This window comes from Paenarthrobacter sp. NPDC089714, from assembly GCF_044748905.1.
GTDB lineage: Bacteria > Actinomycetota > Actinomycetes > Actinomycetales > Micrococcaceae > Arthrobacter.
Window position 1 is genome coordinate 31,864 of the sequence record NZ_JBIVGX010000018.1, and the last position, 40,407, is coordinate 72,270.

Annotated in this window: 38 protein-coding genes; 26 read left to right on the plus strand and 12 right to left on the minus strand. The window is 64.6% G+C overall.

The window, feature by feature from the left end:
- Positions 1–283 precede the first annotated feature (283 nt).
- Positions 284–1,246 (minus strand): endonuclease domain-containing protein, encoded by a 963-nt coding sequence (locus tag ACIPY3_RS21070; protein WP_400337122.1) that lies wholly within the window; start codon positions 1,244–1,246, stop codon positions 284–286.
- A gap of 152 nt (positions 1,247–1,398) precedes the next feature.
- Positions 1,399–2,214: an HAD family hydrolase gene (locus tag ACIPY3_RS21075; RefSeq protein ID WP_400337124.1), complete on the minus strand. Its 816-nt coding sequence runs from the start codon at positions 2,212–2,214 to the stop codon at positions 1,399–1,401.
- 92 nt (positions 2,215–2,306) lie between these two features.
- Here ACIPY3_RS21075 and ACIPY3_RS21080 point away from each other — a divergent pair, with 92 nt between their 5' ends.
- Together ACIPY3_RS21080 and ACIPY3_RS21085 are read left to right on the plus strand one after the other, a co-directional pair.
- The gene (locus tag ACIPY3_RS21080; RefSeq protein WP_400337126.1) at positions 2,307–2,561 is read left to right on the plus strand and encodes a glutaredoxin family protein; all 255 of its coding nucleotides are present in this window, start codon (positions 2,307–2,309) and stop codon (positions 2,559–2,561) included.
- Between the two features lie 77 nt (positions 2,562–2,638).
- Positions 2,639–3,346, plus strand: a complete 708-nt coding sequence (locus tag ACIPY3_RS21085) for a redox-sensing transcriptional repressor Rex (RefSeq protein ID WP_397325588.1) — start codon at positions 2,639–2,641, stop codon at positions 3,344–3,346.
- 41 nt (positions 3,347–3,387) lie between these two features.
- Here the strand turns inward: ACIPY3_RS21085 and ACIPY3_RS21090 are convergent, their stop codons facing one another.
- The 3 genes from ACIPY3_RS21090 to ACIPY3_RS21100 all read right to left on the minus strand — a co-directional run bounded on the left by ACIPY3_RS21090 (position 3,388) and on the right by ACIPY3_RS21100 (position 5,905).
- Positions 3,388–4,179, minus strand: a complete 792-nt coding sequence (locus tag ACIPY3_RS21090) for a hypothetical protein (RefSeq protein WP_400337190.1) — start codon at positions 4,177–4,179, stop codon at positions 3,388–3,390.
- A 264-nt stretch (positions 4,180–4,443) separates the two neighbouring features.
- A complete protein-coding gene (locus tag ACIPY3_RS21095; protein WP_400337127.1) occupies positions 4,444–5,181 on the minus strand; it encodes a hypothetical protein in 738 nt (245 codons plus the stop codon).
- A 172-nt stretch (positions 5,182–5,353) separates the two neighbouring features.
- The gene (locus ACIPY3_RS21100; RefSeq protein ID WP_400337182.1) at positions 5,354–5,905 is read right to left on the minus strand and encodes a YceI family protein; all 552 of its coding nucleotides are present in this window, start codon (positions 5,903–5,905) and stop codon (positions 5,354–5,356) included.
- 215 nt (positions 5,906–6,120) lie between these two features.
- On the opposite strand from ACIPY3_RS21100, the gene ACIPY3_RS21105 reads away from it, so the two are divergent.
- The 10 genes from ACIPY3_RS21105 to ACIPY3_RS21150 all read left to right on the plus strand — a co-directional run bounded on the left by ACIPY3_RS21105 (position 6,121) and on the right by ACIPY3_RS21150 (position 20,141).
- Entirely contained in the window at positions 6,121–6,786 is a 666-nt protein-coding gene (locus ACIPY3_RS21105) for a histidine phosphatase family protein (RefSeq protein ID WP_400337129.1), read from the plus strand.
- Between the two features lie 78 nt (positions 6,787–6,864).
- A complete protein-coding gene (locus ACIPY3_RS21110; RefSeq protein WP_400337184.1) occupies positions 6,865–7,404 on the plus strand; it encodes a TlpA family protein disulfide reductase in 540 nt (179 codons plus the stop codon).
- 5 nt (positions 7,405–7,409) lie between these two features.
- Positions 7,410–8,165 (plus strand): cytochrome c biogenesis CcdA family protein, encoded by a 756-nt coding sequence (locus tag ACIPY3_RS21115; RefSeq protein ID WP_400337131.1) that lies wholly within the window; start codon positions 7,410–7,412, stop codon positions 8,163–8,165.
- Positions 8,165–9,883 carry a cytochrome c biogenesis protein ResB gene (locus tag ACIPY3_RS21120; protein ID WP_400337133.1) on the plus strand — a complete coding sequence of 573 codons (1,719 nt, stop codon included), beginning with the start codon at positions 8,165–8,167 and terminating at the stop codon, positions 9,881–9,883. The genes ACIPY3_RS21115 and ACIPY3_RS21120 overlap by 1 nt, the downstream gene beginning before the upstream one ends.
- Positions 9,883–10,944, plus strand: a complete 1,062-nt coding sequence (gene ccsB / locus ACIPY3_RS21125) for a c-type cytochrome biogenesis protein CcsB (protein WP_400337135.1) — start codon at positions 9,883–9,885, stop codon at positions 10,942–10,944. Before ACIPY3_RS21120 ends, ccsB begins: the two co-directional genes overlap by 1 nt.
- Positions 10,945–11,084: 140 nt before the next feature.
- Positions 11,085–13,133 carry an Hsp70 family protein gene (locus tag ACIPY3_RS21130; RefSeq protein ID WP_400337137.1) on the plus strand — a complete coding sequence of 683 codons (2,049 nt, stop codon included), beginning with the start codon at positions 11,085–11,087 and terminating at the stop codon, positions 13,131–13,133.
- 3 nt (positions 13,134–13,136) lie between these two features.
- Positions 13,137–15,119 carry a LuxR C-terminal-related transcriptional regulator gene (locus tag ACIPY3_RS21135; RefSeq protein ID WP_400337139.1) on the plus strand — a complete coding sequence of 661 codons (1,983 nt, stop codon included), beginning with the start codon at positions 13,137–13,139 and terminating at the stop codon, positions 15,117–15,119.
- A gap of 168 nt (positions 15,120–15,287) precedes the next feature.
- Positions 15,288–16,679, plus strand: coding sequence for an IniB N-terminal domain-containing protein (locus ACIPY3_RS21140; protein WP_400337141.1), 1,392 nt, complete (start codon positions 15,288–15,290; stop codon positions 16,677–16,679).
- 124 nt (positions 16,680–16,803) lie between these two features.
- Positions 16,804–18,660 (plus strand): dynamin family protein, encoded by a 1,857-nt coding sequence (locus ACIPY3_RS21145; protein ID WP_400337186.1) that lies wholly within the window; start codon positions 16,804–16,806, stop codon positions 18,658–18,660.
- A gap of 5 nt (positions 18,661–18,665) precedes the next feature.
- Complete coding sequence (locus ACIPY3_RS21150; protein ID WP_400337188.1) at positions 18,666–20,141, plus strand: dynamin family protein; 1,476 nt, start codon at positions 18,666–18,668, stop codon at positions 20,139–20,141.
- Between the two features lie 10 nt (positions 20,142–20,151).
- Here ACIPY3_RS21150 and ACIPY3_RS21155 read toward each other — a convergent pair whose 3' ends face one another.
- Both ACIPY3_RS21155 and ACIPY3_RS21160 read right to left on the minus strand, forming a co-directional pair.
- Positions 20,152–20,655, minus strand: coding sequence for a hypothetical protein (locus tag ACIPY3_RS21155; RefSeq protein WP_400337143.1), 504 nt, complete (start codon positions 20,653–20,655; stop codon positions 20,152–20,154).
- A gap of 143 nt (positions 20,656–20,798) precedes the next feature.
- On the minus strand, positions 20,799–21,170 hold the full coding sequence (locus tag ACIPY3_RS21160) for a PLD nuclease N-terminal domain-containing protein (RefSeq protein ID WP_400337145.1): 372 nt from the start codon (positions 21,168–21,170) through the stop codon (positions 20,799–20,801).
- 87 nt (positions 21,171–21,257) lie between these two features.
- Here ACIPY3_RS21160 and ACIPY3_RS21165 point away from each other — a divergent pair, with 87 nt between their 5' ends.
- Entirely contained in the window at positions 21,258–21,569 is a 312-nt protein-coding gene (locus ACIPY3_RS21165) for a DUF4229 domain-containing protein (RefSeq protein WP_400337147.1), read from the plus strand.
- Between the two features lie 17 nt (positions 21,570–21,586).
- Here ACIPY3_RS21165 and ACIPY3_RS21170 read toward each other — a convergent pair whose 3' ends face one another.
- Genes ACIPY3_RS21170 through ACIPY3_RS21185 form a run of 4 tightly spaced genes read right to left on the minus strand, consistent with a single transcriptional unit; the run spans position 21,587 to position 25,354 of the window.
- Positions 21,587–22,465, minus strand: coding sequence for a 1,4-dihydroxy-2-naphthoate polyprenyltransferase (locus ACIPY3_RS21170; protein ID WP_400272011.1), 879 nt, complete (start codon positions 22,463–22,465; stop codon positions 21,587–21,589).
- A gap of 60 nt (positions 22,466–22,525) precedes the next feature.
- On the minus strand, positions 22,526–23,656 hold the full coding sequence (locus tag ACIPY3_RS21175) for an AMP-binding protein (RefSeq protein WP_400337149.1): 1,131 nt from the start codon (positions 23,654–23,656) through the stop codon (positions 22,526–22,528).
- Positions 23,657–23,664: 8 nt separating this feature from the next.
- Positions 23,665–24,612, minus strand: a complete 948-nt coding sequence (locus ACIPY3_RS21180; RefSeq protein WP_400337151.1) for a 1,4-dihydroxy-2-naphthoyl-CoA synthase — start codon at positions 24,610–24,612, stop codon at positions 23,665–23,667.
- Positions 24,613–24,625: 13 nt separating this feature from the next.
- Positions 24,626–25,354, minus strand: a complete 729-nt coding sequence (locus ACIPY3_RS21185; RefSeq protein ID WP_400337153.1) for a lysostaphin resistance A-like protein — start codon at positions 25,352–25,354, stop codon at positions 24,626–24,628.
- 52 nt (positions 25,355–25,406) lie between these two features.
- On the opposite strand from ACIPY3_RS21185, the gene ACIPY3_RS21190 reads away from it, so the two are divergent.
- The 13 genes from ACIPY3_RS21190 (at position 25,407) to paaZ (ending at position 39,571) form a co-directional block, all read left to right on the plus strand.
- Positions 25,407–26,351 (plus strand): metal ABC transporter substrate-binding protein, encoded by a 945-nt coding sequence (locus tag ACIPY3_RS21190; RefSeq protein ID WP_400337155.1) that lies wholly within the window; start codon positions 25,407–25,409, stop codon positions 26,349–26,351.
- On the plus strand, positions 26,348–27,082 hold the full coding sequence (locus tag ACIPY3_RS21195; RefSeq protein WP_400337157.1) for a metal ABC transporter ATP-binding protein: 735 nt from the start codon (positions 26,348–26,350) through the stop codon (positions 27,080–27,082). Before ACIPY3_RS21190 ends, ACIPY3_RS21195 begins: the two co-directional genes overlap by 4 nt.
- Before the next feature lie 5 nt (positions 27,083–27,087).
- Positions 27,088–27,951, plus strand: a complete 864-nt coding sequence (locus ACIPY3_RS21200) for a metal ABC transporter permease (protein ID WP_400337158.1) — start codon at positions 27,088–27,090, stop codon at positions 27,949–27,951.
- A gap of 141 nt (positions 27,952–28,092) precedes the next feature.
- Positions 28,093–29,727 (plus strand): ABC-F family ATP-binding cassette domain-containing protein, encoded by a 1,635-nt coding sequence (locus ACIPY3_RS21205; RefSeq protein ID WP_400337160.1) that lies wholly within the window; start codon positions 28,093–28,095, stop codon positions 29,725–29,727.
- Between the two features lie 275 nt (positions 29,728–30,002).
- Positions 30,003–31,466, plus strand: a complete 1,464-nt coding sequence (locus ACIPY3_RS21210; RefSeq protein WP_400337162.1) for an amino acid permease — start codon at positions 30,003–30,005, stop codon at positions 31,464–31,466.
- Between the two features lie 238 nt (positions 31,467–31,704).
- Positions 31,705–32,163 (plus strand): SRPBCC family protein, encoded by a 459-nt coding sequence (locus ACIPY3_RS21215; RefSeq protein ID WP_400337164.1) that lies wholly within the window; start codon positions 31,705–31,707, stop codon positions 32,161–32,163.
- The gene (locus ACIPY3_RS21220) at positions 32,163–32,819 is read left to right on the plus strand and encodes a pentapeptide repeat-containing protein (protein WP_400337165.1); all 657 of its coding nucleotides are present in this window, start codon (positions 32,163–32,165) and stop codon (positions 32,817–32,819) included. Before ACIPY3_RS21215 ends, ACIPY3_RS21220 begins: the two co-directional genes overlap by 1 nt.
- A gap of 131 nt (positions 32,820–32,950) precedes the next feature.
- Positions 32,951–34,177, plus strand: a complete 1,227-nt coding sequence (locus ACIPY3_RS21225) for a thiolase family protein (RefSeq protein ID WP_400337167.1) — start codon at positions 32,951–32,953, stop codon at positions 34,175–34,177.
- A complete protein-coding gene (locus tag ACIPY3_RS21230; RefSeq protein ID WP_400337169.1) occupies positions 34,177–34,977 on the plus strand; it encodes an enoyl-CoA hydratase/isomerase family protein in 801 nt (266 codons plus the stop codon). Before ACIPY3_RS21225 ends, ACIPY3_RS21230 begins: the two co-directional genes overlap by 1 nt.
- Positions 34,974–35,837: a 3-hydroxyacyl-CoA dehydrogenase family protein gene (locus ACIPY3_RS21235; protein WP_400337171.1), complete on the plus strand. Its 864-nt coding sequence runs from the start codon at positions 34,974–34,976 to the stop codon at positions 35,835–35,837. The genes ACIPY3_RS21230 and ACIPY3_RS21235 overlap by 4 nt, the downstream gene beginning before the upstream one ends.
- Before the next feature lie 93 nt (positions 35,838–35,930).
- The gene (locus tag ACIPY3_RS21240) at positions 35,931–36,539 is read left to right on the plus strand and encodes a GNAT family N-acetyltransferase (protein WP_400337172.1); all 609 of its coding nucleotides are present in this window, start codon (positions 35,931–35,933) and stop codon (positions 36,537–36,539) included.
- 77 nt (positions 36,540–36,616) lie between these two features.
- Positions 36,617–37,330, plus strand: a complete 714-nt coding sequence (locus ACIPY3_RS21245) for a tyrosine-protein phosphatase (protein ID WP_400337174.1) — start codon at positions 36,617–36,619, stop codon at positions 37,328–37,330.
- Between the two features lie 141 nt (positions 37,331–37,471).
- Positions 37,472–39,571, plus strand: coding sequence for a phenylacetic acid degradation bifunctional protein PaaZ (gene paaZ / locus ACIPY3_RS21250; protein WP_400337176.1), 2,100 nt, complete (start codon positions 37,472–37,474; stop codon positions 39,569–39,571).
- A gap of 146 nt (positions 39,572–39,717) precedes the next feature.
- Here the strand turns inward: paaZ and ACIPY3_RS21255 are convergent, their stop codons facing one another.
- Positions 39,718–40,125: a VOC family protein gene (locus ACIPY3_RS21255; protein WP_400337178.1), complete on the minus strand. Its 408-nt coding sequence runs from the start codon at positions 40,123–40,125 to the stop codon at positions 39,718–39,720.
- Between the last annotated feature and the right edge of the window lie 282 nt (positions 40,126–40,407).

Here is a 40,407-nt window from a genome sequence, read left to right on the forward strand (position 1 = left end):
CGCCCTGTTTGGGGGGACGCTCTCTCACGGAACCGCCCTGTTTGGGGGGACGCTCTCTCACGGAACCGCCCTGTTTGGGGGGACGCTCTCTCACGGAACCGCCCTGTTTGGGGGGACGCTCTCTCACGGGACCGCCGGTTTGTGGAGACGCTCTCTCACCGAATGCCCGTTTGGTGCGGACGCTCTCTCACGGGACCGCCGGTTTGTGGAGACGCTCTCTCACGGGACCGCCGGTTTGTGGAGACGCTCTCTCACGGGACTGCCGGTTTGGGGGGACGCTCTCTCACCGTCCCGACGCGAAACCGGATTCGACCGACGGATCCGTCCATCCGGTTCGGAGTGCCTTCTTGATTTCGACTATTGCCTTGGTGAAGCCGTCCGACAGACAGTCCTTCCCGAAGACAAGGACTGTCCACCCCGCCGCTTCGAAGGCCCTATCCCGACGTCGATCACTAAAGATCTGCTCCTCCGAAAGATGATGTCCGCCGTCATATTGAATGGCCACGCGCCGCTCCCGAAATCCAAGGTCCGCAGACGGCGAGACTGGATCATTCGGGCGAAGTCGCACCTGCAAGTCCGGCTCCGCGATGCCGGCGTCGAGCATTGCCAGTCGTAGCAGGGACTCGGGAACGGAGTCGGCTCCGACGCGCATCAGATGCAGGGCTTCACGGGCGCGCACCACTCCTTGAAGATTCTTGTGCCGTGCTATCAGCGCGCGAAGGTCACTGATTGATGCATATGGGGTGTCCCGGCCTTCAAACTCAGGCCGGGGAACGCGAATGAGCTGATCTCCGACGCAAACGAGTTCCCTCAAGGGCAATTGGCGGGCCAAGTCCAGCCAGGTTCGGGGCCGCGTGCTCATCCACATGCCGTGTGCGAACTCGATTTCAGAGTCGACGATAACCACCGTATGTCCGATGACACCCCGTCGACGAACAGAAGGCAGTTTCCGGGGCTTGCTGAGGTGTAACTCGTTCGAATCGGCCAGCCACGGCGGCAAGTAAAGGCCTTGGAGCCGCGCCGCTGTTACATGCGAAATCCAGGCGCCCGGACTTGCGGCCGAAAGGGACCGGGCCGCGGAGGCTAAATCGAATTCCCAGTCCGAAGGCCTGAAGATTCCCTGACTGACCCCCTCGATCGAACTCCGCTTCCAAAGCTGCCGCTTCCCTACGCCGAACGCCTCGGCTTGGTTGAGGGTAAATGGCGCAGAAGCCAGTGCTTGCGGAAACGTCGAGGGTTTTTGCATACGGGCATTCTTGCCCAGAAGGCCCCCTGTCTGCAGAAGTTATCCACAGGCCGCCAGGCGTTGGCCTCCCGTGGTGAGAGAGGGTCGGGTGGGAAGGGTGGTTTGGTGAGAGAGGGTCGGGTGGGAAGGGTGGTTTGGTGTGAGAGGGTTGGCTAGCGGGGGCTGCGGAAGCGGCTGAATCCGCGCCACAGGCCGTAGACGGCGCCGCCCACGGTTGCCGCCTTCAGCCCGAGGGTGGCTGCGCGGCGGCCCGAACGGAAGTCGTACACCGGCCAGTTGTGCTCGCGGGCGTGCCGGCGCAGTCGGGCATCCGGGTTGATGACCACGGGGTGGCCAACCAACGTGAGCAAAGGAATGTCGTTGGCGGAGTCGCTGTAAGCCCAGCAATGGTCCAGGTCCAGGCCCTCGCGGTCCGCAACGAACTGGACAGCCACAGCCTTCGCCGGACCGTGCAGGATGTCGCCCACGAGCCTGCCCGTGTAGGTGCCGTTCTCAATCTCGCCGACGGTTCCCAGCGCGCCAGTTAGACCAAGCCGCGTGGAAATGACGGTAGCCACCTCGATGGGAGTGGCTGTGACGAGCCAGACTTTGCGGCCAACCCGCAGGTGCTGTTCGGCCAATGCCTTGGTACCCGGCCAGATCCGCGACTCGATCATCTCGTCATAGACCTCTTCGCCCAGGGCCTTGATGTCGTCGACCGAAATGCCTGCAGCCAAGGTCAGCGCGGAGTCACGGACGGCATGGACGTCTTCCATGTTCTCGCCACGCATCACGAACTTGAACTGCTTCCACGCGAAGCCGGCAGCCTGGGACAGCGTGAAGGCCTTGCGCTCGTACATTTTGCGGGCCACATGGAAGAGGCTGGCGCCCTTCATCAGGGTGTTGTCGACGTCGAAGAAAGCGGCCTCGCCGGTGTGCTGCGGCACCTTGGCATCTGCGAGCACAGCGGCGTCCTTCTCGTCGGGCATGCCTTGAGTCTAGTCAATTGCAGGTGCCTCGCGCTTCGCGCCATGGTCGGACGCCGCATGGGCGCTGCCGCCGCAGCCGGTAACGTTGAGTCATGCCTATTCCCGACGTCGTCCTCCTCACCAAAGCTGACTGCCACCTGTGCACCGCGGCGCGTGCCGCCGTCGAACGCGTCACCTCAGGCCTGGGCGTGCAGTGGAGCGAAACATCGATCGACGGTGACGCGACCCTCCGTGACCGGTATGCCGAGGAGATTCCGGTGCTGTTGGTGGATGGCGTACAGCGCGACTTCTGGACCATCGATGAGCAGCGACTCACCCGTCTTTTGAAGAAAGCGCTGGAGGGCTAAGGGGCGCCGCTCACGGAAGGAAATGGCTTTTTGTTGAGCCCGGTCAGGGGCCATAGAGTGGAACAACAAGCGACGCAATGGAGAATACCGTGACTGCGCTGGAACCGTCACCGGAGGCAACAACCGGGGACAACGAACCTGCCGCCAAGCAGATCCCGCCCGCGGCTGTGGCCCGGATGACCCTCTATTTGCGTGCGCTCAACTCCCTCCTTGCCGAAGGCGTGGAACGCGTTTCTTCGGATGCACTGGCGGAGGCCTCCGGCGTCAGTTCATCGACGCTGCGGAAGGACCTTTCCTATGTCGGTTCGTACGGAACCCGCGGAGTAGGGTATGAGGTCCAGTACTTGAGCCGGCACATCGCCGCTGCCCTCGGACTGACGCACGACTGGAAAGTGGCAATCGTCGGTGCCGGTAACCTGGGCAAGGCGCTGGCCCGGTACGGTGGCTTCGAATCCCGGGGCTTCGACGTGGTGGCCATTTTCGATGCCGACCCCATGGTGATCGGCAACGAGGTTGGCTGGCTCAGGGTCAGCGACTCGGCAGAACTGGAGCGGGTCCTGGAGCGCACGCACACCAACATGGTTGTTCTGGCCCTCCCGGCGACGGTGGCACAGGAAGTATGTGATCGCGTGATCGGGGCCGGAATCCGCAGCATCCTCAGCTTCGCCCCCGTGCTCCTCCAGGTACCTCCGCACGTCAACCTTCGCAAGGTGGACATGGCCACGGAACTCCAGATTCTTGCCTACCACGCACAACGGGCGCAGACACCGGGTCAGGCCGTTTAGCCTTCGCCGGGTCCGCGCCCGCTGGTCAGTTCTGCTTGGGTTCAGCGGCCGTACGGGTTGCCGAACGCCTGCTGCTTGCGGAAGTAAGGTGCCGACGCCGGCAGGTACAGCATGACGATTGCCGCGACTCCCAACAGGATCACCAGCAGCTGCAGGATGCCGTACGTTGCGCCGAACTGGAACAGGCCGGTCAGGCCAAGGACCGAGATGGCGGCGAAGACGGTACCGAGGATTCGGGCCCAGTTCTTGCCCTTGCGGACAGGGAATGCCACCAGCGCATAGAGGCCGAGGGACACGATGGCACCGATCACCGCGCCAACGGTGATGGCGCCCTTCATTCCTTCAAGGGAACCTTCAGGGAACTCGGTGCCCTGGGCTGCTGCCTGCTGGACCATGGAATTGATGAACGCATCAGAACCTGTGGTTGCCAGGAGCAGTGAGCTGATGGCCGAGAGGATACCGGCGGCCACGATCATCCAGAAGGCGATGTTGACCATCTGGGGGACCGTGCTGGGACCCGGTTGCTGGCTGGGCCAGTTGGTGTCCTGGCCGTACTGCGGGACGGCCTGGCCATAGGGCGATCCGGGCTGCTGGCCGTAGGGAGAGGGCTGCTGGCCGTACTGGGGAGCCTGCTGGCCGTACTGCGGCGCGGACTGCTGCCCGTACTGGGGAGCGTTCGGAGCCTGCTGGCCGTATTGCGGCGCGGCCGGCTGGCCGTATTGCGGAGCGTTGGGGTCGGACTGTTGGCCGTATTGCGGCGCCGAAGGCTGGGACCCCTGCTGTTCCGGAGTGGAATCGCCCGGGTTTGACGGCGGGTAGGGAGGGTTGCTCATGGCATTCCTTTGCTTGGTCGACGGCTGATACTGCTGGGGTCAACAAGAACAAAGTGCCCCCACCATGGTTCTGAATCCACCGTACCCCCAGCCTCCCGGTGGTACGGAGGATCACACGCAGGAATTTCCCGTGCGTGGAGAAATCATCACGCAGGCGTACATAGCCGTACTCCTGCATGATGAAGGCCGCGGGCCTCCGTTGGGAGGCCCGCGGCCTTCATCATCGCTGCTGTTAGTGCACGACGGCGGTACCCGGGTTTCGCGTCAGGCGGTGCCCTTGACTGCCTTGAACCAGAGCTGCGAGTTCGGGAGCCACATGAGGACGACGGCAACGGCGCTGACCAGGAACCCGAACCAGTTGCTGCCCAGGCCCGCGCTGGGACCGCCCATGTTGATGGAACCAAAAATGGCCAGAAGCAAAGAGACTGCTGCAAGAACCGTCAGGGCCAGCCGTGCCCACTCTTTGCCTTCCTTCATCTTCATGGCCAGGACAACCTGCGCTGCTGCGACGGCAAGGCTGATGATCAGCAGGATCAGCGCGACAGCTGCCAGCCCCGGTATGAAGGCGAAGGCCGCGATGATGGCGAAGAGTCCGATCAGCCCGAACAGCAGGCCGAGCAGTCCCGAAATCACCCAGATGAAGTAGGACACCTTCAGCTCCGTGGGCAGCCCCTGGACTTTGAAGATGCCTGAGAAGCCGCCTTGGGGGAGGACGTCGTTGAAATTGCGCGGTCCGTCGGTGGGCATTTCGAAGTGGAAACCACCCTGCTGGCCCTGTCCTGGCTGGCCGGGACCCGGCTGCTGGTACTGGGGCGGCTGGTTTTGGGCGGGCTGCTGGTACTGGCCCGGCTGCTGGTACTGGCCCGGCTGCGACGGCGGCTGGTAGCCCTGGGGTGGTTGGTAGCCCTGCGGAGGCTGGTAACCCGCAGGAGGAACATTGCCGGGCTGCTGTGGCTCGGAGCCGGGCTGCTGAGGCTGTGGTGCTTCGTCTGGGTTACTCATGGCATCACTGTAGACCGCGGGTTGAGGGTTGCATAGGAAATTTGGGGCCAACTCGCAGCCAAATACCGGGTGTGTGCCGAACAATGGACGGGTGATTTCCGAGTATGCGAAACGGCGCCCCCGCACACCAAAGATGGGCGGGGGCGCCGTGGGGCCGCTTCCAGCGAAAAGGCTAGGCAGCAGCCGGTGCAATGAAGGCGAGTTCAAGGTTGATGACAACCTTGTCGCTGACCAGGACACCGCCGGCTTCCAGGACGGCGTTCCAGGTAAGGCCGAATTCCTTGCGGCTGATGGTGGTTTCACCGGAGACGCCTGCACGGGTGTTGCCGAACGGGTCCGCGGCCACGCCGTTGAACTCGGTCTCGATGGCAACTTCCTTGGTGACGCCCTTGATGGTGAGATCGCCCACGAGGTCGAAGCCGTCACCGTTGGCCTTCACGTGGCGGGAGACGAACGTGATCTCCGGGAACTTCTCCACGTCGAAGAAGTCCTCGCCCTTGACGTGGCCGTCGCGGTTGACGTCGCCCGAGTCGAAGCTGGCGGTCTGGATGGAAGCGGTCACCTTGGAATCGGTCAGGGCCTCGCCAACTTCCAGCGTGGCTTCGGCTTCCTTGAACTGGCCGCGGACCTTGCTGATGCCCGCGTGGCGCACGGTAAAGGCGATCTCGCTGTGGGAGTTGTCCAGGGTCCAGGTGCCGGTGGAGACGTTGGCGGGAAGAGTCATCATGGTGTTGCTCCTAGGTATAGGGATGGATCGTTGGGCTTACCCGGCTGATCTGATCGAGCTGTTTACTTGAAGCGTCAACCGAGCTTCGTGTCTAGTATAAACATGCATATGCATCCTTTATTCCAACTTCCCGGAACATTTTGGGAAAACTTTGAGTTCTACTAGCGGTAGAAGATTTCAGATCGCCCCGCATCTTTGAGAAACTGGTAAACATGCCCCAAGCAACTGTCCATCTGCTTCGCCATGGCGAGGTCCATAACCCCGATGGCGTCCTGTATGGTCGGCTGCCTGAATTCCACCTCTCCGAGCGCGGCCGGGAGATGGCCCGCATGCTGGCCGAGCACTTTGTGGTGCGCGCAGACCAGGGCGCCAGGATTGTCCATTTAGTGGCGTCGCCGTTGACGCGTGCCCAGGAAACCGCCATGCCCACGTCCGAGGCTCTGGGGCTGCCCATCACCACGGATACGCGGATCATCGAGGCGGAAAACCACTTTGAGGGCCTCCACCCAACGCGGAGCGAGTTCCTGAAGCCCAAGCACTGGTACTACTTCCGCAACCCCCTGCGGCCCTCCTGGGGCGAGCCCTACAAGGAGCAGGCAGCGCGCGTCATCGCCGCTGTGCAGGATGCCCGGCTCAAGGCCATCGAACTCGGCGGCGACGGAGCCGAAGCCATCATGGTCAGCCACCAATTGCCTATCTGGGCCACCCGGCTCTCAGCTGAAGGCCGCCGGCTGGCCCACGATCCGCGAAAGCGTGAGTGCACTTTGGCCTCGCTTACCTCCCTGGTTTTCGACGACGACGGCAAGGTGGCCCGCGTGGACTACAGCGAGCCTGCCGCTGTCCTCCTGCCCGGTGCCGCCAGCACCCCGGGAGCGTGAAAGGGAACCGTGGATAAGAAGAACGTCTCGCGCCGCGGCGCGCTCACTGCCGGTGGGGTCCTCCTTGCAGGGCTCACCATGGGACTCTCGGCCTGCGCCCAGCCGGACTCCCTGGCGGACCAGGCCCGCAAGGGAGACAACAAGAACTATGTTGCAGGCGACGGATCCGTCACCGAGTTCGCAAAGGCGGACCGCAGCGCTCCCGTGGCCCTCAAAGGTACCCTTTTCAACGGAACAACCGTGACCCCGGATGTCCTCAAGGGCAAAGTCACCGTCTTGAACTTCTGGTTCGCTGCCTGCGCCCCCTGCCGTGTGGAAGCTCCGCAGTTGGAAGCCCTCCACCAGGAATTCAAGGACCAGGGCGTGCAGTTCTTCGGCGTCAACCTTCGAGACGAGAAGGCAACCGCCGAAGCTTTCGACAAGACCTTCAACCTGACGTACCCGAGCTTCAATGACAAGGATGGCGCGGTCCTCCTGTCGGTGTCCGGCATTGTTCCTCCGAACGCCGTTCCCACCACGCTTGTCCTCGACAAGGAAGGCAAAGTTGCCTCCCGCGTGCTCGGCGAGATTGAAAAGAGCACCCTCAAGGCCCTCATCACGTCCGCAGTGGCCGAGTAGTACCCATGAACAGTCCCTTTGCCGAGACCATCCTCAACGGATCATTGCTCCTGGCCGTGCCAGTGGCCTTGTTGGCGGGACTCGTTTCCTTCCTCTCTCCGTGCGTCCTCCCGCTGGTGCCCGGTTATCTTGGCTACGTCACCGGGTTGAGCGGGGTTGACCTCCAGAAGCAGCGGCGGGGCCGCATGCTGGTGGGCATTGGACTGTTCGTGCTGGGTTTCTCGGTGATTTTCGTTTTGCTGGGCGGCGCCTTCGGCCAACTGGGCACGCTGCTTACGGGACCGCAGAACGCCTGGATCACGCAGTTGCTGGGCGTCCTGGTGATCATCATGGGCATCGTCTTCATGGGCGGGTTCGCGTGGTTCCAACGCGACGCCAAGATCCACGCCAAACCGCCCGCCGGCCTGTGGGGCGCTCCTCTGCTGGGGCTGACGTTCGGGCTGGGTTGGGCGCCGTGCATTGGGCCGACGTACTCCGCAGTGCAGTTGCTGAGCATGTCCGGGGGATCCTCGGCTGCGAAGGGTGCGCTTTTGGCGTTCGTGTACAGCCTGGGACTGGGGGTGCCCTTCCTGCTGATTGCCCTGGCCGTCCGCCGCGGCATGGGCGTGATGTCCTTCTTCCGTACGCACCGCCTGGCGATCCAGCGGGTAGGCGGCGGCATTTTGATTCTGCTCGGCATCCTGATGGCCACCGGCGTGTGGGGCCACTGGGTGACCGAGTTGCAGTACTGGTTCCAAACCGATGTGAAGTTGCCGATCTGATGAGCGAGTCCGTGAAATCCAAGAAGAACGCCGCCAAAGGCAGTGACACAGGCCTGACCACAGGCAACCCCGGCGAGGACAAGCTGAAAAAGGCCAAGTCCGAGGCCGCACTGCCCACCCTGGGCATCCTGGGCATGCTCCGGTGGGCCTGGACCCAGCTCACCAGCATGCGGACCGCGCTGTTCCTCCTGCTCCTGCTGGCCATTGCGGCAGTGCCGGGTTCGCTGTTTCCGCAGCGTCCGGCCAACCCGGTCACCGTCACGGACTGGATCAAGAACAACCCCACCTTCGGGCCTTTCCTTGATGCCCTCCAGATGTTCGACGTGTACTCGTCGGCGTGGTTCTCGGCCATCTACCTCCTGCTTTTCATCTCGCTGATCGGCTGCGTCACTCCGCGTGCCATTGCGCATTACAAGGCGATGAAGTCACAGCCGCCGCGCACGCCCAAGCGTTTGTCCCGGCTGCCGGAGTACGGCACCCTGGCGCTGCCCGCCGACGCCGGGATCCCGGCGTCGAAGGCCATCACCGATGCCGCCGGGCTGCTCAAGAAGCGCGGCTACCGCGTTGAGGTGCGGGACGCCGACGGCGCGCTGCCGAGCGTCGGTGCCGAACGCGGCTTCATGAAGGAAGTCGGCAACCTGGTGTTCCACACCTCGTTGATCGGCGTGCTGGTCTCCGTGGCCATCGGCGGACTGTTCGGCTACAGCGGCCAGCGGATCCTGGTGGAGGGTGAAACGTTCGTCAACACCTTGGTGGGCTACGACCAGTTCTCGCCGGGAACCAACTTCCAAAGCGCCTGGCTGCAGCCGTACTCGGTCCGGTTGGACAAGTTCCAGGCGACCTTCGACAGGGAATCGCCCAACAAGACCGGCCAGCCGATCGACTACACGGCCGAGGTGACCACCAAGGAAAACCCTGATGCCCCGGAGCAAAAGGAAGTGCTGAAGGTCAACGACCCCATTTCCTTGGGCGGTACAAGCCTGTACCTCACCGGCAACGGCTATGCGCCGGTGGTCACTGTCCGCGACGGTGACGGCAATATCGCCTTCCAGGGCCCGGTCACTGCGAAGGTCCAGGGTGCCAACTACTACTCATCGGTGGTCATCAAGGTCCCGGACGGCAAGCCGGACCAGCTCGGCTTCAACGGGTTCTTCCTGCCCACGGCCTTCGAAACCGAGCAGGGAATCTCGTTCAGCGCGGACCCGGCACTGGCCAACCCGCAGTTGAACCTGGACTCCTATTTTGGAGACCTGGGCCTGGACAAGGGCACCCCCCAGAACGTCTTTGAGCTGGACGTGAAGGACCTGACGCAGCTGAACGGCCGGAAACTCGAGGCCGGCGGCATTGTCCTGGCGTTGGGCCAGACGGCCACGCTGCCCGAGGGCAAGGGAAGCATCACTTTTGACAGTGTCAAGAAGTACGTGGGCGTGGACATCCACCACAACCCCGGCCAGTTGTACGCCCTGATCTTCGGCCTGCTTGCGGTGGGCGGCCTTGTCTTGTCCCTGTACGTGGGACGCCGCCGCGTCTGGGTCCGCACCGGAACCCACCAGGACGGCCGGACCATGGTGGAATACGGCCTGCTGGCACGCGGTGAGGACCACCGCCTTGCCGGGGAGGCCGCCGCGTTGCGCGAACTCTTCGCCCGGGAATGGCGGGTGGCCGACACCACCGAATCTTCCCACTCCGTCTCTTCCCCAACCCTGAAGGACCAGTAATGCCCGCTATCAACGAAACCCTGGGCCAGTACAGCGAGCTGTTCATGCTGCTGGCCGCCGGCACGTACACCGTGGCGTTCATCGCGTTTGCGTGGGACCTGGCGAAGAGCAGCAAGACGCTCCGGGCCGTCGACCTGAAGGCGGCCGCCAGCGCCACCGCCGGTAAAGTGGCCGTAGCCGCCGGGCGGGTGGGCCTGGGTGCTTCGGACACCGCCGGACCGGCAGACCGCGGCGAGCGTCCGACGTCGGGCACTACCGTAACGGAAGCCACTGCGGCAGGCGACATGAAGTATGGCGGCGAACGACGCGCACCTGCGCGCGTCGCCGTCGCCCTGTCCATCCTTGGCGTGCTGATCCATGCCGCCGGCGTGGTGACGCGGGCCCTCGGCGCGGGCCGCGTGCCGTGGGGCAACATGTACGAGTTCCTCACCACCGGTGCGTTCGTGGCCGTGGCCGTGTTCCTGATCGCCTTGATCCGGCGCGACCTGCGCTTCCTTGGCACGTTCGTGATCGGCCTGGCCATCATCATGCTGGTTGCCGCTTCGGTGGCTTTCTGGACTCCCGTTGGCCACCTGGTGCCGGCCTTGCAGAGCTACTGGCTGATCATCCACGTCTCCATCGCGGTGTTGTCGTCAGCACTCTTCACCCTGACGTTCGCCATGTCGGCGCTGCAGTTGCTGCAGTCGTACCGCCAGAAGAACCTTGCCGCGGGCCGTCGGGACAACCTTGCCTTCATGAGGGTGGTACCCAACGCGCTGAGCCTTGAGAACCTCTCCTACCGCATCAACACGGTGGCTTTCGTGGGCTGGACATTCACGCTCATGTTTGGCGCGATCTGGGCCGAAAAGGCGTGGGGACGCTTCTGGGGCTGGGATCCCAAGGAGGTCTGGACGTTCGTGATCTGGGTTGTCTACGCCGGTTACCTGCACGCCCGCGCCACCCGGGGATGGACCGGAACCCGTGCGGCCTGGTTGTCGATTGTGGGCTACGCCTGCGTGATCATCAACTTCACGCTGGTGAACACGGTCTTCAACGGATTGCACTCCTACTCCGGGCTGTAGGCCTTCCGGTGGCCTGAACTGGGCTTTCTCCATCGAGTCGACTATCACTTGGAGAGAGCCCGGCATGAACCCAAAATTAAGCTGTCGCCTGTCAAAGGCAAGTGTTACCTTATGTGGACCCCGCTTGTGATGAAGACCGCATGCGCCATGCCATGTTCTTTTTCGAGGTAACCATGAGCTATGTTCTCGCCATTGACGTCGGGACAAGTTTTACCGCGGCAGCCGTGCTCAGGCCCGGCCAGGGCTCCACCAGCGCGCCGGAAGTGCTCCCCCTGGGACTCCACGGAAGCGCCGTGCCCTCCGTCCTCTACTACGCGGAGGACGGCCGGGTCCTTGTGGGCGAAGTGGCCGAGCGGCGCGGCCTGGACGATCCCCGGCGCATGGTCCGGGAGTTCAAACGACGCATCGGTGACTCCGTTCCCTTGTCAGTGGGGGACGGCTGGCTGGCACCGGAGGACGTTTTCGCCGCCCTGGCTCAATGGGTGGTGGCCAAGGCCGAAGAGCGCGAGGGTGGTCCAGCCTCCTCGATCGTCATGACGCACCCGGCCTCCTGGGGCCACCACCGGACATCCGTGGTTCTGGCGGCGCTCAACCTGGCTGGCCTGGGGGACATCCGCCTTATCAGCGAGCCGGAGGCCGCAGCCCTCCACTACGCCTCGCAAACCAGGGTGGAGGACGGCAGCACCATCGCGGTGTACGACCTCGGCGGGGGCACTTTCGATACCGCGATTCTCCGCAAGGCCGGAGCCAATCGGTTCGAACTGATCGGCCATCCGGACGGCATTGAAACCTTGGGCGGCGCCGATTTCGACGCCGCTGTTTTGCGTCACGTGGTGGCGCATCTGGGAGACGCCGTCCAGGCCCTGGACGCGGACGATCCTGCAACCCTTTCGGCGTTGTCCCGGCTCAAGAGGGAGTGCCGAGAAGCCAAGGAAGCGCTCTCCCTGGACAGCGAAACCAGCATTTCCGTTGCGCTTCCGGGCACGCAGCAGGCCATCCGGCTGGTCCGGTCCGAGTTCGAGGCGATGATCGAGCCGCAGGTCCAGGACACCCTGGATGCCCTGGGGCGGAGCCTGCAGGCCGTCCACGTGGAACCTGCGGATTTGACGGCTGTTCTCTTGATCGGTGGATCGTCGCGTATTCCGTTGGTGGCCGAGTTGGTTTCGGCGGAACTTGAACGGCCCGTCGCGGTTGATGTCGATCCGAAGTCGTCCATTTGCCTCGGCGCAGCGCTTTCGGCGAGCCCGGCGCTTTCGGCGAGCCCCGCCCTTTCCGGCGGCTCTGCGGCGCCGGCGGTGGATGGCCGGCCGGCGGACGGTGGGGCAGCCGCCGTTGCGGCCGGTTTGCCCGCGCTGGCAGGCCACCACACCCGGGGCGTGGGCCCGGTGGCGCGTCCCGGCGTCGGGCATGGACGGACGGCACTGTCCGCGCTCAAGCAGGCGGCAGCGGGCACGTCGAGAGCAGGGCGGCACGCGCCGCGCACCCGGATGAGGATGACGGCTGCCGCTGCTGCCGCCGCCACTGTGCTGACGATCGTCACCGCCACTGCGGCCCAAACTCCGGAGGGTGCGGGGTTGTTGTCCGTGTTCGCGGCCCAAGGATCCGACGTGATGCGCGACGGCGGCACGAAGGCGGGCGGGGGACAGGCCGCTGGCGCCCCGGGCACGAAAGCCGGGGAAGCGCCCGCCGCAGGCCAGGCCGGCAGGGGTTTGGACGCTTCTGTCAGGACGGGCACGGCCCGGACCGCCACCGGAACCGGGCAGAAGGGGCCTGCGCCGAACGGTGGTCCGGCGGCCGGCAGCGGAGGGACCCCAGCTGCCGGAAACGGGCCGACCGCTCCGGCACCGGGTACGCCGGGCGCCTCCACTCCCGGGACGCCTACGTCCGCGCCTGCTCCAGGCACCGTCACACCGGTGCCGACCCCCACCGGGGGCGCTGCGAGTGGGCCGGCTCCAGAGCCCACCACCACCCCAACCCAACCACCTGTGACTACTCCGGCCGACCCGCCACCCACCACCGTGCCGGACCCCGTCACTCCCGCACCCGAGCCGACAACCCAAGCACCGCCACCTCCGCCGCCCGCGACCCAGGACCCCGTACCTTCGGAACCCGTCACGGAACAGGCACCCCCGCCAACTCCAACCGCGACGAGCCCGGGCGAAACTCCTGCTCCGACCGCGGTGGCTTAGGCGATGACGGAACAGGACCATACTGAGGCAACCCCGGGGCGCGGGCATGGCCTTGAAGGCACGACGGCGGCCGTCCGGGAGTTGCTCCTGGCGTTGGCAGTCGGGTTCACCTTGCCATCGCCATTGCCTGCTTCCCTGAAACGACGCCAGGACCTGGAGCACCTCAGGGAAACTGCCACGGAAGCGGGGCTTTTGCTTCCGGACGGTTCCTTGGTGGGGACGGCCCACCATGCGCTCCTGAACGGCACCCCGGACGCCATCATCCATGCGCTGCAGCGGGAGCTGGTGGACACCTACCGTGCAGATGGCCGGCCGTTGGGCGGGCTGGCCCGGGAACTTGCCCGGGGCGGCCTGCGGCACCCCCAGGTGGCAGCGGAACTCGAAGAAGCGGCCGAGGAAGCGCTCGAATCCGATCCCGGTTTGGCCTCCACGCTGTTTGCGGAATCCTTGCTGTCCGGAGCCAAGGAACTGCCCAAGGCAGCGCGGCGTGCACAGGCAGCCGCGGCCACCGGAGACCTTGACGCCGCGGGCCGCCTGGTGGACCGCTTGCTGGCCCTGCCCGAACCGCCGGAGCTTGCTTTGGGCGTCGACGTGGCCGCCGCCGTTTGGGCCGAGCGGGGAATGCTGTCCCGCAGTGCCGATACATACCGTTGGCTGGGTCCTGAACGGATGGGCACCTCGGCCCCGCTGGCCGCTTTGGCAATGATCGGCTCCGGCGACATGGCGGGCGCGCACGGCGTCCTGGCAGATGGCGGGTCCATGGGGTCGCCCACGCTTTTGGCTGTGGCGTTATCCCTCATGGGGGACGGCCTGAGCCGAACATTGGAATCCTCGTCGGAGCTGGGACTCTCGGAGCTGATCCGGGCCTCGGACATGATGAACGCGGCGGGCGTCGCTGCTCCGATGCCCGAGATACCGGCCGTCCTGGCCGCACTGTGCGCCCTGCATAGCGGCGAGCCGGCGGTGGCGGACACCGTGGTGAGGGCCGCCCTGGCCGCCTCCCAGGGTGGCGATACCGCCAGGCCGCGGTTATTCCTGCTGCAGGCGTGGTGCGCCATGCAACAGGACAACCCGGACGACGCCAGGCTTGCCATCAACGAGGCCGTCAAAGCCAACCCTTGGGATCTCGCGCCGAGGGACCGGTTCCTTCGAGCCGCCCTTGAGCTTGGCCTCGCGCGGCGAAGCGGCGAAGTCCATCAACTGGTCCTGGCCTGGGACCACGCCCGTGAAGCCATGATGCACGTCTCCGTGGACCTCTACAGCCTGCTGCCGTGGGGCGAAGTGCTCATTACCGCTGCCCGACTGCGCGAAACGGGTCGCGTGGCCCACTACCTGCAGGGCGCTTGGGAGCTGCTGGACCGTCTGGAGAGCCCGGTGCTGTGGTCTGTCCCGTTGCACTGGGCTGCCGTCCAGGCGGCGCTGTTGGGCGAGAACCCGGCAGAGTTGGCCCCGCACGCCACGGCGCTGGTGCGCGCCTCCGGGCACAGCCACTACGCGGCCATGTTGGCCGCTGGGGGCAAAGCCTGGGTCTCGGTCCTCGCCGGGCGCTTCGTGGCGTCCGACGTCGAAACAGCGGCCCGCGGGTTGGCCGCCGTCGGGATGCCATGGGAAGGGGCCCGGCTGGCAGGTCACGCGGCCGCACGGGCCGATGAGCGCCGGGACATGGTGAAGCTGCTGGCGTGCGCCCGGGACATCCATCCCCAAGGAAGCGCCGCGCAACCGGAAGCCCACCAGGATCCACCTGCGGGCATAGGGGCCCCCGAAACGGCCGAGGCTTCCGGACTGAGTGCGCGCGAGAAGGAAGTTGCCAGGCTTGTGCTGGAGGGCAAGACCTACCGGGAAATCGGCGATGCGATCTACATTTCGCCCAGGACTGCCGAGCACCATGTGGCCCGCATGCGGCGGCGTTTGGGGGCGGAGAACCGCTCGGAACTCCTGGTCCGGCTGCGCTTGGCGTTGGGCGACGCGCACCCACCCCACGCATGACCCCCCTCCACCCCCTAACGGGCCGGCGCCGGATCCCCTAACGCGGGCGCCGTCGGTAGGGGGACCGCCCCCGATGCCCCCGCCGTCCCCCTGGCCATAGCTTGAAGGCAAGCCCGGCAAAGGCGCCGGGCGTTCTCCACCCAACACAGAATGTGAGGGAGCGTTCCCATGCCAACACTTGCACAACAGCTCGTACAGTTCCTGATGAGCCTGTTCAACAACCCGGAATCAGCAGAGGACTTTGTCCGCGACCCGGAAGCCGCCCTTTCCGCCGCCGGACTTGGGCATGTTTCCTCCGCCGATGTGGATGCCGTCCGGCCCGTGGTCCTGGACTACGCTCCGATCAACGCGCGTTCGTCGTTCGACCGTGAGTACAACACCGGCGGCAACCACGCCACCACGGGCGGGGGCGGGGCAGCGGGACATCCCGCTCCGCAGCACAACGGCGGCAACGGTAACACCGGTGGTTGGGATGATCACGACGACGATCATGGCCACGGTGGTGGCGGTGGCGGTGGTCGGGATGATCACGACGACGATCACGGCCACGGTGGTGGCGGTGGCGGTTGGGATGGCCACGACGACGATCACGGCCACGGTGGTGGCGGTGGCGGTGGAGACTGGGACGACCACGCCCACGCCGTGCAGCAGCTCGTCCACGTGGTGAACAACTACTCCTACACCACCAACATCGATGACCGCGACACGATCAACGACCAGTCCGTCAACCAGAACATCTGGGCCAACGGCGATGTCAACCAGATGTTCAACCAGGAGGCCGTCATCGCCTCGGGCGACGGCGCCATTGCGGCCGGCGACGACGTGAAGGACTCGGGCAACACCACCACGACAACCACTACCACCACCACGACGAACACCGACAACTCCGATGACCACTCGCTGAACATCACCAACGGCGACGGGGAAGTCAACGTGGGCAACACGGACATCGACGTCAGGGACTCGTTCAACGACAACTCGGACCACTCGGTGACCAAGGACTCGTACAACACGGACGATTCCTACAACACCGATGTTGACCTGGACGTGGATATCAGGGACTCCTTCAACGAGGACAACTCCACGACGACGGACAACTCCGACCACTCGACCAACGATTCGTACAACGACAACTCCGATAACTCGGACAACTCCGTGGACAACTCCGACAACTCGACGAACGTTGCCATTGCGGACTCGTTCAACGACAACTCGGATAATTCGGACAACTCGGACAACTCGATCAACGATTCGTACAACGACAACTCGGTCACCGACAACAGCGACAACTCGGACAACTCGACGAATGTCGCCGATTCCTTCAACGGCAACGGATCGGGTAACACGGACAACTCGGTGAATGACTCGTTCAACGGGAACACGGATAACTCGGTCAACGACTCGATCGTCGTGGCGGACAACGAACTCGATGTGGACTACACCAACATCGAGGACAACGAACTCGAGTACAACGACATCGACGATTCGGTGGTCGTGGCTGACAACGACGTGGATCTGGATCTTGGTGGACCGGCAGGTCCGCCGCCCCCTCCGATGTAGAAGTCATCGAGGACTGATAGCCCCAGCAGTGCCCGGCAGGCGGGAAACCACCTGCCGGGCATTTCGCCGGTTCTGAAGATGAAGGTTCGGGAGCAGAGGAGCAACTGTGGCGGGAACGGAACGCATGGCCGCCCTGGTGGAACAGGGCATGGAACTGGCGGGGGAGAGGAACGACCTTCGCCGACGCCTGGAGCAAACCCGCGGGCGATTGCGTGATCCGAGCGTCCGGGTGATCGTTGTTGGTGAGTTCAAGCAAGGCAAGAGCAAGCTCATCAACGCCCTGGTCAATGCACCGGTATGCCCGGTGGATGACGACATCGCCACCTCGGTTCCCACGGTGGTCAAGCACGGCGATCCCGCGTCCGCTGCAGTCCTGGTCCCCAAGGACACTCCGGGCCAGGGGGACACGCCGTCACTGGAAAATCCTCCCGGTGATCCGCAGCTGGAGCGCCGCCCGGTGGACATCAACCAGCTCGCAGCCTACGTCTCGGAAGCCGGGAACCCCGGGAATACCAAGAACCTGGTTGCGGCTGAGGTGGCGTTGCCCCGGCAGCTCCTTGCCGGTGGACTGACGATTGTGGACTCCCCGGGCGTGGGCGGATTGGGATCCTCGCATACCCTGACCACGTTGACGGCCCTTCCCTCGGCCCACGCGGTGGTGTTCGTTTCCGATGCCTCCCAGGAATACACCGAGCCGGAAATCAGGTTCCTTCGCCAAGCCATGCGGGTCAGCCCGAACGTTTTGTGCGTCCTCTCGAAGACCGACCTCTACCCGGCCTGGCGGCAGATCGCAGAGCTCGACCGCCAGCACCTCTCCGACGTCGCACCGGAGATGACGCTGCTGCCCGTCTCCTCCGAACTGCGACTCCAAGCCGCACGCATGCAGGACAGGGAGCTGAACGAGGAGTCCGGGTTTCCCGCGTTGATCGCCTACCTGCGGGACACCATCGAAGGGCGGGCGGCAGCAATCCGGCAGAAATCCGTGCAGCACGACCTCGTGTCCGTTACCGAGCACCTGAGGCTCTCCCTGCAGTCCGAGCTCGCAGCCTTGGAAAACCCGGACGGCACGCCCCAAATGATCGCTGACCTGGAAACCGCAAAGCAGGAAGCAGACGCCCTGCGCAAGCGTTCGGCCCGCTGGCAGACCACCCTGAACGATGGCATCGGGGATCTCATCGCGGATATGGAATACGACCTCCGGGACCGGTTGAGGCGTATCCAACGCGAGGCGGAGAACGCCATCGACCAAGGCGACCCGGGACCCGCCTGGGAACAGTTCTCCCTCTGGCTGGAACAAAGCGCCGCGGCCGCCGTCTCCGACACCTTCGTCTGGACCAGCGAACGGGCCCAATGGCTTGCCAACCAGGTCGCTGAACACTTCTCCGAGGAAGAAGTGGCCCTCCCGCTGACCCAGGTGGCCGATACTGGCGGAGTCCTGGATCCCGTGAGCGAGATGCCCACCATGGAGGACGGAAGGATGGCCCCGCTCCAGAAGGTGCTGATCGGAATGCGGGGCTCTTACGGTGGCGTGCTGATGTTCGGCCTCCTGACAGGCATCTTCGGCATGGCCCTGATCAACCCCCTGTCCGTGGGTGCCGGACTCCTGCTGGGCCGCAAGGCGTACCGGGAAGAGAAGGAAGCGCGCCTCAAACGCCGCCAGGCAGAGGCCAAAGCGCTGGTCCGCAAACAGGTTGACGACGTCGTGTTCCAAGTGGGGAAGCAACTCAAGGACAGGCTGCGCCTGGTTCAGCGGGCCACCAGGGACCATTTCACCGAGATCGCGGACGAACACCACCGTTCCCTGACGGATTCGGTGGCGGCAGCCCAGAAAGCCGCTGCGACGTTCGCCGTCGAGCGGGACCTGCGCATCAAGGACATCCGGTTCCAGCTCAAGAAGGTGGACGCGCTGGCCCAGGCCACGGCTGCGCTCCAGGACGGGGTCTCACCCAGTGCCCAACCGTCCGCTGTCAGGGCGGGATGAAGGCCATGGAGGACTCCGGCATCTCCGAAGCTGCCGGGCTCCTCGCCAAAGCCCGGGAGGTCTTCCATGGAGATCCCGGCGCCATGGCCGTGCTGGACGAGCTCGACGAAAGGCTCTCCGGGCCACTGCGCATTGCCGTGGCAGGGATGGTCAAAGCCGGAAAATCCACCCTCCTCAATGCGATCATCGGAGAGGAAATCGCGCCAACCGATGCAGGAGAGTGCACCAGGATCGTCACGTGGTACCGGCACGGACCCACACCGCGTGTCACCCTCTTCCCAGTGCACGGTGAACCGCGTCCGTTGCCGGTGACCCGGGAGGACGGACGCCTTGTGTTCCCCCTGGGCGGCATCAAGGCCGAAGACGTGGAGCGCCTGGTGGTGGATTGGCCGGCAGCGAGCCTGAAGGACCTGACCCTGATCGACACCCCCGGAATCGCGTCCCTCTCCCAGGATGTTTCAGGCCGGTCAACGGCTTTCCTGCTGCCCGAAGACGCGCCCTCAGCCGCCGACGCCGTCATCTACCTCATGCGCCACATGCATGCCTCGGATGTGCGGTTCCTGGAATCGTTCAGGGACAAAGCGGCGGGGCAATCGGGGACTGTCAACGCGCTTGCCGTGCTGTCCAGGGCGGATGAGATCGGCGCCGGGAGGATCGACTCCCTGATTTCCGCCGCAGTGATCGCTGACCGCTACAGCCGCGACGGGAACCTGAAACCCCTGGCGCTCGGCGTCGTACCGGTTGCGGGCCTGCTGGCGCAGAGTTCCCGGACCATGCGGCAAAGCGACTATGAGGCATTGGTGTCCCTTGCGGGCCTTGGGAAGCCCGCATGGGAACGGATCATGTTGTCCGCGGACCGCTTTGTCCGGGCCACTGAGCCCACCGGAATCGCAGCGGAAACCAGGGTTTCGCTGATTGAACGCTTTGGTCTCTTCGGCATCAGGCTGGGCGTTGCCCTGGTCCGGGGCGGGCTCGACGATCCAACCGCACTGGCCCACGAGCTCGCCCGGCGGAGCGGTCTGGGCCAACTGCTCCAAAGCATCGCCTCGTTGTTCCAAACCCGTGCCGAAGCCCTCAAGGCGCGCGCCGCCGTCGTGGGTTTGGAAGCATTGCTGCGAAACCCGGCCCCGGAAGACGCAACCTCACTGGTGACGGCGTTGGAGCGGCTCCAGGCGGGAGCGCACGAGTTCAGGGAACTCAGGCTGCTGGCAGCCCTCCGGACCAGCGGCGTGGGGCTCGCCCCGGATGCAGCGGCCGAGGCCGAACGCCTGGTGGGTGGATCCGGGACGGGAGCTGCGCTGAGACTGGGCCTCCCTGACGATTCAGGCGAAGACAGTGTCAGCGACGCTGCCCGGGCGTGCCTGGACCGCTGGCGTGCGATCGCGGAGAACCCGCTGACTGAACCGGCTGCCGTGGGCGCATGCCGCGTGGTGATCCGCAGTTGCGAAGGGATGCTCGCGGCGATTCCGGCCGGACGATGAACGCCCTCGCCTAGCTGCGTCCTCGTCGATTCGGGGTCACCGGCGGGGCCGTCCGTCCACGCCGGAGCCACGCCGACACCGACGGCAGGAACAACAGGATGAGGCCGGCCGCGGCGAGGATGTACTGCGCTGCGAGCAAGAAGGTTGCCAGCACTCCGTCGGCGCCGGGAGCGATGACGAAGTCGGCGATCACCACCGTCACCACAGCGTGCAGCAGGACCACGGGAGCAAGCGCCCACCGCGCCCACCCGCGGTGCCGGAAGACGACGGCCAGCAGGACGGCTTCCATGGCTGTCACCAGCGCGAGCATGCCCAGGCTGCCGAGGAACACGACGGCGGTGGCACCGTCGAGTGCCCTGGCGTCCCCGTCCGGGACCATCCCACCGATGACGCCCTTGAGGCGTTCGAAATGAGCGTTGCGGCCCAGGAAATCCGTCAGGATGACGCCGAAGCCCGCCAGGAAGCTGGCCAGCCACAAGGTCCGGGCCCAACGGGCGGGGCCGGGCGGGCGCACGGCGACCGCAATCGGTGGGGGTGTCGAGACCGACACGCCTGGGCGTGGCGGTGGTGCTGGGGAGTTCAAAGGTGGCCCGCTGAGAGGCGTCCCGGTTTGTGCTTGGAGAGACCGCGATTCATCAGCTTGTTGGGCCATGTTCCCTACTTCAGTTCGTCTGTGTCAGGGCTTTGTGAATCCTTGAGCTTGCGCTCCTTGGCCTCGAGGTCGGCTTTGAGCTTCTTGAGCCGCTCTTCTTCAGCCTGGTTCCGGCGCCGGGCTTCCAGGTTACGGAGGAATTCGGGGTCGTCGTCCGGAGCCGTGGGGTAGCTGCGGACCGGCTTGGCTGAGGGCCTTCCGTAGGGGCGGCCGAAAATGAACCAAAGAATGGCACCCAGCACCGGGAGAACGATCATCACCACGATCCAGGCCGGCTTGGAAATGCCGCGCGTGCTTCGGCTGTCAGTGCGAATGACATCGATAAGGGCGTACACGAACACAACCAGGACGACGACGACGCCAACAACGCGGAGCATGCACCAAGTCTAGTCGCCGAAAGCCGTTCGCTGGATCCCTCATGGAGGCCGTGATCAGAGTGCAACCATCCGGGCGGCTAAACTTGGATGGTGGCTTTCCTGAAGTATTCCCTGATCCGTTTGGCGCTCTTCGTGCCGTTGTTCGTGCTTTTCTACTTTTTGGGGACGGGTGCGATCCTGGCTGTGGTCTGTGCCGGCGTGATCGCCTTCGCCATCAGCTACCTGTTTTTCCAGAAGCAGCGGGATGCCGCAACAGGGGCCATGCGTGAGCGTTTCTCCGGCCGGGCCAAGCCGCTGCGCTCCGCCGGCGAAATGGACGACGCCGCTGCCGAGGACTCCCTGGTGGAACAAAACCCGGACGTTGCCATCAACAATGACAAGCGCCCGGGTTCCGTCTAGGGACCTTCCGGCTGGATTCAGATCCGCGTCAGGATCAGCCCCAGCGAGAACAGCAGGCTGTAGCCGAGGTTGATCAGGCCCGTCTGCTTCAGTACCGGGATAAGGCTCTTGCGCTTCTTCCCGTTGACCATGAGCCAGGCCGGCATGAGGCAGGCCGGGATCAGCAGCAGCACGATCAGCATCCACGGCTTGGTGGGTGCCAGCACCACCACCAGCAGGATGGCGACGCCGAGCATCAGCACGTAGCTTTCACGCGCGTGCCTGTCGCCCAAACGCACCGCCAGAGTCCGCTTCCCGGCGGCGGTGTCCGTGGGGATGTCCCGGACATTGTTGGCCATGAGCAGCGCGCAGGCGATGAGCCCGGTGCCGATCGCTCCGATCACCGCCGCCAGGCTGACCTGCCCTGCCTGCGTGTACGTGGTTCCCAGTGTTGCCACGAGCCCGAAGAACACGAAGACGAAGACGTCGCCCAGTCCGAGGTAGCCGTATGGGTTCTTGCCACCGGTGTAGCCCCACGCCGCCAGGACGCAGCCGATACCTACCAGGATGAGCCACCACGTCTGGGTGATGATCACCAGGATGAGGCCGCACACCATGGCCAGGCCGAACAGGCCGAACGCAGCCCACTTCACGTGTTCCGGCTTGGCCACGCCGGAGCCCACCAGGCGCAGCGGCCCCACGCGGTCCTCGTCGGTGCCGCGGATGCCGTCGGAGTAGTCGTTGGCGTAGTTGACGCCGATCTGGAGCAACAGGGCCACGAGTGCCGCCAGGATCGCGTTGGGCAGCCGGAAAGCATGGAGTTCGAAGGCCGCAGCCGAGCCGATCAGGACCGGCGCAATCGCTGCGGGCAGTGTGCGGAGCCGGGCTCCTTGAATCCATTGTGCAGCTGTCGCCACGTGCAGTACCTCGTGTGTTGGGGGTTGATCTTCAGTCAGGTTCGTTAAGGCAGAACCTGTCTATTGTCCCTGATGCAGGGCTTCGAGCTGTTCGATCATGGCCAGCCTGTCCGGCTTTCCGTTGGGGAGCATGGGCAGTTCGCTGACCGCAAGCACGGTTTTCGGGGCCAAAACACCCAGTGCGGCCTCGCGCTTCGCAGTGAATCCGCGGATGCCCTCGCGTGTTGGATCCGCCACGGCCACCACCGCAGCTACGGCCTGTCCCCACTCGCGCGACGGGACGCCTGCCACGAAAGCCGCCGTCACGCCGTCGAGCCCTTCCAGCTTTTCCTGGATGTACGCGGCGGAAGCCTTGACCCCGCCGGTGATGATGACGTCGTCGGCGCGGCCCAGGACGGTGAGCTTGCCCTCCGGCGACATCTCGCCCAGGTCGCCGGTGACGTACCAGCGGGTGTCGTCGTCCTCGAAGAAGGCCTCGGGGCCGTTCTCCAGGTAGCCGGCTGCGACCGTGGCGCCGCCCAGCAGGATGCGGCCCTCCAGTTCGCCCTCGCCAAGGCGGATTTCGACGCCGTCCAGCGGCTCGCCGTCGTACACGCACCCGCCGCACGTCTCGGCCGAGCCGTATGTGGTGACGACGTTGAGCCCTTCCGCGTGTGCCGCGGCGAGGAGCTCGGCCGACGCCGGTGCGCCGCCCAACAGGATCGCGTTGAACCGGCGAAGGACCGCGAGGGTTTCCGGGGCGGGGGAGTCCAGAAGGCGCTGCAACTGGGTGGGCACCAAGGAGGTGAAGCGGATCTTGTCCGTAAGTTCTTCCGCGGCGGCAGTGAACGCTTCCGGGGTGAAACCGTTCGACTGGTCCACCACCCACGGCCGGGTTCCGGCGTACAAGGACCGCACCAGTACCTGGACACCCGCAACGTATTGCAGGGGGAGGGCCAGCAGCCACTGCCCTTCGCCGCGCAGCGCCACGGCCGTACCCACCGACGACGCCGCGAGGGCATCGATGGTGAGGACGGTTGCCTTGGGAGTCCCGGTGGAACCGGAGGTGCGGACCACCACTGCGGCGTCCTCCACGCTGGTTTCCACGGGTAACGCTTTTGCTGCACCGTTCGCATCCGTGACGATCTCGACGGCGGGACCCTCGCCTTGGAGGGCAGCGGCCAGTGCTTTGAGGATCGGATCAATGTCCAAGGGAGGTCCTAGAAGTAGTAGGGGAAGTTGGACCAGTCGGGATCGCGCTTCTGGAGGAACGCTTCCTTGCCCTCCACGGCTTCGTCCGTCATGTAGGCCAGGCGCGTTGCCTCGCCGGCGAAGACCTGTTGGCCGGCCAGTCCATCGTCCGCGAGGTTGAACGCGAACTTGAGCATGCGGATGGCCTGGGGTGACTGCCGGGCGATGTCCGCGGCGTATTCCAGCGCGACTTCTTCAAGGCGCTCGTGGTCCACGGCCTCGTTGACGGCGCCCATGCGGACCATGTCCTCGGCGGAGTATTCGCGGGCCAGGAAGAAGATCTCGCGCGCGGCCTTCTGCCCGATCTGGCGGGCCAGCAGCGCGGAGCCGTAACCGGCGTCGAAACTTCCCACCGTGGCGTCGGTCTGCTTGAACTTGCCGTGCTCGCGGGAGGCGATGGTGAGGTCGCTGACCACGTGCAGCGAGTGCCCGCCACCCGCCGCCCAGCCGTTGACGACGGCGATGACCACCTTGGGCATGGTCCGCATCAGGCGCTGTACTTCCAGAATGTGGAGGCGGCCCGCGCGGGCTGGATCGATGGATTCCTGCGTCTCGCCGTCTGCGTAGCGGTAGCCGTCCCGCCCGCGGATCCGCTGGTCGCCGCCGGAACAGAACGAATGGCCGCCGTCCTTTGCGGAAGGCCCGTTGCCCGTGAGCAGTACGGTGGCGACGTCCGGGGTCATGCGGGCATGGTCCATGGCGCGGTAGAGCTCGTCCACCGTACCGGGACGGAAGGCGTTGCGGACCTCGGGCCTGTTGAAGGCGATGCGGACCGTGGGGAGGTCTTTGACTGCGTCAGCCGTCCGCTCAACCTGCCGGTGGTACGTCATGTCCTTGAAGTCATCGAAGCCGGAAACGGTGCGCCAGCGCGTGGGGTCAAAGACGTCGGAAACCTTGGCAGGGAGTTGGTTGTTCACAGTCCGAGTCTAGTCAGTTGGGAAGGAGCTCCGCGGGGACCGCGTAGATCAGGACCACGGCAAGCAGATTCTTGGCGGCGTGGACCAGGTAGGAGAACATCAGGTTCTTGCCTGTCCATACGTACACACCCACCAGGACCACGGCCATGCCCAGGTAGGGTGCCAACGCGGACAACTCGAGGCCCTCCCTGCCAATGGTGTGGATCGAAGCGAACACCACAGTTGACACAACGCAGCAGATCCAGATGTTGACGTACTGGGACAACTTCCCGATCAGCAGGTGCCGGAACAGGTACTCCTCAACGAAAGGGCCAAGGACCACGAGCAGCGGCACCATCAGCCAGGCAGGCACGTGCTGCAGCAGGCCTTGGATGCCCATCTGGTTCTCGGAACTTTGGACGCCACCGATCACTGCAACGAAGATCGCCGTGAGGATCAGCATCACCACCACTGCCAGCGGGACCATTCCCAGCGTGAACAACGGCCGGGTGCCCAGGATCTTGAAGTCCCGGCCCACCACCCGCCAGGCGGAAGCAAAGGCGAAGACCCCGACGGCGGCATAGAAGACCGCGTTGACGGCATAGGACGCCGTGGCCGGCTCCGGAAAAAGCTGGAGCATGAACCGTTCCACGGACGAGCCGGCGAGGGTGAAGTAGACCGTGAAGCCCACATAGGCCACGACGGCGGCGGCATCAAGGATGTTGAACCGGTACAGCCTGGTTTGCGTCGATAGGGAGCCCATATGACCAGCCTATCTTTGCTGCTGCGGCCCCGGGTTGGCTATGATTTTCGGTATGCCTAACTTTGTGTTTCGGTGCGCCAAAGAAGTCCGCCGTTTCGCCGCTGTCCTCATCGCGCTCGCCCTTGCCCTGGGCCTCTCTGCATGCGGGGGAAATTCGTCAGCCGGAAGTGATGATAAGCCGATGGTCCTCACTACGTTCACGGTGCTGGCAGACGTCGCCAAGAACGTGGCCGGGGACAAGCTGCGCGTAGAATCCATCACCAAGGCCGGAGCCGAAATCCACGGCTACGAACCCACGCCGGGCGACATCCGCAAGGCTGCCCAAGCGGACCTGATCCTGGACAACGGTCTCAACCTCGAAGCGTGGTTTTCCCAGTTCGTCGAAGGCCTCGACGTCCCGCATGCCGTAGTCAGCGAAGGCGTGGACGTCATGGAAATCGGCGAGGACTCCTACAAAGGCAAGCCGAACCCGCACGCGTGGATGTCCCCCGCGAACGTGCAGATCTACGCCAACAACATGGCGAAGGCCTTCGCCAAGCTGTCCCCGGCCCATGCCTCGGAGTTCGAGGCCAACGCCAAGGCCTATAACAACCAACTCCAGGCGGTACAGGACGAGATGGTGTCCAAGCTTTCGGTCCTCCCCGAAGCCCACCGTGCCCTGGTGACGTGCGAAGGTGCCTTCTCCTACCTTGCCCGGGATGCCGGCCTGAAGGAGGTCTACATCTGGGCCGTGAATGCCGAGCAGCAGGCCACCCCGCAGCAGATTGCCCGCGCCATCGGATTCGTCAAAGACAACAAGGTGCCCGCAGTATTCTGCGAATCCACGGTGTCCGACGCGCCCATGCAGCAAGTGGTCGGGGCAACCGGCGCCGCGTTCGGTGGGGTGCTTTACGTCGATTCCCTGTCCGAAGCTGACGGCCCCGTGCCCACGTACCTTGACCTGATCCGCCACGACGCGAAAACCATCACCACCGCACTGACTGGAGGCGCATCATGAGCAGTCCAGCGATCCTCGTAGACAATGTCACGGTCCATTACGGCGAGGTCCTCGCGCTCGACTCGGCCTCCCTCAGCCTGGAGCGTTCGCGTATCTGCGGCCTCGTGGGCATGAACGGCTCAGGAAAGTCCACGCTGTTCAAGGCCATCATGGGCATGGTGAAACCGGATTCCGGACGGGTCCTCATCAACGGCGAACCACCCCTGAAGATCCGTAAGGCGGCCGGCCTCGGCTACGTTCCGCAGAGCGAGGATGTGGACTGGGCCTTTCCGCTTTCGGTCCGGGACGTGGTGATGATGGGCCGCTACGGGCACCTCGGATTCACGCGCCGGCCCCGCAAAGCCGATCATGACGCCGTCGAACACGCCTTGGAACGGGTGGAACTGGCCGACTTCGCCGACCGCCAGATCGGCCAACTGTCCGGCGGGCAGAAGAAGCGGGCGTTCGTGGCACGGGGCATCGCGCAGGGCGCCACCATGATGCTCCTCGACGAGCCCTTCGCCGGAGTGGACAAGCGGTCCGAAGCGACCATCACCCGGCTGCTTCGTGAGCTCGCCGCAGACGGGGCCACGATCCTGGTCTCCACCCACGACCTCCACGCCCTCCCGCAGCTCTGCGACGAAGCCGTGCTGCTGATGCGCAAGGTCCTCATGCATGGGAGCCCGGAGGTTGTGTTGCAGCCGGAGAACCTCGCCATGGCCTTCGGCCTCGACGTCATGAACAGGGGCTGAGCACCATGGAATTCCTCCTCGAACCCCTCAGTTACGACTTCATGGTCCGCGCCCTCGCGACCACGGCCATTGCCGCCGTCGTGTGCGCTGTCCTCAGTTGCTGGCTCGTCCTCATTGGCTGGTCCCTCATGGGCGACGCAGTCTCGCACGCAGTGCTTCCCGGCGTCGTCCTTGCCTACATTGTCGGTGCGCCGTTCGCGCTCGGCGCGCTGGTGTTCGCCCTCATCGCAGTGACGCTGATCGGCGTGGTGCGGAATACCAGCCGGGTGAAGGAGGACGCCGCGATCGGCATCGTGTTCACGTCCCTTTTTGCCCTTGGCCTGGTGCTGATCTCCGTGACACCGAGCCAAACCGACCTGAACCACATCATCTTCGGCAACCTGCTGGGCGTCAGTGTCCCGGACCTCATCCAGGTGGTGGTGCTGGGCGTGGTGGCTTTCGCAGTCCTCATTCTCAAGCGGCGCGACCTCACGCTCTATGCCTTCGACCCCACGCACGCGCACGCAATCGGTCTATCTCCACGCAGGCTCGGCGCGCTGTTGCTCGGCCTGCTGGCGTTGACATCAGTCGTGGCACTCCAGACCGTCGGTGTGGTGTTGGTGGTCGCGATGCTCATCATTCCCGGTGCCACGGCCTACCTCCTGACGGACCGTTTCTCCCGGATGCTGGTCATTGCGCCGGTCATTTCGGTGGCCTGCTCGGTTGCCGGGATCTACCTCAGCTACTACCTTGACACCGCGTCCGGCGCGATGGTGGTGCTCACCCAAGGTGCCGTGTTCGCCGTCGTGTATCTCTTCAGCCCGCGGCAGGGACTGATCGGTACGCGGCTGGCAAAGGCCCGTCGGAAGCGGGCCATGGCGACGGCCTGAACCAGCTCCCCAACTTGACCTGCCCGGCGTTGCCGGGCAGGCTGGAACGATGGAGTCTTGAGCGCAGCCCCGACATTTTGGCTGCATCCCCAGTGCCCACGCGGCGTTCCGCCGCTACCTGCGTACTTGCGAGGATTCCTCTTGACCTACCATCATCTTCACCTTTCCGGCGTATCCCACGGCTACGGGGACCGCGAACTCTTCACTTCTGCCAACCTGGTGATCGATCACGGCGAACACGTTGCCATCGTGGGCGAAAACGGAGCAGGGAAGTCCACTTTGCTGCGCCTGCTGGCCGGGGAGGAAACGCCCGACGACGGCGCTGCAGGTCTGTTGGGAACCGGCGGCTACCGCGTGGGTTACCTTGCGCAGACCCACGGAATGCCTGTGTCCCTGACCGTCGGGGACGCCATCGATGCCTCCTTGTCCTCCCTGCGCACCCTCGAGGCCCGGATCACCGGGCTGGAAGGGGACCTGGCGACTGCCGACGCGGAAGCCTTGGAACTCTACGGCAGCCTGCAAACCGAGTACCAACTCCGTGAGGGATATGCCGCCGAATCCCGGGTGGCAGCAGCGCTGGACAAGTTGGGGCTGGGAGGCCTGGACCGGCGTCGGACGCTTTCCTCCCTGTCCGGAGGCGAGCAGGAACGCGTCGCCCTGGCATGCCTGCTGGCTGATCCGGCCGACGCCCTGCTGCTCGATGAACCCACCAACCACCTCGACGCCCGTGGAACCGAGTGGCTGGAATCGCGGCTAGCGGCCCACCGTGGAACGGTCGTCGTCATCTCCCACGACCGCGTCCTCCTGCGGAAGTTGGCCTCGACGATTATTGAAGTGGACGGCGACCGTCGCTCGGTGGCGCGGTACGGGAACGGCTACGAAGGGTACCTCCGCGAGAAAGCCGCCCAACGTGCCCGCTGGGCGCAGCAATACGAGCACTGGATCGACGCGATGGCGGCCGAAAAGCTGCAGGCCGCGACCGTTGCCGACAGCATGGGGTACGGCCGCAGGCGGGACAACGACAAAATGGCGTTCGGCGTGAAGACCGGCACCTGGGAAAGGGCCGCCGCGAGCAAGGTCCGCAATGCCAACGAGCGGCTTAGGCGGCTGGAGGAGAACCCGGTTGACCGGCCGCCCGTGCCCTTGACTTTGGCGGCTTCGCTGGAGGGGCTCGACGGTGCCCTTGAGGCATCCGGCGTCGCCGTTCCCGGACGCCTGCAGCCGACCTCCTTCCGGGTATCCGCCGGTGACAAAGTGCTCCTGACCGGGCCAAATGGGGCCGGAAAGTCAACATTGCTGTCCGTGCTCGCCGGGGACTCGGAGCACTTCGCCGGCGAGGTGCGGCGTGTGGGCACCGTGGGCTATCTGCGGCAGGAACTGGACATCCCGGCCAAACCAGGGCTCCGGCTTCTCCCGGCATTTGCGGCTGGGCTGGGCGGGAACATTGACGAGCATGCCGAGGCATTGCTTCGACTGGGGCTCTTCCGGCCCGCCGAGTTCCACGTTCCGGTGGGGAGCCTCTCCGCGGGACAGCAACGGCGCCTCGCGTTGGCCCGACTGCTCCTGGGCGGCTTCGACACCCTGGTCCTGGACGAACCCACCAACCACTTGGCGCCGGTGCTCGTGGAACAACTCGAGGAGGCGCTCGCGGGTTTTGGCGGCACCGTGCTGATCGTGAGCCATGACCGTGCGCTGGGCGAATGGTTCGATGGCTGCGCGTTGGCCGGAGGCGGGAACTGGGTGCGTCGGCGGATGGTGGACGGGACCCTCCTCTAGCAACGCGGGGTCGCTTAGGGCCTATGTTGCGCTGCCGGATGGGCCATGAGTGACCCCGCGTTGCTCGCCGACGGCAAGGGTTTGTTGCCTGCGTCACGAGCTCCGCGTCATATGCCGTAAGATGGACGGGTTGCCCGAACGTTCGGCGTTCTGCGGTCTGCGTCACACAGAGGATTCCTCAACGAGGAAAAATCCGAATTTTGTGTGCCGGATCGGCCCCTGCTCCGGCACCGGCGCAACCACAACAGCAATACCCCAACCCACAAGGAACAGCTGTGCCGCAAAGTACTCCCACAGATCTCCAGAGCCCCAAGGCGTCATCCGCCGGCGGGAGCTCCACCCTCAGTGCCGAGGGTTACCAGAAGACCCTGAGCCGCCGTCACGTGACCATGATCGCGATGGGCGGCGCGATCGGCGTCGGTCTCTTCATGGGTGCCGGTGGCCGCCTGGCCTCCACGGGTCCGGCCCTGATTTTCTCCTACGCGATTGCGGGCGTCATCGCCTACCTGCTGATGCGCGCGCTCGGCGAACTGATCATGTACCGGCAGACGTCCGGTTCGTTCGTGAGCTACGCCGGTGAAATGTTCGGCAAGAAGGGCGCCTACCTGTCCGGGTGGATGTACTTCATCAACTGGGCCATGACCGGTATCGCGGAGCTGATCGCGATCGGCCTGTACTTCCAGTTCTTCTTCCCGAACGTGCCCGTGGAACTGTCCGCCATCGCAGCGCTGGTGCTGTTGGTGGCCGTGAACCTGTTCAGCGTCAAGGCATTCGGTGAATTCGAGTTCTGGGCTTCCTGCCTGAAGGTCGCCGCTATCGTGATCTTCCTGGCCGTGGGCACTTTCATGGTGGTCACCAACGCCCAGGTCGGCGCGGGCCATGCTTCCGTGGGCAACCTCTTCCACGATGAAGGCGGCATGTTCCCCAAGGGCGGCCTGGTGATGATCCTGGTCCTGAACGCCGTGATCTTCGCCTACAACGCCATCGAGCTCGTCGGTATTACCGCTGGCGAGATGGAGAATCCGGAACGCGAAGTGCCCAAGGCGATCCGCGCCGTCGTGATCCGCATTGTGGTGTTCTACGTCGGTTCCGTGACCCTGCTGGCGATGCTGCTGCCGTCCGACCAGTACAAGGCCGGTACCTCGCCGTTCGTCACCGTGTTCGGGCAGATGGGCCTGGGCTGGATGGGCGATGTGATGAACATGATCGTTATCACCGCCGCGCTGTCCTCCTGCAACTCGGGCCTGTACTCGATCGGCCGGATCTTCCGCACCATGGCCAACAACGGGCACGCCCCGCAGTGGCTGACCAAGATGTCCACCCGCCACGTGCCGTATGCGGCCATCCTCGCGATCGGCGGCGTTTACCTGGTGGGTATCCTCCTGAACATCTGGTTGGGCGGCTCCCATGCCTTCGACCTCGCCCTCAACACGGCCTCCATCGGCGTGATCTTCACGTGGGGTTCGATCTTCGCGAGCCAGATCGCGCTGCGCAAGAAACGCGGCAAGGTCTCCTCCCTGCCGATGCCCGGTTCGCCGTGGACCAGCTGGTTGGGCCTCATTGCCCTGCTGGCCATCACGGTACTGATCGGCTTCGACACCGTCACGGACAAGGCCACCGGCGATGTGTTCCTGTTGGGCCTGTGGACCCTCGCGACCATCCCCTTCTTCGCCCTGGTCCTCTGGCTCGGCTGGCAGAAGGTCAAGAACAACCAGCCCAAGAGCGAACTGTTCAGCTAGGTCCTTTTCAAATGCTCGACGGCGGGTGCCTCCTTTGCGGAGGCGCCCGCCGTTTCGCGTTGCGTGGCCGCCCTGTCGCGTTGTGTGGCCTGCTCTGCATCCCCACCGCCTCCCTCACCTCGCAAGCTCGGTCAGGGAACCCGGGCGGCGTGGCCCCTGCTTGGGGAATGGGGCGCACAGCGGGCCTCACAGCGGATGATCAGTTGGGAGTGTCAGGGGTCGGGTCTAGGCTCGATGTATGGATCACACCACCTCCCTGACCCAGCACGTCAACGCCAGCCCGGAGAAAGTCTGGACCGTCATTTCCGACATCCCGGGTTCTGCCGGAACCATCTCCGGAATCGACGCCATCCAGATGCTCACGGACGGTCCCTACGGCGAAGGGACCCGGTGGAAAGAGACCCGCACCATGATGGGCCGCCAGGAAACCGTGGAGATGTGGGTGTCCCACACGGACCCGCCCCGCAGCACCACCGTCAAGGCCCTCCAAGGCGGCGCGGATTACACCACGCGCTTCGCCCTGAACGGGCGGGACGGCGGCACGGACATCACCCTGACGTTCGGTGCGGAGATCCTCAAACCCACCTTGCTGAGCAAGATCACCATGGCGCTGTTCGGGAAGATTGGCATGAGCGTCACGCGCAAGGCCCTGGCCAAAGACCTCGCCGAGATCGCTGCGAAGGCGGAATCCCTCTGATGGCGGCGGCGAAGGTGGCGGCCCCCAAGATTTCGCCGGTGCGGTTGGAAGAACTGCGCGACGACGACACCCCGGACTTCCAGCGCGGGGAGAGGTACGACGGCGTCCGGCTCACCCGCGTTTCGGCGGACGGCGAGGAGCTCAGCGGCGCCGACTTCATCGAGTGTGAGTTCAACAGCGTCTCCTTCAATGAGGCCCAGCTTCGCGGTGCGACGTTCCGGGAGTGCATCCTGTCCGAGCCCTTTGCCCCGGTCTTTCCAGCGGCGCGGACTTCCTGGCAGGACGTGGAGATCACCAACCCGCGCTGGGGGTCAGCCGAACTTTATGAGGGCACTTGGCGCTCTGTCCGAATCGACGGCGGCAAGCTCGACTATGTGAACCTGCGCGGGTCAAAGCTCATTGATGTCCAGATTTCGGATTGCATCATCAATGAACTGGACCTCGGGGGCGTGACGGGCACGCGTGTTGCCTTGAAGAACTGCACCATTGGCTCGCTGGACGTCACGGGCGCCAAGCTGAAGGACGTGGATCTTCGCACCTCGGAATTCCGCGGCATCAACGGCCTTAGCGGACTTTCCGGCGTGGTGATCGACGACTACCAGCTGAGCCTTCTTGCGCCTCTTCTAGCCGGGCACTTGGGGATCCGGGTGGTCTGATTCGCCAGTGGGACGGTCGGGCAGGGCAGCTTCATCTGTTGACCGTCCCGCCGGGCCGTGTAATCTTTATAGAACGAACGGTCGGTATATTATTCCGTGCCGGTCCCTTTCACTTCGCGAAGGATGTTCTCATGGTCGAGGCTTTTCTTGTTGGCGGCGCACGAACGCCGGTGGGTCGCTACGGTGGGGCACTGTCCTCCGTCCGCCCCGACGACCTTGCCGCCCTGGTAGTCCGGGAAGCAGTGGCGCGTGCCGGCGTCGACCCTGACGCCATTGACGAGGTGATCCTCGGCAACGCGAACGGCGCAGGCGAGGAAAACCGCAACGTTGCCCGCATGGCCACCATCCTCGCCGGACTTCCCCTCCACATTCCGGGAATCACGGTCAACCGCCTCTGTGCTTCGGGCCTGAGCGCCATCATCATGGCAAGCCACATGATCAAATCCGGTGCGGCGGACATTGTTGTGGCCGGTGGCGTTGAATCCATGAGCCGTGCACCGTGGGTGCAGGAGAAGCCCGCCACGGCGTTCGCCAAGCCGGGCCAGATTTTCGACACGTCCATCGGCTGGCGCTTCGCGAACCCGCTCTTCACCAAGGGCGAACTGTCCCGCGACGGCAAGATGACCTACTCCATGCCCGAAACCGCGGAAGAGGTTGGCCGGGTGGACAACATTTCCCGCGAGGACGCCGACGCCTTCGCGGTCCGCTCCCACGAGCGTGCCTTGGCCGCCATCGCCGGTGGACGTTTCAAGGACGAGATTGTTCCCGTCACGGTCAAGACCCGCAAGTCCGAGACCGTGGTGGATACGGATGAAGGGCCCCGCGAAGGCACCACCATGGACGTCCTTGCAGGACTCCGTCCAGTAGTGCCAGGCGGTTCGGTGGTTACGGCAGGGAACTCCTCCAGCCTTAACGACGGCGCCTCCGCCATCATCGTTGCTTCGGAGTCGGCCATTCAGAAATTCGGCCTGACGCCCCGCGCCCGAATCATCGACGGCGCCTCTGCCGGATGCGAGCCCGAAATCATGGGCATCGGTCCGGTTCCGGCAACGCAAAAGGTCCTGACCAGGACAGGGCTCACGGCAGAGCAGCTGGGCGCCGTGGAACTGAACGAGGCTTTCGCAACGCAGTCGCTCGCGAGCATGCGCCGCTTGGGCCTGGACCCGGACATCGTCAATAACGACGGCGGTGCCATCAGTTTGGGACACCCGCTCGGTTCCAGCGGCTCGCGTATCGCCATTACGCTGTTGGGTCGCATGGAGCGCGAACTCGCGTCCACAAGTGGACGGAAGCTCGGCTTGGCAACCATGTGCATCGGCGTGGGCCAAGGAACCGCAATGCTGCTGGAAGGCGTGTAATGGCACTGAATCCCGAAGACTTCAGCACCCTCTTGGTTGAGGAGCGCGAAGATCGCCTCACCGTTCTCCTGAATCGTCCCGAGGTCCGGAACGCCATCGACCAGAAAATGGTGGATGAGCTCCACGCTGTGTGCGCCGAGCTTGAACAGAACCCGAAAGTGCTGATCATCGCCGGGACGGACGGTGTGTTTGCCTCCGGTGCTGACATTGGACAGTTGCGGGAGCGGCGCCGGGACGATGCCCTCCAAGGAATCAACTCCACCATCTTTGTGCGCATCGCCAAGCTGCCCATGCCCGTCATTGCTGCCCTGGATGGATACTGTCTGGGTGGGGGAGCGGAGCTTGCCTACGCCGCCGACTTCCGGCTCGGGACACCCAGCGTCCGGATCGGTAACCCTGAGACAGGCCTCGGCATCCTGGCTGCAGCCGGTGCCAGCTGGCGCCTCAAAGAACTCGTCGGGGAGCCGAAGGCCAAAGAAATCCTCCTGGCCGGAGCTGTGCTGCGGGCAGAGGAAGCACTGCGGATCAACCTCATCACGGGGATCTACGAGGCTCCGGAACTCATGGATGCCGCCCACGCTTTGGCCGATCGCATTGCACGCCAGGATCCCTTGGCAGTCCGCATTACCAAGTCCGTGTTCCATGCTCCCGCCGAAGCCCACCCGTTGATCGACACCCTTGCCCAGGGCATCCTCTTCGAATCCCAGGCCAAGTTCGACCGCATGCAGGCATTCCTGGACAAGAAGAGCGCAGACAAGAAGAACAGCAAAGCCGAGCCAGAGAGCAGGACCCAGAAATGACAGCAGTTCCCGCCATCCCGCACGTGGTCGGAGTACTCGGCGGGGGCCGCATGGGCGCCGGAATTGCCCACGCCTTCCTGACCAAGGGTGCCACCGTGATTGTCGTGGAGCGAGACCATGAGGCAGCTGCGGGCGCGCATGGCCGCGTCTCGGAAGCAGTCGCCAAGTCGGCAGCCCGCGGCACGTTGGCCGAGATGCCGGAAGAGGCCCTGTCCCGCTTCAGCACCTCCACGGATTACGAATCCTTCATCCACTGCGGTCTGGTGGTGGAAGCTGTTCCTGAGGACTACGACCTCAAAGTCAAGGCCCTGCGGTCAGTGGAGGAACACCTTTCAGCGGATGCCTTCCTGGCCTCGAATACGTCCTCGCTGTCCGTGACGGGCCTGGGCAACGAGCTTCACCGTCCCGCCAACTTTGTTGGCCTGCACTTCTTCAACCCGGTGCCCGCCTCCACGCTCATCGAGGTGGTTCTGGGCAAGGAGACCTCACCCGAACTTGCTGCCGCGGCGAAAAGCTGGACCGAGGCACTCGGCAAGACCGCCGTCGTCGTCAATGACGCCCCGGGGTTCGCGTCCTCGCGGCTTGGCGTGGCGATCGCGCTGGAAGCCATGCGCATGGTCGAGGAGGATGTGGCCTCGGCGGAAGACATCGATGCCGCCATGGTGCTGGGCTACAAGCACCCGACGGGTCCGCTGAAGACCACGGACATTGTTGGCCTGGACGTTCGTTTGGGCATCGCCGAGTACCTCCACTCCACGCTCGGCGATCGCTTTGCGCCGCCGCAGATCCTCCGCGACAAGGTGGCGCGGGGTGAGCTGGGCCGCAAGACCGGCAAGGGATTCTTCGACTGGACAGACTAACGCCCGGCAACCCAACTAAGTCGCAATTAAGCGCGTTTTGAAGCCTCAGAACGCGCTTAACTGCTACCCAGTTGGGTCGGTTAGGCTGGCCGGGTGAGCACTCTCGAACCCATCACCCTGACCGGCACCTTCGTTACCCTTGAACCGCTCCGCACGGACCACCTCGACGGTTTGGTGGACGCCGCGCGAGATGGCGAACTGTGGAAGCTCTGGTACACCTCCGTGCCCACCCCGGAGGGCATGGCTGCAGAGATTGAGCGGCGGCTTGCCCTCCAGGAATCCGGTTCCATGCTGCCGTTCGCCACGCGGCTGAACAGCACGGGCAAGCTGATCGGGATGACCACGTACATGAACATCGATCCGGTGCTGCCGCGTGTCGAAATCGGCTCCACGTGGAACGCCGCGTCCGCCCACGGGACGGGGACCAACCCTGACTCCAAGCTGCTGCTCCTGCGCCATGCCTTCGAAACGCTGGGTTGTCCCGCCGTCGAATTCCGCACGCATTGGCTCAACCAACAGTCCCGCGACGCGATTGCCCGCCTCGGCGCCAAGCAGGACGGGGTGCTGCGGAACCACACACGCAGCGCCGACGGAGCCCTGCGGGACACCGTGGTGTTCTCCATCCTCGAGCACGAGTGGCCTGCCGTCCGGAACGGGTTGGAGTACAGGCTCTCGAAGTACACCGCTTCGTCGAGGGGTTAGCTTTTGGGGCTAAGCATGCCCCTAAAGCCCGGAAGCCAACCCCTCGTGGTGCGCACCTGTGTGGTTAGCTGGCTCTTATGGATGGGATGACTTCTGCGCCCCAGGCGGTCCCTTGGGACGGCGCCGTCAATGCGTGGCGGGTCGCCGGCGATGTGTACCGGATGGGCCGCCATGAGTGGGTCACCGCGGCCGGGTGGCAGCAAATGTACGACGACGGCGTCCGCACCGTGATCGATCTTCGCGCCTCGCGCGAGCGGCGGCAACGCGACACGGATCCCCAAGTGCCGGACGATGTGAAGGCGCGGATCGACGTCGTACACTGCCCAACGGAAGACCCGGATCATAGCCAGTTCACCACGCTCTTTGGCCCGTACCTCAAGGAGCCGGGCCAGTACGGGGAGTACCTCGCGCTGTTTGCGGACAAGATCGCGCTCGTTTTCACGGCGATCGCGGCCTCGCCGGGCAAAGTGGTGGTCCATTGTTCCGCGGGGCGGGACCGCAGCGGAGTGATTGCGTTGATGCTGCAGCGACTGGCGGGTGTCGATGACCGGGAGATCGTCCGGGGCTACGAGTTGGCTGCCCGCGGAATCAATGAACGGCACCGCACCCATGGTGCGCCGCACGCCCATGATCCCTATCTGCCGGACGCGGATCTTGAAGCGCTGCTGGAGCGTCGACGCACGGCGCTTGAGGCCTTCCTTGTCGGGCTTGATGTGCAGGGCTACTTGCGCGCCAACGGTGTTACGGATTCCCAGCTTGAGGTGTTGAAGGCGAAGCTCACGGACGCTTGATACGGCTGCGGCGAAATTTCTTGCTGACCTTGGCCGGTCCTTCATGTACCCTGTATATATTACCGAACGGCCGGTCAGTAATGTTGGCCCCTCCAGCAATGACCGTGCCGCTTTCATGTGCCTTGGAAGGACCCGTCGACGATGACCACTACAGCAGTCGCCCCGGAAACCACAGCCGTTGCCACCGTCCCCAGCTATGTCCAGGATGCGTGGTGGACTCCCGCGCCCGAAGCCAAGACAGTGCCCGTGCGTGATGCCAGCACCGGAGAAGTCCTGGCCAACGTGAGCACCGACGGCCTGGACCTTGCCGCCGTCGTGAATTTCGGACGCACCACCGGCCAGACCGAACTGGGCAAGCTGACGTTCCACCAGCGCGCACTCAAGCTCAAAGAGCTGGCCGTGTACCTGAACGGACGCCGTGAGGAGCTGTACGCGTCCTCGTCGCAGAGCGGTGCCACCAAGATCGACAACATGATCGACATCGACGGCGGCATCGGCGTGCTTTTCACCTTCGGTTCCAAGGGCCGCCGTGAACTGCCCAACTCACAGGTTGTGGTGGACGGTCCCATGGAGATCCTTTCCAAGGACGGGTCTTTCGCCGGCGAACATATCTACACCCGGATCCCGGGCGTCGCCGTGCAGATCAACGCCTTCAACTTCCCGGTGTGGGGCATGCTGGAGAAGTTCGCGCCAGCGTTCCTGGCCGGCGTTCCCACCATCGTCAAGCCAGCCACTCCCACGGGTTACGTCGCCGCTGCCGCGGTTCGGGCGATCGTTGAATCAGGCATCCTTCCCGCCGGTTCCCTGCAGCTGATCTCCGGCTCGGCCCGGACCCTCCTGGACGAACTCGACTACCGTGACCTCGTGTCCTTCACCGGTTCGGCATCGACAGCCAACTCCCTCAAGTCTCACCGCAATGTGGTCCAGGGCGGCGTCCGCTTCACCTCCGAGACCGACTCCCTCAACGCCGCGATCCTCGGCCCTGATGCCGTCCCGGGCACCCCCGAGTTCGACGCCTTCGTCAAGGCCGTCGTCACTGAGATGACGGTGAAGGCCGGCCAGAAGTGCACCGCGATCCGGCGTGTCCTTGTCCCGGCAGCACTGACGTCGGAGGTCGCCGCCGCCATCGGCGCCCGCATCAACGAGCGCGTTGTAGTGGGGGACCCGCGCGCAGAAGGCGTCACCATGGGTGCGCTCGCTTCGCTGGAACAGCTCGCCGACGTCCGGGCTGCTGTCCAGTCAATGCTCGACGCCGGCGGCGAGCTTGCGTACGGATCCCTCGATGCGCCGTCGGTCACCTCGGTAGGTGGAACCGTTGGCGTCGTGGAGGACGGCGCCTTCATGGCGCCCGTCCTGCTGAGCTGGGCGGATGCCGAAGTCGAAGAAGTGCACTCCCTGGAGGCCTTCGGTCCCGTGTCTTCCGTCCTGGGGTACACGGATCTCGCCGACGCCGTGCGCTTGGCTGCACGAGGATCCGGTTCGCTCGTGGCTTCCGTTTGCACGAACGACCCCGCTGTGGCGCAGGAGCTGGTGCTGGGGATTGCCGCCCATCACGGCCGCGTTCACATGCTTAACCGCGAGGATGCTCGTTCCTCCACTGGCCACGGCTCGCCCGTTCCGCACTTGGTCCACGGTGGCCCGGGGCGTGCCGGCGGTGGCGAGGAGCTCGGCGGTATCCGTTCCGTGCTGCACCACATGCAGCGCACGGCCATCCAGGGCTCACCCAACATGCTGACCGCGGTCACGGGTCAATGGCACACGGGGGCCGACCGGAACTTCACCGTCGAGACCGAAGGCGAGCACCCGTTCCGCAAGTCCCTTGCCACGCTGCGTATTGGCGACGCTGTCCGCTCGGAGCTTCGCCAGGTAACGCTGGAGGATATTACGGCGTTCGCCAACTCCACGGGCGACACCTTCTACGCGCACACCAACCAGGAAGCTGCGGAAGCCAACCCGTTCTTCCCGGGCATCGTTGCGCACGGCTACCTGCTGCTGAGCTGGGCAGCCGGGCTGTTCGTGGAGCCTGCCCCGGGTCCCGTGCTGGCCAACTACGGCCTGGAGAACCTGCGCTTCATCACGCCCGTGGCCGCCGGTGATTCCATCCGCGTGACCCTGACCGCGAAGAAGATCACCCCGCGTGAGACGGACGAGTACGGCGAGGTTGCCTGGGACGCCGTCCTGACCAACCAGAACGACGAGATCGTAGCCACTTACGACGTCCTTACCCTCGTAGAGAAGTAACCCTCTCTCACCGAATGGCTGGTTTGGTGGGTCCCTCTCTCACCGAATGGCCGGTTTGGGGCCCTCTCTCACCGAATGGCCGGTTTGGTGGGTCCCTCTCTCACAAAGAACGCCTTCCCAAACGGGCAGGCGTTCTTCGTTTTCATCTACAACTGATATTCGGCTTGTTGGCCCAAGGTTTCATGGATGCATAGGACGTTATTTTCCGAGTCCATGAACCAAGCGCACTTTTCAGCATCCGTGGTGCAGATGTGGTTTTCGGTCTTGAGGTCAGGCTGGTCGTAGTCCTGGAAGGTGACACCCCGTGCTTCCATCTCGGCGACCAGGCGCTCGATGTCCTGAACCTCAAAACTCAATGCGGTATGGCTCGAGTGCATGCCATCCGTAATGGGCAACAGTTGCAGCATGGCGCCGCCGTCATTGCCGAACAAATCGTTTCCATCCCAGGTCCTGCCCCTGTGCGGCAGGCCGAGCTTTTCCGCATAGAACATGCGTGCGCGGCTCATGTCATCGACGGGCAGGACAGTTGTGGCTTTGTTGAGGGCTAGATGCATAATGGCCACCTCCTACGCTGAAAATTTTACGCTTGGGGAGGCCATCGTGACCTTACGATTCCTGGTCGGACTGCCCCTGTGAGAGAGCGTTGGCGGAAGGGGGCGGTTGGGTGAGAGAGGGATCGCCGGAGGGGGCGGTTGGGTGAGAGAGGGATCGCCGGAGGGGGCGGTTGCGTGAGAGAGGGAGTGCGGTCGTATGGTTTTCTGAGACAGGTTGATGGGAGATCGACTTCAGATGACCGGGCCCAGAAGAAAATATGATGCTGCTTTCCGTGAGGAAGC

Coding starts and splice junctions, on each gene's coding strand:
- ACIPY3_RS21070 (WP_400337122.1), bottom strand. CDS start 1,246: ATGCAAAAACCCTCGACGTTTCCGCAAGCACTGGCTTCTGCGCCATTT.
- ACIPY3_RS21075 (WP_400337124.1), bottom strand. CDS start 2,214: ATGCCCGACGAGAAGGACGCCGCTGTGCTCGCAGATGCCAAGGTGCCG.
- ACIPY3_RS21080 (WP_400337126.1), top strand. CDS start 2,307: ATGCCTATTCCCGACGTCGTCCTCCTCACCAAAGCTGACTGCCACCTG.
- ACIPY3_RS21085 (WP_397325588.1), top strand. CDS start 2,639: ATGGAGAATACCGTGACTGCGCTGGAACCGTCACCGGAGGCAACAACC.
- ACIPY3_RS21090 (WP_400337190.1), bottom strand. CDS start 4,179: ATGAGCAACCCTCCCTACCCGCCGTCAAACCCGGGCGATTCCACTCCG.
- ACIPY3_RS21095 (WP_400337127.1), bottom strand. CDS start 5,181: ATGAGTAACCCAGACGAAGCACCACAGCCTCAGCAGCCCGGCTCCGAG.
- ACIPY3_RS21100 (WP_400337182.1), bottom strand. CDS start 5,905: ATGACTCTTCCCGCCAACGTCTCCACCGGCACCTGGACCCTGGACAAC.
- ACIPY3_RS21105 (WP_400337129.1), top strand. CDS start 6,121: ATGCCCCAAGCAACTGTCCATCTGCTTCGCCATGGCGAGGTCCATAAC.
- ACIPY3_RS21110 (WP_400337184.1), top strand. CDS start 6,865: ATGGGACTCTCGGCCTGCGCCCAGCCGGACTCCCTGGCGGACCAGGCC.
- ACIPY3_RS21115 (WP_400337131.1), top strand. CDS start 7,410: ATGAACAGTCCCTTTGCCGAGACCATCCTCAACGGATCATTGCTCCTG.
- ACIPY3_RS21120 (WP_400337133.1), top strand. CDS start 8,165: ATGAGCGAGTCCGTGAAATCCAAGAAGAACGCCGCCAAAGGCAGTGAC.
- ccsB (WP_400337135.1), top strand. CDS start 9,883: ATGCCCGCTATCAACGAAACCCTGGGCCAGTACAGCGAGCTGTTCATG.
- ACIPY3_RS21130 (WP_400337137.1), top strand. CDS start 11,085: ATGCGCCATGCCATGTTCTTTTTCGAGGTAACCATGAGCTATGTTCTC.
- ACIPY3_RS21135 (WP_400337139.1), top strand. CDS start 13,137: ATGACGGAACAGGACCATACTGAGGCAACCCCGGGGCGCGGGCATGGC.
- ACIPY3_RS21140 (WP_400337141.1), top strand. CDS start 15,288: ATGCCAACACTTGCACAACAGCTCGTACAGTTCCTGATGAGCCTGTTC.
- ACIPY3_RS21145 (WP_400337186.1), top strand. CDS start 16,804: ATGGCCGCCCTGGTGGAACAGGGCATGGAACTGGCGGGGGAGAGGAAC.
- ACIPY3_RS21150 (WP_400337188.1), top strand. CDS start 18,666: ATGGAGGACTCCGGCATCTCCGAAGCTGCCGGGCTCCTCGCCAAAGCC.
- ACIPY3_RS21160 (WP_400337145.1), bottom strand. CDS start 21,170: ATGCTCCGCGTTGTTGGCGTCGTCGTCGTCCTGGTTGTGTTCGTGTAC.
- ACIPY3_RS21165 (WP_400337147.1), top strand. CDS start 21,258: ATGGTGGCTTTCCTGAAGTATTCCCTGATCCGTTTGGCGCTCTTCGTG.
- ACIPY3_RS21185 (WP_400337153.1), bottom strand. CDS start 25,354: ATGGGCTCCCTATCGACGCAAACCAGGCTGTACCGGTTCAACATCCTT.
- ACIPY3_RS21190 (WP_400337155.1), top strand. CDS start 25,407: ATGCCTAACTTTGTGTTTCGGTGCGCCAAAGAAGTCCGCCGTTTCGCC.
- ACIPY3_RS21195 (WP_400337157.1), top strand. CDS start 26,348: ATGAGCAGTCCAGCGATCCTCGTAGACAATGTCACGGTCCATTACGGC.
- ACIPY3_RS21200 (WP_400337158.1), top strand. CDS start 27,088: ATGGAATTCCTCCTCGAACCCCTCAGTTACGACTTCATGGTCCGCGCC.
- ACIPY3_RS21215 (WP_400337164.1), top strand. CDS start 31,705: ATGGATCACACCACCTCCCTGACCCAGCACGTCAACGCCAGCCCGGAG.
- ACIPY3_RS21220 (WP_400337165.1), top strand. CDS start 32,163: ATGGCGGCGGCGAAGGTGGCGGCCCCCAAGATTTCGCCGGTGCGGTTG.
- ACIPY3_RS21225 (WP_400337167.1), top strand. CDS start 32,951: ATGGTCGAGGCTTTTCTTGTTGGCGGCGCACGAACGCCGGTGGGTCGC.
- ACIPY3_RS21230 (WP_400337169.1), top strand. CDS start 34,177: ATGGCACTGAATCCCGAAGACTTCAGCACCCTCTTGGTTGAGGAGCGC.
- ACIPY3_RS21235 (WP_400337171.1), top strand. CDS start 34,974: ATGACAGCAGTTCCCGCCATCCCGCACGTGGTCGGAGTACTCGGCGGG.
- ACIPY3_RS21245 (WP_400337174.1), top strand. CDS start 36,617: ATGGATGGGATGACTTCTGCGCCCCAGGCGGTCCCTTGGGACGGCGCC.
- paaZ (WP_400337176.1), top strand. CDS start 37,472: ATGACCACTACAGCAGTCGCCCCGGAAACCACAGCCGTTGCCACCGTC.
- ACIPY3_RS21255 (WP_400337178.1), bottom strand. CDS start 40,125: ATGCATCTAGCCCTCAACAAAGCCACAACTGTCCTGCCCGTCGATGAC.